Source organism: Mesorhizobium sp. Root554 (assembly GCF_001427025.1).
Lineage (GTDB): Bacteria > Pseudomonadota > Alphaproteobacteria > Rhizobiales > Rhizobiaceae > Mesorhizobium.
On sequence record NZ_LMGA01000001.1, the window covers coordinates 2,293,009 to 2,349,128 of the forward strand.

At 63.1% G+C, this 56,120-nt stretch carries 56 protein-coding genes; 21 read left to right on the forward strand and 35 right to left on the reverse strand.

Translation table 11 applies throughout. From position 1 onward, the window contains the following. Positions 1–65: 65 nt before the first annotated feature. Positions 66–491 carry an Hsp20 family protein gene (locus ASD44_RS11205; RefSeq protein ID WP_056111755.1) on the forward strand — a complete coding sequence of 142 codons (426 nt, stop codon included), beginning with the start codon at positions 66–68 and terminating at the stop codon, positions 489–491. A gap of 61 nt (positions 492–552) precedes the next feature. Beyond that, positions 553–810, forward strand: coding sequence for a DUF1150 family protein (locus ASD44_RS11210; protein WP_056111758.1), 258 nt, complete (start codon positions 553–555; stop codon positions 808–810). A gap of 125 nt (positions 811–935) precedes the next feature. Here ASD44_RS11210 and ptsN read toward each other — a convergent pair whose 3' ends face one another. The 6 genes from ptsN to lptC form a co-directional block, all read right to left on the reverse strand. Beyond that, positions 936–1,400 carry a PTS IIA-like nitrogen regulatory protein PtsN gene (ptsN, locus tag ASD44_RS11215; RefSeq protein WP_056111761.1) on the reverse strand — a complete coding sequence of 155 codons (465 nt, stop codon included), beginning with the start codon at positions 1,398–1,400 and terminating at the stop codon, positions 936–938. Positions 1,401–1,461: 61 nt separating this feature from the next. Continuing rightward, positions 1,462–2,046 (reverse strand): ribosome-associated translation inhibitor RaiA, encoded by a 585-nt coding sequence (raiA, locus tag ASD44_RS11220; protein ID WP_056111764.1) that lies wholly within the window; start codon positions 2,044–2,046, stop codon positions 1,462–1,464. Between the two features lie 279 nt (positions 2,047–2,325). Further along, a complete protein-coding gene (gene rpoN, locus ASD44_RS11225; protein ID WP_056111765.1) occupies positions 2,326–3,852 on the reverse strand; it encodes an RNA polymerase factor sigma-54 in 1,527 nt (508 codons plus the stop codon). Between the two features lie 194 nt (positions 3,853–4,046). Continuing rightward, positions 4,047–4,859, reverse strand: coding sequence for an LPS export ABC transporter ATP-binding protein (lptB, locus tag ASD44_RS11230; protein ID WP_056111768.1), 813 nt, complete (start codon positions 4,857–4,859; stop codon positions 4,047–4,049). Further along, positions 4,859–5,437, reverse strand: a complete 579-nt coding sequence (locus ASD44_RS11235) for an LptA/OstA family protein (RefSeq protein ID WP_056111771.1) — start codon at positions 5,435–5,437, stop codon at positions 4,859–4,861. Before ASD44_RS11235 ends, lptB begins: the two co-directional genes overlap by 1 nt. Next, positions 5,424–6,098: an LPS export ABC transporter periplasmic protein LptC gene (gene lptC / locus ASD44_RS11240; RefSeq protein WP_244478762.1), complete on the reverse strand. Its 675-nt coding sequence runs from the start codon at positions 6,096–6,098 to the stop codon at positions 5,424–5,426. Before lptC ends, ASD44_RS11235 begins: the two co-directional genes overlap by 14 nt. A gap of 375 nt (positions 6,099–6,473) precedes the next feature. Here lptC and sppA point away from each other — a divergent pair, with 375 nt between their 5' ends. From sppA to ASD44_RS18580, 5 genes are all read left to right on the forward strand, one after another. Then, entirely contained in the window at positions 6,474–7,430 is a 957-nt protein-coding gene (sppA, locus tag ASD44_RS11245) for a signal peptide peptidase SppA (protein ID WP_056111773.1), read from the forward strand. A gap of 79 nt (positions 7,431–7,509) precedes the next feature. Then, a complete protein-coding gene (locus ASD44_RS11250; protein WP_056111776.1) occupies positions 7,510–7,794 on the forward strand; it encodes an integration host factor subunit beta in 285 nt (94 codons plus the stop codon). Between the two features lie 50 nt (positions 7,795–7,844). Beyond that, a complete protein-coding gene (locus tag ASD44_RS11255) occupies positions 7,845–8,180 on the forward strand; it encodes a hypothetical protein (RefSeq protein WP_056111782.1) in 336 nt (111 codons plus the stop codon). Between the two features lie 28 nt (positions 8,181–8,208). Beyond that, positions 8,209–9,171, forward strand: coding sequence for an ornithine cyclodeaminase family protein (locus tag ASD44_RS11260; RefSeq protein WP_056111785.1), 963 nt, complete (start codon positions 8,209–8,211; stop codon positions 9,169–9,171). A gap of 70 nt (positions 9,172–9,241) precedes the next feature. Further along, positions 9,242–9,388, forward strand: coding sequence for a hypothetical protein (locus ASD44_RS18580; RefSeq protein WP_156459832.1), 147 nt, complete (start codon positions 9,242–9,244; stop codon positions 9,386–9,388). A gap of 54 nt (positions 9,389–9,442) precedes the next feature. Here ASD44_RS18580 and ASD44_RS11265 read toward each other — a convergent pair whose 3' ends face one another. Next, the gene (locus ASD44_RS11265; RefSeq protein WP_056111787.1) at positions 9,443–9,760 is read right to left on the reverse strand and encodes a DUF982 domain-containing protein; all 318 of its coding nucleotides are present in this window, start codon (positions 9,758–9,760) and stop codon (positions 9,443–9,445) included. 325 nt (positions 9,761–10,085) lie between these two features. Here ASD44_RS11265 and ASD44_RS11270 point away from each other — a divergent pair, with 325 nt between their 5' ends. Both ASD44_RS11270 and ASD44_RS11275 read left to right on the forward strand, forming a co-directional pair. Continuing rightward, entirely contained in the window at positions 10,086–12,329 is a 2,244-nt protein-coding gene (locus tag ASD44_RS11270) for a transglycosylase domain-containing protein (protein ID WP_056111789.1), read from the forward strand. Between the two features lie 117 nt (positions 12,330–12,446). After that, positions 12,447–13,199 (forward strand): SDR family oxidoreductase, encoded by a 753-nt coding sequence (locus ASD44_RS11275; RefSeq protein WP_056115945.1) that lies wholly within the window; start codon positions 12,447–12,449, stop codon positions 13,197–13,199. Positions 13,200–13,222: 23 nt separating this feature from the next. On the opposite strand, the gene ASD44_RS11280 is transcribed toward ASD44_RS11275, so the two are convergent. Both ASD44_RS11280 and ASD44_RS11285 read right to left on the reverse strand, forming a co-directional pair. Continuing rightward, complete coding sequence (locus tag ASD44_RS11280; protein ID WP_056111792.1) at positions 13,223–15,049, reverse strand: cation:proton antiporter; 1,827 nt, start codon at positions 15,047–15,049, stop codon at positions 13,223–13,225. A 160-nt stretch (positions 15,050–15,209) separates the two neighbouring features. Continuing rightward, positions 15,210–15,659, reverse strand: a complete 450-nt coding sequence (locus ASD44_RS11285) for a host attachment family protein (RefSeq protein WP_056111795.1) — start codon at positions 15,657–15,659, stop codon at positions 15,210–15,212. A 361-nt stretch (positions 15,660–16,020) separates the two neighbouring features. Between ASD44_RS11285 and cysG the strand changes: the two genes are divergently transcribed. From cysG to ASD44_RS11310, 5 genes are all read left to right on the forward strand, one after another. Beyond that, on the forward strand, positions 16,021–17,496 hold the full coding sequence (gene cysG / locus ASD44_RS11290) for a siroheme synthase CysG (protein ID WP_056111798.1): 1,476 nt from the start codon (positions 16,021–16,023) through the stop codon (positions 17,494–17,496). Beyond that, positions 17,493–17,798 (forward strand): DUF2849 domain-containing protein, encoded by a 306-nt coding sequence (locus ASD44_RS11295; protein WP_056111801.1) that lies wholly within the window; start codon positions 17,493–17,495, stop codon positions 17,796–17,798. The genes cysG and ASD44_RS11295 overlap by 4 nt, the downstream gene beginning before the upstream one ends. Before the next feature lie 44 nt (positions 17,799–17,842). Beyond that, positions 17,843–19,513, forward strand: a complete 1,671-nt coding sequence (locus ASD44_RS11300; protein WP_056111805.1) for a nitrite/sulfite reductase — start codon at positions 17,843–17,845, stop codon at positions 19,511–19,513. After that, complete coding sequence (locus ASD44_RS11305) at positions 19,488–20,252, forward strand: phosphoadenylyl-sulfate reductase (protein WP_056111808.1); 765 nt, start codon at positions 19,488–19,490, stop codon at positions 20,250–20,252. Before ASD44_RS11300 ends, ASD44_RS11305 begins: the two co-directional genes overlap by 26 nt. A 75-nt stretch (positions 20,253–20,327) precedes the next feature. Continuing rightward, positions 20,328–20,888 (forward strand): DUF934 domain-containing protein, encoded by a 561-nt coding sequence (locus tag ASD44_RS11310; protein ID WP_244478763.1) that lies wholly within the window; start codon positions 20,328–20,330, stop codon positions 20,886–20,888. A gap of 58 nt (positions 20,889–20,946) precedes the next feature. On the opposite strand, the gene ASD44_RS11315 is transcribed toward ASD44_RS11310, so the two are convergent. Further along, positions 20,947–21,135, reverse strand: a complete 189-nt coding sequence (locus ASD44_RS11315; RefSeq protein WP_056111811.1) for a hypothetical protein — start codon at positions 21,133–21,135, stop codon at positions 20,947–20,949. A gap of 220 nt (positions 21,136–21,355) precedes the next feature. Between ASD44_RS11315 and grpE the strand changes: the two genes are divergently transcribed. Then, positions 21,356–22,006, forward strand: coding sequence for a nucleotide exchange factor GrpE (grpE, locus tag ASD44_RS11320; RefSeq protein ID WP_082542451.1), 651 nt, complete (start codon positions 21,356–21,358; stop codon positions 22,004–22,006). A gap of 139 nt (positions 22,007–22,145) precedes the next feature. Then, positions 22,146–22,778, forward strand: a complete 633-nt coding sequence (locus ASD44_RS11325; RefSeq protein ID WP_056111817.1) for a trimeric intracellular cation channel family protein — start codon at positions 22,146–22,148, stop codon at positions 22,776–22,778. Between the two features lie 11 nt (positions 22,779–22,789). Here the strand turns inward: ASD44_RS11325 and ASD44_RS11330 are convergent, their stop codons facing one another. The 10 genes from ASD44_RS11330 to ASD44_RS11375 all read right to left on the reverse strand — a co-directional run bounded on the left by ASD44_RS11330 (position 22,790) and on the right by ASD44_RS11375 (position 33,101). Next, positions 22,790–23,626, reverse strand: a complete 837-nt coding sequence (locus ASD44_RS11330) for a GNAT family N-acetyltransferase (RefSeq protein WP_056111820.1) — start codon at positions 23,624–23,626, stop codon at positions 22,790–22,792. Between the two features lie 194 nt (positions 23,627–23,820). Then, on the reverse strand, positions 23,821–26,073 hold the full coding sequence (locus tag ASD44_RS11335) for an ATP-binding protein (protein ID WP_056111823.1): 2,253 nt from the start codon (positions 26,071–26,073) through the stop codon (positions 23,821–23,823). 129 nt (positions 26,074–26,202) lie between these two features. Beyond that, positions 26,203–27,192: an MDR family oxidoreductase gene (locus ASD44_RS11340; RefSeq protein WP_056111826.1), complete on the reverse strand. Its 990-nt coding sequence runs from the start codon at positions 27,190–27,192 to the stop codon at positions 26,203–26,205. 48 nt (positions 27,193–27,240) lie between these two features. Continuing rightward, positions 27,241–27,723: a signal peptidase II gene (gene lspA, locus ASD44_RS11345; protein WP_056111829.1), complete on the reverse strand. Its 483-nt coding sequence runs from the start codon at positions 27,721–27,723 to the stop codon at positions 27,241–27,243. Beyond that, positions 27,720–28,574, reverse strand: coding sequence for an RNA methyltransferase (locus ASD44_RS11350; RefSeq protein ID WP_056111832.1), 855 nt, complete (start codon positions 28,572–28,574; stop codon positions 27,720–27,722). The genes lspA and ASD44_RS11350 overlap by 4 nt, the downstream gene beginning before the upstream one ends. Beyond that, complete coding sequence (locus ASD44_RS11355; protein WP_056111835.1) at positions 28,571–29,632, reverse strand: class I SAM-dependent rRNA methyltransferase; 1,062 nt, start codon at positions 29,630–29,632, stop codon at positions 28,571–28,573. The genes ASD44_RS11350 and ASD44_RS11355 overlap by 4 nt, the downstream gene beginning before the upstream one ends. Positions 29,633–29,772: 140 nt before the next feature. Further along, complete coding sequence (locus ASD44_RS11360) at positions 29,773–29,982, reverse strand: hypothetical protein (protein WP_056111839.1); 210 nt, start codon at positions 29,980–29,982, stop codon at positions 29,773–29,775. Between the two features lie 70 nt (positions 29,983–30,052). Then, a complete protein-coding gene (locus ASD44_RS11365; protein WP_056111842.1) occupies positions 30,053–30,673 on the reverse strand; it encodes a ribonuclease D in 621 nt (206 codons plus the stop codon). A 10-nt stretch (positions 30,674–30,683) separates the two neighbouring features. Next, entirely contained in the window at positions 30,684–32,069 is a 1,386-nt protein-coding gene (locus ASD44_RS11370; protein ID WP_056111844.1) for a M20/M25/M40 family metallo-hydrolase, read from the reverse strand. 75 nt (positions 32,070–32,144) lie between these two features. Further along, positions 32,145–33,101: a lipid kinase gene (locus ASD44_RS11375; RefSeq protein WP_244478764.1), complete on the reverse strand. Its 957-nt coding sequence runs from the start codon at positions 33,099–33,101 to the stop codon at positions 32,145–32,147. A gap of 325 nt (positions 33,102–33,426) precedes the next feature. On the opposite strand from ASD44_RS11375, the gene polA reads away from it, so the two are divergent. Beyond that, positions 33,427–36,378, forward strand: coding sequence for a DNA polymerase I (polA, locus tag ASD44_RS11380; RefSeq protein ID WP_056115953.1), 2,952 nt, complete (start codon positions 33,427–33,429; stop codon positions 36,376–36,378). Between the two features lie 12 nt (positions 36,379–36,390). Here the strand turns inward: polA and ASD44_RS11385 are convergent, their stop codons facing one another. The 9 genes from ASD44_RS11385 to ASD44_RS11425 form a co-directional block, all read right to left on the reverse strand. After that, a complete protein-coding gene (locus ASD44_RS11385; RefSeq protein ID WP_056111847.1) occupies positions 36,391–37,536 on the reverse strand; it encodes a DJ-1/PfpI family protein in 1,146 nt (381 codons plus the stop codon). 2 nt (positions 37,537–37,538) lie between these two features. Further along, on the reverse strand, positions 37,539–37,952 hold the full coding sequence (locus ASD44_RS11390) for a Fur family transcriptional regulator (RefSeq protein WP_056111850.1): 414 nt from the start codon (positions 37,950–37,952) through the stop codon (positions 37,539–37,541). 107 nt (positions 37,953–38,059) lie between these two features. Then, positions 38,060–39,109, reverse strand: a complete 1,050-nt coding sequence (gene mgrA / locus ASD44_RS11395; protein ID WP_056111852.1) for an L-glyceraldehyde 3-phosphate reductase — start codon at positions 39,107–39,109, stop codon at positions 38,060–38,062. Between the two features lie 228 nt (positions 39,110–39,337). Further along, positions 39,338–40,480, reverse strand: coding sequence for a Gfo/Idh/MocA family oxidoreductase (locus tag ASD44_RS11400; protein ID WP_056111855.1), 1,143 nt, complete (start codon positions 40,478–40,480; stop codon positions 39,338–39,340). Positions 40,481–40,491: 11 nt separating this feature from the next. Next, positions 40,492–41,238 carry a sugar phosphate isomerase/epimerase gene (locus tag ASD44_RS11405; RefSeq protein ID WP_056111857.1) on the reverse strand — a complete coding sequence of 249 codons (747 nt, stop codon included), beginning with the start codon at positions 41,236–41,238 and terminating at the stop codon, positions 40,492–40,494. A gap of 40 nt (positions 41,239–41,278) precedes the next feature. Next, positions 41,279–42,367: an ABC transporter ATP-binding protein gene (locus ASD44_RS11410; RefSeq protein WP_056111860.1), complete on the reverse strand. Its 1,089-nt coding sequence runs from the start codon at positions 42,365–42,367 to the stop codon at positions 41,279–41,281. Between the two features lie 5 nt (positions 42,368–42,372). After that, positions 42,373–43,314, reverse strand: a complete 942-nt coding sequence (locus ASD44_RS11415) for a carbohydrate ABC transporter permease (RefSeq protein ID WP_056111863.1) — start codon at positions 43,312–43,314, stop codon at positions 42,373–42,375. Next, a complete protein-coding gene (locus tag ASD44_RS11420; protein ID WP_056111866.1) occupies positions 43,311–44,213 on the reverse strand; it encodes a sugar ABC transporter permease in 903 nt (300 codons plus the stop codon). The genes ASD44_RS11415 and ASD44_RS11420 overlap by 4 nt, the downstream gene beginning before the upstream one ends. Positions 44,214–44,292: 79 nt before the next feature. Beyond that, positions 44,293–45,531 carry an ABC transporter substrate-binding protein gene (locus ASD44_RS11425; RefSeq protein WP_056111869.1) on the reverse strand — a complete coding sequence of 413 codons (1,239 nt, stop codon included), beginning with the start codon at positions 45,529–45,531 and terminating at the stop codon, positions 44,293–44,295. 360 nt (positions 45,532–45,891) lie between these two features. On the opposite strand from ASD44_RS11425, the gene ASD44_RS11430 reads away from it, so the two are divergent. Continuing rightward, a complete protein-coding gene (locus ASD44_RS11430) occupies positions 45,892–46,941 on the forward strand; it encodes a LacI family transcriptional regulator (RefSeq protein ID WP_056111872.1) in 1,050 nt (349 codons plus the stop codon). A gap of 45 nt (positions 46,942–46,986) precedes the next feature. On the opposite strand, the gene gndA is transcribed toward ASD44_RS11430, so the two are convergent. From gndA to ASD44_RS11460, 6 genes are all read right to left on the reverse strand, one after another. After that, on the reverse strand, positions 46,987–48,408 hold the full coding sequence (gene gndA, locus ASD44_RS11435) for an NADP-dependent phosphogluconate dehydrogenase (RefSeq protein ID WP_056111876.1): 1,422 nt from the start codon (positions 48,406–48,408) through the stop codon (positions 46,987–46,989). A gap of 139 nt (positions 48,409–48,547) precedes the next feature. After that, positions 48,548–50,122, reverse strand: a complete 1,575-nt coding sequence (locus ASD44_RS11440) for a copper resistance protein CopC (RefSeq protein ID WP_056111879.1) — start codon at positions 50,120–50,122, stop codon at positions 48,548–48,550. Then, entirely contained in the window at positions 50,119–50,640 is a 522-nt protein-coding gene (locus tag ASD44_RS11445) for a YcnI family protein (protein WP_056111881.1), read from the reverse strand. Before ASD44_RS11445 ends, ASD44_RS11440 begins: the two co-directional genes overlap by 4 nt. A gap of 26 nt (positions 50,641–50,666) precedes the next feature. After that, complete coding sequence (locus ASD44_RS11450) at positions 50,667–51,227, reverse strand: copper chaperone PCu(A)C (protein WP_082542454.1); 561 nt, start codon at positions 51,225–51,227, stop codon at positions 50,667–50,669. An 87-nt stretch (positions 51,228–51,314) separates the two neighbouring features. Continuing rightward, positions 51,315–51,737: a DUF2946 family protein gene (locus tag ASD44_RS18775; protein WP_320409833.1), complete on the reverse strand. Its 423-nt coding sequence runs from the start codon at positions 51,735–51,737 to the stop codon at positions 51,315–51,317. Between the two features lie 95 nt (positions 51,738–51,832). After that, a complete protein-coding gene (locus ASD44_RS11460) occupies positions 51,833–52,726 on the reverse strand; it encodes a GntR family transcriptional regulator (protein ID WP_056111884.1) in 894 nt (297 codons plus the stop codon). Between the two features lie 139 nt (positions 52,727–52,865). On the opposite strand from ASD44_RS11460, the gene ASD44_RS11465 reads away from it, so the two are divergent. From ASD44_RS11465 to ASD44_RS11475, 3 genes are all read left to right on the forward strand, one after another. Further along, a complete protein-coding gene (locus ASD44_RS11465) occupies positions 52,866–54,371 on the forward strand; it encodes an altronate dehydratase family protein (protein ID WP_056111885.1) in 1,506 nt (501 codons plus the stop codon). A 32-nt stretch (positions 54,372–54,403) separates the two neighbouring features. Continuing rightward, positions 54,404–55,420, forward strand: coding sequence for an aldo/keto reductase (locus ASD44_RS11470; protein WP_056111888.1), 1,017 nt, complete (start codon positions 54,404–54,406; stop codon positions 55,418–55,420). Positions 55,421–55,490: 70 nt separating this feature from the next. Then, complete coding sequence (locus ASD44_RS11475) at positions 55,491–55,925, forward strand: RbsD/FucU domain-containing protein (protein WP_056111889.1); 435 nt, start codon at positions 55,491–55,493, stop codon at positions 55,923–55,925. Positions 55,926–56,120: the final 195 nt, after the last annotated feature.

Genomic DNA, 56,120 nt, shown 5'->3' on the forward strand with positions numbered 1-56,120 from the left:
GCTACCGTGAAGAATGCCAGTGTGGGTTTTTCCGGTTGATGTCGCTCCTGGAGGACAGCTTAAACATGTCTCGAATGACGCCATTTTCCAGCCCTTTGCTGCTGGGTTTCGACGCGATGGAGAAGACCCTGGAGCGTCTGGCAAAATCCGGCGACAGCTATCCGCCTTACAACATCGAACGATTGCGCGGAACCGAAGGCGCTGCCGAACGGTTGAGAATAACGCTTGCTGTTGCAGGGTTCGCGGAAAGCGACCTGGATGTGACGACGGAAGAAAACCAGCTCGTCGTGCGCGGCCGTCAGGCCGACGAGACCGAGCGGGAATATCTCCACCGCGGTATCGCGGCCCGTCAGTTCCAGCGCTGTTTCGTTCTTGCCGACGGTATGCGGGTTGTAGGAGCGGAGTTGAAGAATGGTCTTTTGTCCATCGATCTGGACCGGCCGGAAGCCGAAAGACTGGTACGGAAAATAAATATATCGGTGAAAGACTGATCTTTGCCGATGGCTCTCATGCGGGACGGCCCAGTCGGCGCCTCGCTGAAAGGAGGCTGAAATGACCAGCATTGACGAAAGACTGACGATGACCAGCGGTGAATTCGCCCATCTTGGCGAGGGTTCCGTGGCCTATGTGCGCAAAGTGTCCAGCGACGATCTTCGCGGCCGTTTTCCGGGTCTCGACGAAATCGCGCCCGGTCTCGAACTATGGGCGCTGTTTTCCGCCAATGGCGAACCGATCCTGCTTTCCGACGCACGTGAGCGGGCGCTTGCCGGCGCCATGGAAAACGATCTGGTGACGGTCGCCATCCATTGACGGCTGACCGCGAGGCTGAATGCCTCGCGCAGCTTGAAGGCTGCTGAGACCGCCCGAACGAAAAAGGGCCGCCAATGGCGGCCCCGATGCGGTCAAGAGTTCATTCCCGATTGAAATTACAGGATTCAGGCGGCGTGTGAGGCTGGCGTCTGCGACAGCAGCGCGAGGATCGCAGCCGAATCGCGCGTACCGCGGACCTTGGCCACGGTATCGCCATCGCGCAGCACGCGCGCGATCCGCGATAGCGCCTTCAGATGATCCGCCCCGGCGCTCTCCGGCGCCAGGAGCAGGAACACCAGATCCACCGGCTGGTCGTCGAGCGCCTCGAAATCGACCGGGGTTTCCAGCCGCGCAAAGACGCCCGTAATCCGTTTCACACCGGCCAGTTTGCCATGCGGTATGGCGATCCCGTTGCCGACACCGGTGGAACCCAGGCGCTCGCGCTGCAGGATGGTGTCGAACACCTCCCGCTCGGGAAGACCCGAAATGACGGCGGCGCGCTCGGCAAGAAGCTGCAGAAGCTGCTTCTTGGAGTTGGCCTTCAACGTCGGCAAGATAGCCGAAACGTCGATCAGGTCGCTCAAGTCCATTTTCACGATATCCTTTGTTCGCCCGCCATTGCTGGCTCATGCCGGAATGGCGGATCGGCCTTTATCCCTCGGCGACTTTCGCCGTCGAGGGGTCGATCCAGCCGATGTTTCCATCCGGCCGACGGTAGACGATGTTGAGATGCTCGTTTCCGGCGTTGCGGAAAACAAGAACGGGGCTGTCCTTGTTGTCGAGCTCGATGACGGCCGAAGCCACGGACATGGTCTTCAGAGTCATGGTCGATTCGGCCACGATGGCCGGAGCATAATTTTCGGGAATGTCTTCGTCGTCGTCGGCAAGTGGCGCCATCACCGTGTAGGCGACATCGGTGGCGTTGCTGTCAACCGCACCGGTCGCGTGGGACTTCAGCCGTCGCTTGTAACGTCGAAGCCGGGTCTCAAGACGGTCCGCGGCGGCTTCGAACGCCAGCGTGGCGTCTTGCGCATCGCCCGTCGCCTGCAGCGCGGTGCCTGAATCCAGCCGTACCATACAATCCGCCGTATAGCGCGAACCGGCCTTGACCACCGTGACGTGGCCTGAAAATCCACGGTCGAAATATTTCCCGATGGCCTCTCCGACACGGTCGTTGATGCGCGTACGGAACGCATCCCCGACATCCATGTGTTTCCCCGATATGCGCAGCGTCATATGAAATTTGACCTTCCCTGCTCAGGCATCACACTCTCCGGAGTTTATACCCGTGGTCCGTGCGCACAAGCTTCGCGGCGCCATTCGCCCCGATTTTTAAGTCCGAATTTGCGGCTGGCTCCAAGCCGTCCGCGTTGCCGTTCCCCAGCCAACGACGTGACGGACCGTCCGCATGCAGGCCCCGCGGGCCCATCTCATGCGGGCGGGCTTCTAGACACTTCGGCGGAGCTTGTCAACGAAACGGCGAGCCTGTGGATACCCGGCAAGGCCACTGGACGATCAGCGGCCGGCACTGGCCATGGCGCGTTTTTCGCGCCGACGCTGCACGGAAGACGGGATATTCATGCCTTCCCGGTATTTTGCGACCGTCCGGCGGGCGATATCGACGCCGCTCGCCTTCAACTGATCGACAATCGCATCGTCGGAAAGCACGTCCTCGGACTTCTCCTCGTCGATCATCTGGCGGATACGATCGCGCACCGCCTCGGAGGAATGCGCCTCGCCGCCCTCCGCCGAAGCGATGGAAGCGGTGAAAAAATAGCGCAGCTCGAAGACCCCGCGCGGCGTCAGCATGTATTTGTTGCTGGTCACCCGGCTGACGGTGGATTCATGCATGCCGATGGCGTCCGCCACCATGCGCAGGTTGAGCGGTTTGAGATGCCGCACGCCATGGGCGAGAAACGCGTCCTGCTGGCGCACGATCTCCGTCGCCACCTTGAGGATCGTCTTCGCCCGCTGGTCAAGGCTGCGCGTCAGCCAGTTGGCGTTCTGCAGGCAGTCGGAAAGGAAGTCTTTCTCGAGCTGGTTCTTGGTGTGGCTGGAAACATGGGCGAAATAGATCTGGTCGACCAGAACCCGCGGCAGCGTGTCCTGATTCAATTCGATGGTCCAGCTGCCGTCATTTGCCGTCCTCACCTCCACGTCAGCCACGATCGCATCGCTGGCGCCGCCGGAGAACACCGTGCCCGGACGGGGATCGAGCGCCTGGATTTCCGCCAGCATATCAAGAAGATCATCCTCATCGACGCCGCAGAGGCGCTTGAGCGTATGAAAATCGCGGCGCGCCAGAAGCTCGAGATTGGCAACGAGCGTTTTCATGGCCGGATCCAGCCGGTCCCGCACAGCCAGTTGCAGCGACAGGCACTCCGCCAGGTCGCGCGCAAAGAGTCCGGCCGGCTCGAAGGTCTGGCAAACGGCCAAAACCCTGTCGACGGAAGCCATGTCCGCGCCCAGCCGGTCGACGACCTCCTGTGTCTCGCTGCGCAGATAACCTGCCTCGTCCAGCCCATCCGCCAGTTCAGCGGCGATCAGACGGTCGGCCGGCTGGACGAAGCCCAGCGCGATCTGCTCGGCCACGTGGTCCCGCAGGGTCGTCCTGACCGCGGCCATGTTTTCCATGGCGAAGCCGTCGGAGGCGGGGCCATTGCCGGTGGGAGCCGACTTCCATTGCGCCGAAAGATCGGGGCCCAGCCTTTCGCTAACGCCCGGATCGTCCGGGAAAAGGTTTTCCAGGGATGAATCGAGTTTTTCTGAGATTGCCTCGGAAGACCAGGCCATCTCCCCTTCGAACCAGTCTCCTTCAGCAGCCGCGCTCGCATCGGTATCGGCCGCTTTCAGGGCTTGGTCGCTGGCGGCGTCGTCCTGAGGGTCGGCGCGCTCGATGAGCGGATTGCGCTCGATCTCTTCGTCGATGAAGCGTTCCAGCTCCGCATGCGTGAACTGCAGCAGCCGAATCGACTGCATCAGCTGCGGCGTCATCACCAGCGACTGCGATTGCCTCAACTGTAGTTTGGCGGTCAGCGCCATGGCCTTGGATCAACGCCCTTCACGCAAAAAACTTCTGCCCGGCATAGAAACTGGCCCGGCTTTTGCTTGTCAAGGCAAATAGCGCCGCCGAAGGCGGTTCCGACCGCGGGAGAACCGAAAAGCAGCAGCGATTTTGGACGGGGAGCGCCAGCATGGCGCATTCACGGGAAGCGACGGATAGCGGGTTCAGCTGCTCAGAGCGTGAAGCCTTCGCCGAGATAGAGGCGGCGCACATCGGGATTGGCCACCACTTCCTCGGCCTTGCCGTGGGTCAGCACCTCGCCGGCATGGATGATGTAGGCCCGGTCGATCAGGCCGAGCGTCTCGCGTACATTGTGGTCGGTGATCAGAACGCCGATTCCGCGTTGCGTGAGATGACGCACGAGTTGCTGGATATCGGCCACGGCAATTGGGTCGATGCCGGCAAACGGCTCGTCCAGAAGCATGTAGTTGGGCCGGCTTGCCAGAGCCCGGGCGATTTCCAGACGCCGCCTTTCGCCACCAGACAGCGACAGCGATGGCGCCTTGCGCAAATGGCTGATGTGGAATTCCTCGAGCAGAGCGTCGAGGCTTTTTTCGCGTTCCTTGCGGCTCTTTTCCACCACTTCCAGCACGGCGCGAATGTTCTGTTCGACATTCAGCCCGCGAAAGATCGAGGTTTCCTGCGGTAGATAGCCGATCCCGAGCCGGGCGCGGCGGTACATGGGCATGGAAGTCACATCGAAACCGTCGATCTCGATCGTGCCCTCATCCACCGGCACCAGTCCGGTGACCATGTAGAAGCATGTGGTTTTGCCGGCGCCATTCGGACCGAGCAAGCCCACCGCCTCGCCGGCGCGCACACCAAATGAGACGCCGCTGACGACCTTGCGGCCCTTGTAGCTCTTGGTGAGCCCCTTGGCGATCAGGGTGCCCTTGAACTTGGCGCTTATGGCGGAATCCGAGGCCGGCGCGGCCGCGCCTTTCGAACTCCTGGATAGGAATCGCGGCAATGCAGTCACGGCCATCAGGGCTTCTGTGAACCCGGCGTGATCGACATCATGACGCGGCCGCCCGAACCGGCCTTCGCGCAGCCATCGACCTGGGCGAGCCCGGTTTTCATCTGCACCGTCAGCTTGCAGCCGACCAGCACGTTGGGGCCTTCGGAGAGCACGACCTTCGTACCGGACAGGACAAGCACCTGGCTTTTCATGTCGAAGGTGCCGCGATCGCCGGTGGCGACCTGTGTATCCGACTTGATGTAGACCTTGTTATCGACCTCGAGGTGATCGATGTTGGCCGACCCGGTGGCAGCCGAGCCACCGTCCTTGGCGTAAAAGACTTTCATCGAGCCTGCCTTGAGCAGGGTCGGCCCCTGGACGACGCTGACATTGCCGGTGAATACGGCCACATTGTCCTCCTGCCGGACCTCCAGCTTGTCGCTTTCGATCTGGATCGGCTTGTCGCCGCTCAGCTTCAGGCCCGACATGGTGCTGTTGGCAGCGTTGGCATTCGCGCCGTCGGATTGTGCGAGCGCCGGTACGGCCCCTGCCAGCATCAAGGCCGTAGCCGCAGCGATAAGCCTGATCGAACTACTGGGCCGCATTCGTCTCTCCGCTTTGATTTTCGGCCGTCTTCAATTTGGCCGGATCGATGTTGACGCGCACCCGCTTCTCGAAAATCAGGATCTTGCCGTTGTTTTCCACCGACATCGTATCCGAACTGATGCGCGATCCGTCGCGGGTGATATCGACAGGATCATTTGTCTTCATATTGCCTTTGCCCATGTCAAGGAAGGCCGATTTCAGTTTGACCACCATGCCGTCATTGGTGCTGACCGTAACCGCGCTATCGAGATCGATAGTGTTGTTCTCGCGGTCGTAGATGCCGCGGGCAGCGTTGATCGTGGCCGTTGTCTTCTCGTCGATCGGCAGCTTGGCGTCGATGCCTTCGAGTTCGATGATGTTTTCCTTGGAAGCGTCCTGCACGGCCCTGATGGCATTCATGGAATAGGGCAGGTTCTGCTTGGTAAAGCCCTCAAGCTTTGGATTGGCCATCACAAGCTTGCCGTCGCTGAAAGCGCTGTTTTCCGTTTTGACCGGAACGGCGGCCGGCGCCACCATGTAGGAGTAGACCGGAAACGCGATGGCGATGATCGCGGCGGCCAACGGCAGCGCCAGCTTCAGGAACCGCACGCGCTGCGAATGCCGCTGGGCATTGCCGAAGGCAACCTCCAGCCCGGACGTGTCATTGGTCGTGGCAGTCACGTCCTGCTCCACATTCTTCGCTTTGGTCGGTCGCGCCAAAATCCAATCTTTCCGGCAATTCGCCGCGTCTATGTCGCCTACAGTTTGTGTTGCCGGGCCCTGCGAACAAGCACAACCCGAAGAAAGTCGCAAAAATATGTCTGCTTCGCTGCCTGAACGCCTGCGCGTTCGGCCAGCCTGCGCGAAACCTGACTGGCGAGACACGCTTTTCATGGTCGCGCGCGATCACAAACAGCCAGCCAAGGTTAATTTCCAGTGAACGCCCGCACGGCATTTCCGTCAAGACCACCTTCAAGACCGGCCTTTTCAGGAAAGCGGTGGCGAGCGGCTGGCGGTTGCTCTAAAAGCAGCAGCTTGCGCAGACACGAGGCTGTTATGACAATCAGAGCCGACGATTTGATCGACCGACGCCGCTTGCGGCGCAAACTCACCTTCTGGCGTGTGGCCGCGCTGGCTGTCGCTGCCGCCGGCGTCCTCGCCTTGGCGCTCTGGTTCTACCGAGAAGATATGGGCGGCTCGGCCGTCGATCATATCGCCAAGGTGAAGATCGAAGGCACGATCACCGAAGATGAGGAACTGATCGGGCGGTTGGAAAAAATCCGCGAATCGAAAAGCGTCAAGGGCGTCATCCTGACTATCGATTCGCCCGGCGGCACCACCGCGGGCGGTGAATCGATCTATGACGAGGTGCGCAAGCTCGCCGGCGAAAAGCCGGTCGTCGCCCAGGTTGGCACGCTTGCCGCTTCGGCAGGCTACATGATCGCCAGCGCCGCCGACCATATCGTCGCGCGCAAATCCTCGATTGTCGGCTCGATCGGCGTCCTCATCCAGTTTCCCGACGTGACGGGCCTGATGGAAAAGGTCGGCGTCAAGCTGGAAGAAGTGAAGTCGTCGCCGCTGAAGGCGGAACCCTCGCCTTTCAACCCGACGACGGATGAGGAACGCGACATGGTTCGCAAGCTCATTCTCGACAGCTACGACTGGTTCGTCGGCATCGTCGCCGAGCGGCGGTCGATGACGCGGCCGCAGGTGCTGGCGCTGGCCGACGGTTCCATCTTCACCGGCAGGCAGGCGCTCACCAACAAATTGATCGATGCCGTCGGCGGCGAGCAGGAAGCCATCGACTGGCTGGCGACCAAAGGCGTCGACGAAAAGCTGAAGGTGGTCGAATGGAAGAATACGGAGAGCCGCGGCGGCTTCCTTTTCTCGAAGGCGCTGACCCAGACAATCGCCAAGGCTCTCGGCTTGCCCGAATACAGCGGTGACCTGGCGCGCGAACTTGGCATGGATCGCTTGTTCCTTGACGGTCTCGTCTCGGTCTGGCACCCTTGAATTCCGTTCGATAGAATGAAAAACCGAATAAAATCATCCTCCTAATTTTGACTTCATCGTTTTCACGGGGAACGTCGGCATGATCAAATCCGAGCTTGTGCAAATCATTGCGACACGCAATCCACACCTGTTTCTGCGCGACGTGGAGAATATCGTCGGCGCCATTTTCGACGAGATTACCGATGCCCTTGCCGATGGAAATCGTGTCGAATTGCGGGGCTTCGGCGCCTTTTCGGTCAAGAACCGGCCAGCGCGCACCGGCCGCAATCCGCGCACCGGCGAATCGGTCGAGGTCGAGGAGAAGTGGGTGCCGTTCTTCAAGACCGGCAAGGAATTGCGCGAGCGGCTGAACGGCGGCAAATAACGCCGCCAATCGCCGCCCCCAACCGGAAACGCAGCCCGGACAACGCTACCATGTTCAACCGCTTCCTGCTGATCGTCGTCTTCGTGCCGCTGGCGGTCATCCTGATCGCGCTGGCGGTGGCGAACCGGGAGCTGGTTGCCTTCACCATCGATCCGTTCAATCCCGGTAATCCGGCCCTCACCGTAACCCTGCCGCTGTTCATCTTCCTGTTCGCCGCGATTGCGCTCGGCATGGTCATCGGCAGCATGGCGACCTGGATCCGGCAGGGGCGCTACCGCAAGCTGGCGCGCCAGCGCGGCGTTGAGGCCGAAAACCTGCGCCAGGCAGTCGCCGCCCGTCCACCGGTGGCGCAGGGACCGGCCTTGCCCAAGCCGAACGGACCATAGGCGCGCGCTTGCACGACGGATTATCCTGATGCTGACCATTTCGGCCGCCGAGGTCGACCGGGCGCTGACGTTTCCGGGCCTGGTCGAAACCCTGCGCTCCGCCTTCCGCGAGGGAGCGGTGCAGCCCGTCCGGCACCATCATGCGATCGAGCGCCCGCCCGGATCCGGCTCGACGCTTCTGCTGATGCCGGCATGGACTGATTTCGACAATGCCGAAGCATCAAAGGACGGCCATATAGGGGTCAAGATCGTCACCGTCTCGCCAGACAACAATGCAGTCGGAAAGCCGGCGGTGATGGGTCTCTATTTGCTGCTGAACGGCGCGACAGGCGAACCGCAGGCGCTGATCGACGGCCAGAGGCTGACGCAGTGGCGCACGGCCTGCGCTTCGGCGCTGGCCGCCGACTATCTGGCGCGCGAGGATGCCTCGCGGCTGCTTGTGATCGGCGCCGGCGCGCTGGCGCCCTTTCTCGCCAGAGCTCACGCCGCGATGCGGCCGATCACCTCCATTCATATCTGGAACCGCACGCCGGCCAATGCGGAAAAGATCGTCGATGACCTGCGGGCTGACGGGTTTTCAGCCGAGGTTGCGACGAATCTCGAGGCCGAACTGGCCGGGGCCGACATCGTCTCCTCCGCGACCATTTCGGCAACCCCCCTCGTCAGGGGCGCGCTGCTCAAGCCCGGCGCGCATGTCGATCTGGTCGGCGGTTTCACGCCGGCGATGCGCGAGGCGGATGACGATGCGATCCGCCGCGCCCGCGTATATGTCGATACCCGCGCCGGAGCCACCAGGGAAGCCGGCGACATCGTCCAGCCTCTCGCTTCCGGAGTGCTTGCACCGGAGGCGATCGTCGCCGATCTGGCCGAATTGGCGCGTGGCGAGAAAAAGGGACGGGAAAGCGGCGCCGAGATAACGCTGTTCAAATCTGTCGGCGCGGCCCTTGAAGACCTCGCCGCGGGCATTGCCGTCTATGAGGCTCTCAGATAGATGCAGCCTGACGGCGCGGCTTCACAAGCCGACCGCGCACCGACCGATGTCACGTCCCTGGAGCACTCTCATGAACCGCAATGGTCTTTATGCCGTGATCGGCGCGCTGATTGTCGCGGTCATCGCGCTCGGCATCTATGTCTACCGGGAAGAACAAAAACCTGAAGGCGTCGAGTTGAAAATCGACGACAGCGGCATCTCGATTCAGAAAAACTGACGGCCGGGCCGCTCAGGAGGCGGTCAAACACGTCCTTCAGCGTTTTGGATCAGCTTATTGGGATTCGCTTGCCGGCCGGTTTGGCAGGGCCCCGCCATAGGCATCCCGACTGATAGGGGATTGCGCCCGATCCCTCAAAAGACCTGTGATCCGCGCAAAGCTCGAGAAGGACTTACGAACCTCCTCGGCGCTCATCTGGCCATTCATGGCCGCGGCGCAGCAGTTCACGGCGCATAGATAAACAGGGCCCCGCCTGCCTACCGGCCAATTCCTCAGGAAAACAGTTGCTTCGGCGACACTGTCGATTTCCTGGACAGGGTGACCGGAGCCGAGTGAAACCCGCACCGGCGAGAAGAACTGCAGGCGATCCATAGGCAAGGCCTCCCGAAGTTTTTATTTTTAAGAGACAACCCTATTAAACTCTCAAAACGACAGCCAGTTCCACAAAATTTTCAGAAAGATTAAACGGCAACCGAGCGACGGCCCGCCTTTGCGGGCGAGCCGTCGGGACATGGAGGGACATGTCCGTGATCCTAATGGAAAAGGATCGCCCGGCAGAACGTCGAGCCGGCGCAGCAGTTCCATGGCAGTGGAAAGAATCTTCGACGGCTGAGGCCTCGGCGGGCTTAACCCGCCCTTAAACCGCCGCATCTACTCTTCACCCGGAACGCCATCGGGACAGGGATGTAGCGCGCGCATGGCGAACCGCAGGGACAGACGCATCGAGCCGAGCTTCGACGGTCCTTCAAGGACTGGTTCGTCGAGCGGCTTTTCGGTGCGGGAGGAGGACCGCGTCGTGCCGTCAAATCGGAAATCTCCCGCCAAGCGCAAGAAATCCAAGGCCCGGTCTTCCCGTCGTGGCAGCAGCAGGCGCGGATTGTTCGGTCTGTTCGGCCGATTGTTCTACTGGTGCTTCGTGCTCGCCATCTGGGGCGGCATCGCCGCCGCCGGTATCGTCGTCTACTATGGCGCGAAAATGCCGGCCGCCACGACATGGTCGATCCCCGACCGCTCCCCCAACATCAAGATCGTTTCAGTCGATGGCCAGCTGATCGCCAACCGCGGCATGAGTGGCGGCGAGGCTGTCGGTCTGCATGAAATGTCGCCCTACATCCCCCAAGCGGTCATCGCCATCGAGGACCGGCGGTTTTATTCGCATTTCGGCATCGACCCGATCGGCCTGACCCGGGCCATGGTCACGAACGTCATGGGAGCACGCTTCACCCAGGGCGGCTCGACGCTGACCCAGCAATTGGCCAAGAACCTGTTCCTGAAGCCCGACCGCACCGTGGAACGCAAGGTCCAGGAAGTGCTGCTCGCCCTTTGGCTGGAGCAGAAGCACACCAAGGACCAGATCCTCGAAATGTATCTCAACCGGGTCTATTTCGGTTCGGGCGCCTATGGTGTCGAAGCCGCTTCCCGCCGCTATTTCGGCAAGAGCGCGCGCGACGTGACGCTGGCCGAAGCCGCACTTCTGGCAGGTCTGCTGAAGGCCCCATCGCGCCTGTCGCCGGCCCGCGATCCCAAGGCTGCCGAGGAGCGCGCCCAGCTCGTCCTCGCAGCCATGAAGGACGAAGGCATGGTCAGCGACAAGGAACTGGCCCGCGCCATGAGTGCGCCGGCGACGCGCGCCGCTTCCTACTGGACGGGGTCCGAGAACTACGTCGCCGACACGGTTATGGAAGAACTGCCCGACCTTATCGGCGATGTGCGCAGCGACATCGTCGTCGATACGACGGTGGATCTCAACCTGCAGAAGCTCGCCGAGGATTCCATCCGTCGGCTGATCGACGAGAAGGGCAAGAAACTCGACGTCAGCCAGGGCGCGCTGGTGTCGATCGACAATTCCGGCGCCGTGCGCGCCATGGTCGGTGGCTATGATTATTCCACCAGCCAGTTCGACCGCGCCTCGGAAGCCCGCCGCCAGCCCGGTTCCGCCTTCAAGCCATTCGTCTACATGGCCGCGCTGGAGGCAGGCCGCACCCCAGACAGCGTCCGCAACGACGCGCCGATCAAGATCGGCAAATGGACGCCGGCGAATTTCGACGGCAAGTATTTCGGCAAGGTCACGCTGGCGACGGCGCTGGCCAAGTCGCTGAACTCGGTCGCGGCGCAACTGACGATGGAAGTCGGGCCGGATGCCGTGGTCGAGGCCGCGCATCGCATGGGCATCCAGTCCGACCTGCAGAACAACACGTCGATCGCGCTCGGCACCTCGGAGGTCACGCCGCTGGAGCTGACCTCCGCCTATGTGCCCTTCGCCAATGGCGGCTACCGGCCTGAAATCCATTTCATCCGCCGCGTGACGACGACCGAGGGCAAGCTGCTCTACGCCAATGACGGCGGCAGCGCGCCACGCGTCGTGCGGCCGGAAGTGGTCGGCATGATGAATTCGATGATGACCGGCACGGTCGAGATCGGCACCGCCCGGAAAGCCGCTTTCGGCTGGCCTTCGGCCGGCAAGACCGGCACCAGCCAGAATTCCCGCGATGCCTGGTTCGTCGGCTATACCGCCAACCTCACCACCGGCGTCTGGTTCGGCAACGATGACGGCAAGCCGATGAAGCGCGTTACCGGCGGCGCGTTGCCCGCGCAGGCCTGGCATGAATTCATGATGGCGGCGCACAAGGGCGTGCCTGTCGCGCCGCTGCCGGGAACCTGGAAATCGTCGCCGCCCGCCGACACCATCGTGCGCAGCGACCCCTCCGGCAAGCTGCCGCCGGCAATGGTCCCGCAGGCGGATGTCGGCGCGCAGCAGGATGCGGCAGCACAGCCGCGCCGCGCCCCAAGACCCGCGCGCTCGGTCGATGGCGGCGGTTTCGGTATGCCTGATGACGATGAGCCGACCGCCTCGATCAACCGGCCAGTGCCACCCGGCGACGTCGGCGGACCGCTGAAGAAGCGGCAGACCTCGATCCTCGACATCCTGTCGGGCGGCTGAGGCCTCGCATCTGAGGGCATAACGGCTCGGACGCCGTTCAGGAAGAACCTGCTCGTGTCAGTGGCAGGTCTGGTTACCGCCGCACGCTTCCGCTACATGTCATCGCTGGAGACAGCGATGACGCAGACCGACACCAGAAAGACGATCGTGCTGACCGGCGCCAGCCGTGGCATCGGCCATGCGACAGTCAAGCGCTTCTCCCGCGAGGGCTGGCGGGTCATCACCTGTTCGCGGCAGGCATTCGCCGACAATTGCCCGTGGCCGGCCGGTCCGGAGGATCACATCAAGGTCGACCTCGCCGACCCCGAAGATGTTGGCGTCGCGGTTTCAGAGATACGTCATCGGCTTGAGGTCAATGGCGGCCAGCTTCACGCCCTCGTCAACAATGCCGGCATTTCGCCGAAGCTGAAGGACGGCAACAGCCGCATGGACTCCATCGACACGCCCATGCATGTCTGGCGCGATGTGTTTCAGGTGAATTTCTTTGCCCCGATCATGCTCGCACGCGGGCTGTTCAAGGAACTTGCGACGGCAAAGGGTTCTATCGTCAATGTCACCTCGATCGCCGGTACCCGCGTGCATCCTTTCGCCGGCACCGCCTATGCGACCTCCAAGGCGGCGCTGGGTTCGCTGACCCGCGAGATGGCGCATGATTTCGGCCCGCACGGTATTCGCGTCAACGCCATCGCTCCCGGTGAGATCGACACGGCCATCCTGTCGCCTGGCACCGACAAGATCGTCGAGACCATCCCGTTGCGGCGGCTCGGCGCGACGGCCGAAGTCGCCGACATCATCTATTTCCTGTGCTCCGAGCAGGCTTCTTATGTGACCGGCTCGGAAATCCATATCAATGGCGGCCAGCACGTATAGCCAACGCTGGCTGGCCTCAAAGACTAGGCTGTGAGCGACGTCTGCGGGACTCCAGGCCTGTCCCCCTCGCCCACGAGCGCCGGCTCGGCCCTGCCGCTCAGCACCGTCTCGACGATGCCGCGCGCGATTTCGCGCTCGCCCATGATCACCGTATCCGCCCCGAGCCCGGTCAGATGCTCGACCTCGGCATCGGAATGCGCCCGCGCAATGACTGAAATCGCCGGGTTGGCGGCACGCGCGCGCAGAATGATCTGGCCGGCCTCGAATGCGTTCGGTATGGCCAGAATCAGCCGCTCGGCGCGCGCGGCGTTGGCGGCGGCGAAAACATCGCCCCGCGCGGCGTTTCCGGAAACGGTTTCTATTCCCGCGAGCTTCAACTGCGCCAGCACCTTGTCCGCGTCCTCGATGACGAGGAATGGCCGTCCGGCCAGCTTCAGCGCCGTCCCCACCAGACCGCCCACACGGCCATAGCCGATCAGGATCGTATGGCCGGAAAGGTTCGTCGCCGGCGGCGGACCGTCCTCGGACAGCTTGGCCGAAGCGGCTGTTGCGGCGACCATGCCGGGTGCGGTCGCCGGCCCCGTGGGCCTTGCCGCGGCCTCTGGTTCTTTCGCGGGGGCGCGGCTTTCCAGCCATGGTTTCAGGCGGTCGATGGCGGCGAACATCACCGGATTGAGGACGATGGAGAGGATTGCGCCGGCCAGGATCAGGTCGCGGCCTTCTTCCGGCAGCAGATTGAGGCCAACCCCGAGCTCGGCAAGGATGAAAGAGAATTCGCCGATCTGCGCCAGGCTGGCGGAGATCACCAGCGCGGTCGCCGGCGGGTGGCCGAAAGCCAGCACGATCAGGAATGCCGCCGCCGATTTGCCGATCACGATGATGAACAGCGTCGCCAGGATGGGCGCCGGGTGCGCCAGCAAGCTGGTCGGATCGAACAACATGCCGACGGAGACGAAAAACAGCACGGAAAAGGCATCGCGCAGTGGCAGAGACTCTTCCGCGGCGCGATGGCTGAGCTCGGACTCGCTCATGATCATGCCGGCGAAGAAAGCGCCCAGCGCCAGTGAAACGCCGAACAGATGGGCTGCGCCGAAGGCGACTCCGAGCGCGATCGCCAGCACCGCAAGCCGGAAAAGCTCGCGCGAGCCTGTATGCGCGACATAGTGCAGGATCCATGGAATGACCCGGCGTCCGACGACCAGCATCACCACGACGAACGCGGCAACTTTCAGCAACGTCAGGCCGACTACGCCCCAGATGCCGTAATCCGCGGGCAGCGAAAACAGCCCACCCGTGGCATGCGCGGCGTCCGCTTCCTGCCCGCCCAGCACTCCCGCCAGCGCCGGCAGCAGCACCAGCGCCAGAACCATGGCGAGATCTTCGACGATCAGCCAGCCGACCGCGATGCGGCCGCGCTCGGTCTCGATCAGCCGCCGCTCCTGCAGCGCGCGTAAAAGCACCACGGTGGATGCGACGGAAAGCGCCAGTCCGAAAACCAGCCCTGCGCCCATCGTCCACCCAAGCAGCCAGGCTAGGCCAGCGCCAAGCGCCGTCGCGAAGGCGATCTGCACGACAGCGCCCGGCACCGCGATAGCCCGAACGGAAAGCAAATCCTTTAACGAAAAATGCAGGCCGACGCCGAACATCAGCAGGATCACGCCGATCTCGGCCAGCTCCAGCGCCAGCCCCTGGTCGGCGACGAAGCCGGGCGTGTTGGGGCCCACCAGCATGCCAGCGATGAGATAGCCCACCAGCGGCGGCATGCGGAACCGGTTTGCGATCGCGCCGAAGACGAATGCCAGCCCCAGACCGGCGACTATTGTGGCGATAAGGGGCGTGTCATGCGGCATTGTCTATGGAGCGCCTTTCAAAATACTGATGTGGGATGCGCAACGGAACCCCGCCGCTCCCGCCAATATGGTAGACGGTGCGGGGGGCGCGCAACCCTTGAAAGACGTTAAACTTGAGGGTTTTGCTAGAATTTAAGCCGATACGGTGGCTGTTTCGGCTTCACGCCGCCTTGAGGACCTGCTCGATATCCCAGACCGGCTGGTTGGTCAGCGTTTTGGCAATCTCCGCCTTGACCTTGTCGGAAACCTCCTTGTGCAGCTTCTTGCGCATTGCGCCCAGAACCTGCGGCGGCGCCACCAGTACGATCTCCTCGAACTCGCCGCGATGCGCCAGCTTGTAAAGGCGCTCCGCGATCTCTTCGCCGAAGCGCTCCTTGCTGAGGCGGTGCCAATCCGTCTCCTCATAGGCGCTGTTGTGTGATGAAGGTCCATCGCTGTGGCGGCCCGGCCGTTCGACACCCTGCTCGCGCGTGGCCGGATTTTCCTGCGTCATCTCGGTCGCCACCTTGAAATCGGGAAACCTGGCGTCGCCTTCGTTCTTCAGGAAGAGCGCCTTTTCGCCATCCGCCACGACCACCCAAAGTCCATGCTTCAGCACGATATTTTCCATGACAATTCCTTTCGAACGCTGCGCAACCCGCCTGGATCCCAACGTCGGCGCGAGCAGGAATGTTCCGCCCGAGTGCGCGGCGTTGGCGCAACGTGATGGGAAGGGACCAATTTAATCTACTAATCTAATAGAAATTAGCACCGCATGTTTTGGACTTCTCGTGGCTTAGCGCTAGAAACGCGTGGCTTGGCCTCACACGAGAGGGGATGAAAATCCACGACAGGCCGTGTTCTGGAATGTTTTTCTCCGTCTTTTTATGCAATCAGAAAATCGATTGCCTACACCGGAAGGGTGCGCGAGTGCGTTCCTTCTGCATGAAGACGCTTGCCGGTAGAACTGCTCGCCAGAACGAGATTTTGCAATGCAACATGAGTCCCAGGAAAAGCCCAGGCTGAACGCCTTCCCCATCTTCATGCGGGTTGAGGGAGAAATGGTGGCGATCGTCGGCAGCGGGGACGAAGCTCTGGCGAAAGCCCGGCTTCTCGGCCAGTCGAGCGCCAGCTTGCGGATCGTCGCCAAGAACGCTGAGCCGGCGCTTCTCGATTTCATTGCCGGGCACGACGCGACTCACGTGGCGGCTGACTATGCGCCCGAACATCTCGCAGGCGCGGTGATGGTGTTCGCCGCCACCGCCGACGAGACGCTGGACACAAGGATCGTCGCCGACGCGCGCCGCATGGGCATCCCGGTCAACGCGGTCGACCGGCCGGAACTCTGCGATTTCTTCACGCCCGCTCTGGTCAACCGCGCGCCGTTGGCAGTCGCCATCGGCACGGAAGGCGCTGGCCCGGTCCTGGCCCAGATGATCCGCGCGCGAATAGACCAGATGCTGTCGCCGTCGCTCGGCGCGCTGGCCGGACTCGCCGCCTCGTTCCGTGATGCCGCCGAAACGCTTTTGCCGAAGGGCAATCCTCGCCGCCGTTTCTGGTCGGATTTCTTCAGCGGGCCGACGGCGCGCGCCGTCGCTGCGGGAAACCTTTCGCTTGCGCATGACGTCGCGACCGAACTGCTCCTTTCCAGGACGCCTTCTGTGGGTCATATCGCGCTGGTCGGCGCAGGCCCCGGCGCGGAAGACCTGCTGACGTTGAGGGCGCAGCGCCTGCTCATGGATGCCGATGTCATCGTTTTCGACGCGCTGGTGCCGGAAGCGGTCGTCGCGATGGGCCGCCGCGATGCCGAGCGCATGCCGGTCGGCAAGCGCAAGGGCTGCCATTCCAAGAGCCAGTCCGAGATCAATACGCTGCTGGTCGCCCTTGGCCGCGAAGGCCGGCGTGTCGTCCGCCTGAAAAGCGGCGATCCGCTCGTCTTCGGCCGCGCCGGCGAGGAGATGGCCGCATTGCGCGACGCCGGCATTTCCTACGAGGTCGTGCCGGGCGTCACCGCGGCCTTCGCCGCCGCCGCGGATTTCGAACTGCCGCTGACGCTGCGCGGCGTCACCTCGTCGATGGTTTTCACCACCGGCCATGACTTGAAGGGCGGCACGCTGCCCGACTGGGCAAAGCTTGCCATTTCCGGCGCCACCGTTGCTGTCTATATGGGTCGTTCGGTTGCCGCCGAAGTCGCGGGGCGTCTGATCGAATCAGGCCTTTCGCCCGACACGGCGGTGGCGGTGGTCGAAAACGCCAGCCTGTCCAATCGCCGCCGCTTCCATGGCACGCTGGCCGATTTGCCCTCGCTGGAAGCGCGCCGCGATCTGAGCGGACCCGTCATGACCATCATCGGCGATGCTGTCGCCGGCGCAAATTTCGAGCGCTCCGAGGCGCTGGTCGCACAGAAGCCAACTGTATCCGGGCAGGACGAAGCCTTGGTCAGCGCCGCGGAAGGAAAAGCCCGATGAAGATCCTCACCGGAAACCGCCTGACAGACGGCGAAGCTGTCTGGTATGGCAACGGCGCCTGGCTGGAAACCATCGACAAGGCCGATCTAGCCGACGACAAGGCGGCCGAGGAAAGGCTGGAGGCCATCGGCGCCGCCGCGCTCGCCAACAATGTCGCCATCGACATCAATCTGGTCGATGTAAACGTGGTGGACGGTGTCATCGAGCCGCTGCGCCTGCGTGAAAGAATCCGTGCCGCCGGCCCAACCAATCGCCTCGATCTCGGCAAGCAAGCGGATCATGGATCCGTGCCTGCAGCCTAGAAAGACAAGCCAGCGGGCGGACGCGCCCGGAAAGACGAAACGCAATGTACCGATACGATGAATTCGACCATGAATTTGTGAAGGCCCGGGTCGCCCAGTTCAGCGACCAGGTCCAGCGCCGCCTTGTCGGCGAGATCACCGAAGACCAGTTCCGGCCGCTGCGGCTGATGAACGGTGTCTATCTGCAGTTGCACGCCTATATGCTGCGCATCGCAGTGCCCTACGGCACACTGAATTCGAAGCAGCTGCGTATGCTCGGCCATATCGCCCGCAAATATGACAAGGGCTACGGCCATTTCACCACGCGCCAGAACATCCAGTTCAACTGGCCGGCGCTCTCGGATATGCCGGCCATCCTCACCGACCTGGCCAGCGTCGAGATGCACGCCATCCAGACGAGCGGCAACTGCATCCGCAACGTCACCGCCGATCATTTCGCCGGCGCCGCCGCCGACGAAGTCGCCGATCCTCGCCCCTATGCGGAAATCCTGCGCCAGTGGTCATCGGTGCATCCGGAATTTTCCTACCTGCCGCGCAAGTTCAAGATTGCCGTTACCGGGGCGGAACGCGACCGCGCCGCAATCCAGACTCACGACATTGGCCTGCATCTTAAGAAGAATGCCGATGGCCAGCTTGGCTTCGCGGTCTATGTCGGGGGCGGCCAGGGCCGGACGCCGATGGTGGCGAAGAAAATTCGCGACTTCCTTCCGGAAGAGCACCTGCTGTCCTACTGCACCGCGATCCTGCGTGTTTACAACCTCTACGGGCGTCGCGACAACAAATACAAGGCGCGCATCAAGATCCTCGTCCACGAGACGGGGACTGAGGAAATCACCCGTCAGGTCGAGGCCGAGTGGGAAGCGCTCAAGGACGGCGAATTGAAGCTGCCCGAAGCCGACATCAAGGCCATCGACGCTTATTTCGCGCCGCCGGCGCTGCTCGACCGCCCCGAAGGCGACGATGCAGTGAAACTGGCGCGGCTCGATTCGCGCTCTTTCAGCGAATGGCTGGACCAGAACGCCGTCACCCACCGCCATCCCGACTATGCGGCGATAACGATATCTCTGAAGGGCATCGGCGAAGTCCCGGGCGACGCAACTGCCGAGCAGATGGAGGCAGTCGCAGACATTGCGGAGAAATATGCGTTCGATGAACTGCGCGTCAGCCATGAGCAGAACCTTATCCTGCCGCATGTGGCGCGCGCCGATCTCAAGGCTGTTTACGATGCTCTGGTCGAGATCGGGTTGGCGACGGCCAACTCGAATCTCATCACCGACATCATCGCCTGCCCCGGCCTCGATTATTGCGCGCTTGCCAACGCCCGCTCCATTTCGGTGGCGCAGGACATTTCACGGCGCTTCGCTTCGCTGGAGCGGCAGCGTGACATTGGCGAGTTGAAGCTCAAGATTTCCGGCTGCATCAATGCCTGCGGTCACCATCATGTCGGCCACATCGGCATCCTCGGCGTCGAGAAGAAGGGTTCCGAACTCTACCAGGTGACGCTGGGTGGTTCCGCCGACGAGAACACCAGCGTCGGCGATATCGTTGGACGCGGCTTCGAGCCGGAAGAGATTACCGACGCCATCGAGAAAATTGTCGATACCTACCTGGCGATCCGGCTCGATCCTTCCGAGAAGTTCATCGACACCTATCGCCGGATCGGCCTCGCACCGTTCAAGGAGGCGCTCTATGCTGGCGAAACCAAGGCCGCTTGACCGGATCGAATCCGCCGAGGCGGGAGCTGTCGCCCAGGCCGCCCAATTCGAGGCACTTTATGGGCATCTCGATGCGCGCGAGGTCATTGAACGCTCCGTGCGCGAGCTTTTCGCTGGCGAGATTGCCGCGGTATCCTCCTTCGGCGCCGATTCCGCCGTTTTGCTGCACCTGATTGCCGAGGTCGATCACAGCCTGCCGGTCCTCTTCCTCGATACGGGCAAGCATTTTGGCGAAACGCTCGAATATCGCGATGCGCTGGCGGCCGATCTCGGACTGGAGCATATCGAGGTGCTGACCCCCGACGACGCAGCACTGGCGCGCATCGATCCGACCGGCAAGCTGCACGAGACCGACACAGATGCCTGTTGCGACGTTCGCAAGGTGGAGCCTATGGCACGCGGCGTTGCGCCATATCGCGCCTGGTTTACGGGCCGCAAGCGCTTCCAGGCTTCGACCCGGGCCGCGCTTCCTGTCTTCGAGGCGGTTGGCCCGCGCATCCGCATCAATCCGCTGGCGAAATGGACCACCGCCGATCAGGCCGACTATATGCGCGCGCATGCGCTGCGCGAAAACCCGCTCGTCGCCTATGGCTATCTGTCCATCGGCTGCTTTCCCTGCACCGAGCCGGTCAAGCCCGGCGAAGATGCGCGCAGCGGACGCTGGGCCGGCCAGGCAAAGACGGAATGCGGCATCCATCTCTCAGGGCTGGAGCAGTCGCTGACCGGCCCGTCGCGTTGACAATTTGAACCTTGCGCCTGTCGTGGCCCTTCGAACGGCTGCGGCAGGCTGGAAACTTGCCAAAGAATAGGCCATATGCTCGCCCTCATGACCGACGCCAACGCTGAAACCAACGTGCCGCCCGCGCCGCGCCTATGGACGCAGGAGGGCTTTCGCGAGGATGAGTGGACACATGCCGAGGGCAGCGGAGCGCTTGCCGGGAACGGTCGTTTCATATTGCCTCTGGCGGCCTTTCTGGACCTGGATCCGCAGGTCCGCATCTCGGCGCGCGAGCGGCTCGGGGTGCAGTTGCAGCCTGGCGACGAACTTGGAAAGATCGTCGGCCTGCTCGATCAATTGTCCCTGGTTGCGCTGGCCTTCCCGGCTTTTACCGATGGCAGGTCCTTCTCAAAGGCGGAACTGTTGCGCAGCCGTCACGGCTTCACGGGCGCCGTGCGCGCCACCGGCCAGGTGCTGGTCGATCAGTTTCCGCACATGCTCCGCGTCGGTTTCGACGAGTTCGAAATCGTCAATCCGGTGTTGCTGAAGCGCTTGGAGGAAGGCCGCACTGACGGCTTGCCGCTTTATTATCAGCCGGCGGCGAAGCCTGCCGCTGCGGCGGGCAAATATTCCTGGCGCCGTAAACCCATCGGCTGACAGGTGTCGTCGAGTATGCGGCGACTTTGGTAACGGTCTGGTTGGGTTTGAAGAGCTGCTAGTCGCGGCGTGAATTGCTTTCCATGCCGTCGAGACGCTCAAGCAATTCCTGCAGATGGTCTGGAATGTCCGAAACCACCCTGAAGGACGGCATGACGCGAGCAAGATGCCTGCTCGTCTTGTCGCGTACCTGACGCCGAATTTCGGCGGCCACCTTGCTCCCCCTCTCATGTGTGTTGCCGTTCATTGTCTCTACCTCGTGGTTGGTTGGAGAACTCACCCAGCGGTAGAATCGTTCCCCTAATAGGCGACAAGCACAAGTCGGAAGCCGATTCACGGTAAAATTTGACTTAATTTGTAATCTGTTGCGAGTTCCATTCGTGGCGTTGGATTGACCCTCCATCCAGGCTTTACCCCTTGATTTTTGGCCTTCAAACATCGATATCGGGCGCAATCATTCAGTTTGTATGACAGACGGGAAACCGATGAGCGATCACGCGAAGGACGAAAGAACACTGGCTGAAGAGCAGGCGGTTGAAGATGCCGCTGAGCGCAGCGAAGGCGGTATCGACGGCGACTACGAGGCGCTTCTGCGGCTGATGAAGGAAAACGACGAGTTGAAGGACCGCGCTTTACGTGCGGCAGCCGAGATGGAAAACCTGCGCCGCCGCACCGCGCGCGACGTTCAGGACGCGCGGGCCTATGCCGTGGCCAATTTCGCCCGCGACATGCTGTCGGTATCCGACAATCTGCGGCGCGCCATCGATGCCATTCCGGAGGAGGCCAAGGCTTCCGGCGATGTGGGCTTCAAATCCCTGATTGAAGGCGTCGAGATCACCGAACGTTCCATGCTTTCGACACTGGAACGCCATGGCGTGAAAAAGCTGGATCCGCAGGGCGAGAAATTCGATCCGAACTTTCATCAGGCGATGTTCGAGGTGCCCAATCCAGAGGTTCCGGCGAACACCGTCGTTCAGGTCGTGCAGTCGGGCTATTCGATCGGCGACCGTGTTTTGCGGCCAGCCATGGTAGGCGTCGCCAAGGGCGGCCCCAAGCAGCCATCCACCGCATCGGTGGAGCCCGGCCCCGTCAACGAGCAAGCTGAAAAAGACGCGTAGAACGTCGGGGCATCCGCGCCGGCGCAATCATCCCACAACCCGGCTCGTACAACCCTTCAGCAATGCGCGCGGAAGCCCTTGACCACGAGGGGGACGGCGCGTTCCTATGGCGCGGTCGCACTCCGGCTGTCGGGCCCGCATGAACCTGATCACGCATCTGGACTATGCCGGCGTCGCCGTCTTCGCGGCGACCGGAGCGCTGGCCGCCTCGCGCAAGCAACTCGACATCATCGGCTTTCTGTTCCTCGCAAGCATCACCGGCATCGGCGGCGGCACGCTTCGCGACGTGATCCTGGACGTACCGGTTTTCTGGGTCGGCAACCGCGACTATGTGCTGATTTGCGCGGCTGTCGCAGTGATCGTGTTTTTCACCGCCCACCGGGTCGAATCCCGTTACAGGCTGCTGCTGTGGCTGGATGCCATCGGCATTTCCGCATTCGCGGTGATGGGCGCGTCCAAGGGCCTCGCCGTAACCGGCTCGCCCGCGGTTTCCATCATCATGGGCATGCTCACGGCCACCTTCGGCGGCATTCTGCGTGATCTTCTGGCCGGCGAACCGTCAGTGCTGCTCAAACCCGAGATTTATGTGAGCGCCACACTGGCAGGAGCCACGCTTTATACGCTGGGCGATGCGCTGGCCCTGCCCTCGCCGGTTTCGGGCGTCATCGGGTTTGCCGCCGCATTCCTGGTGCGGGGCGGAGCGCTGAAATTCGGCTGGTCGTTCCCGGCATACCGGAGCCGACCTGGCCGGCGTCCCGAGGATATTCCCTGACGCACGGCCCCCTATACGGCCAGCCGTGGGGTTTCCCCGCCATAGTAATTGACGTAGCGCGCGCCGATCTGCGCCACCGGCATCACGACATAGACATCCACCGTGGAAAACTCATCGTCGATGACGCAACCATCGCCGAAGCGCGCCCCGACCCGCAGATAGGCTTTTACCAGCGGCGGCATCGCCAGGATGGCCCGTTTGGCATCCACGGACTCGATCGGCATGAGGCTCATGGGATGATAACGGTCCGCTCTCGCCCGTACATGCCAGTCCGGCGCGGTACGGCAATGATGGTTCAGATAGGTGAGCGCTTCGGCATGTGCATCGGGAACCACACCCGAAAAAGCGGCGCAGCCGATCATCACATCGACATCATAGTGATTGATGTAGGCCCATATTCCCTGCCATAGCGCCTCGATGGTGCGTTTGGATCGGTATTCCGGCAGAACGCACGACCGTCCGAGCTCGAGGAAGCGCTTGCCCGGATGGCGCGCGATGAGATGGCAGATGTCGAATTCGTCTTCGGAATAGAATGCGCCGGCGGCAAATGCCGTTTCCTGCCTCAGCAGCCTGTATGTGCCGACGATGCGGCGGTGTTCCGGCCCGACCAGGCTCGTGTCGAACACCAGCAAGTGGTCGCACACGGGGTCGAATCGGTCGGCGTCGCGGCGGTCCATCGCGTGCAGGTCGTCCTTGCGCGCGCCCATCTCGTCGTAGAAGACACGATAGCGCACTTCCTGCGCCGCCGCGATTTCAGCCTCGTTGCGGGCCAGCCGCACCTCAAGATTGCCGATGCGCCCCAGACGCGAGCCGGCGGATATCTCGTCTATCTTCACCTGAGTAAGCACGGCGCCTTCCCGCTTGGACGACTGCTTGTTGGCATGGCTAGATCGTGAACTCGACGCATGAACGGTTCTCCATCGCGCCATCCTCCACGGCGCGGGATACGGTGCTGGTGCGATAGGAATATGACAGTAGCGTGATAATCTGTGAGTAACAACGCTTCTTGCCGGCTAAGAGCACGGCGCGACGCTGAAAAATATCAGGCTGCGACCTGCTCGCGCAGCGCGTGGATCAGCGCATCGGGGTCGAGCGGCTTGGTGATGAAACCGCTGGCGCCGTGAGCCAGAACCGCATGGCGGGTTTTCTCCTGGCTGTCGGCGGAAAGCACCATGATCGGCATTGGCGCCATGCCGCTTTCTTCCTCATGACGCCGTATCGCGGTGATGGCGTCCATGCCGTCCATAACTGGCATATGAAGGTCCATCAGCACTATATCGTAGCGGCGGGCGGCGCTGACCACCGCATCGATAGCGGCCCGGCCATTGTTCACGACGTCCACATCGTAGCCGGCTTTCTGCAGCGTCGATCTCACCAGCAATGCGTTGATCTCGTTGTCCTCGGCAATCAGGACCGACAGGTTCGGATGGCGATGGCTGGCGCCTGACACCGGGATGCGCGGCGGTTCGGCAATTGCCTTCGCCGTCATGCTGCCGCCCAGAAGCACGCGAAGCAATGTCTCGCTGCGAACCGGGCGCGCCAGAAACGTCGTGTAGCCATTGGCGCGGAATTCGCCCAGCAAGCCGCGCTCCGAAGGCGCGATCAGCGTGACGGCCTCGCAGTTCGAAAAGCCGGACTGCCGCAGGCGGGTCAGCACCTGGCCGTCGTCCTCTTCCACGGCTGCATCGACAAGGAGCATGTCGCATTCGCCGCTCATGGAAGTTGCTTGCGCGGTCGTGGCGGCAATCCTGGCCGCTCCGCCGTGCGCCCGGATCGTGCCGGCAATGGCCTCGGCCTCGGTCATGTTGCGCGACAGCACAACGATCCGCCGCCCCTCGAGAAGCGTCCGGCGTTCCTGCATCTGTTCGACGGGATCGGCAGCCGGTATCTCGAAAACGAACTCGGACCCTTCCCCCAGTGCGCTGGCGACGGAAATCGATCCTTGCATGGCCGTCACCAGCCGCTTCGAAATAGCCAGGCCAAGACCGGCTCCACCATGGGCTCTTGTCGAAGTGGTGTCGGCCTGCTCGAAATCCTCGAAGATGCGGTCGATATCGGCGTTCCGCAGTCCCGGCCCGGTATCGGAAACCGTGAACCGCAGACGGTCGCCCGTTTGCTCGAACACCCGCGATATCCTGACCGTGACACCCCCGGTCTCGGTGAACTTGATCGCGTTGCCGATCAGGTTGAGGAGCACTTGGCGCACTCGGCCGGGATCGGCCGAAATCATCAGCGGAACGTCGGGCTCCACCAGGCAGCCAAGGCCGATGCCCTTGGAATAGGCGCGGGAGGCGAGAAGCTCCACCACATTATCGACGATCTCGCGCGGCGACATCGGTTGCGGCTCGGGATCGAAACGCCCGGCCTCGATCTTGGAATAATCGAGCAAGTCCTCGATCAACGCCAGTAAGGCGCTGGCCGATGTCGACACGGCGGACACATAGGTGCGCTGTTCCGGTGAAAGCCTGGTGTCGGCCAACAACTTCGCCATGCCCATGATGCCGTTCATGGGCGTGCGGATTTCGTGGCTGACGGTTGCCAGAAACCGCGATTTTGCCTGGCTGGCGAATTCGGCGCGCTCGCGCGCGCTGATCAGCGACGCCTCGGCGCGCTTGCGCGCGGTGATATCGCGAGCAATGGCGCGGTGCGAAACCGCCCCGCTTTCCTTGTCGCGGACGGAAAGCTCGATCCACGAGAACCAGCGTGGGCCGCCATTGGTGCGAATGACGACATCTGTCGAACTCAGGCATTCGTGATCGGAAAAGGCGGCGTCCGGAACCAGCCCGACATCGATGCCGAGTTCGGCCAGCGTCCTGTCGCGGAGAGATTGCGCATCTTCGCCGATCAGTTCGGCGAACACCCGGTTGGCATGAACGATGCGGCCGTTGCGGTCGCGATGGACAACGAGATCGCCCAGCGCGTCGATCAGTCCGCGGAACCGCTCGTCGCTCTCCTGCATCTCCCACATGCGGTCGGCGAGCGTTTCTATCTCCGCCTGGCTGCGCGCCGTCGTATCGCCGAGCAGCAGGGCTGCACGCCGCTCCGCCACCTGCGATCGGATGTGGAGCGCCAGTCCGGCTGCGGCGATGGCGAGAAGGCCGACGGGAACGAAAAGCGGCGCACCATAGAGGAAGGAAAGTCCGGCCAGCACCAGCAACGCGACAAAGGTGAGGAAGGGCAGCCCTTCACCGCGTCCGGCCGGCAAGGCTGGGACAAGCGGCGGCGCATCTATGCGACGCCGGGCCGACGCTTCCTGCTGCGCATCCTCTGTAGACTCGACCAGGTCGGGCTCCATTCCGGCTTGGCGCCGGTGAGCGGGCATACTGATACGGAGAGATTAGAGAAGATTTCGGCAGATCATTCCAATTTTAGCGGTCGTTCCGTTTTCGACGAAAGAGGCTCCGCAAAAGCGCATATCCCGCTCTCACATATCGACGACGACACGCCCCCTGATCCTGCCGTCGACAATGTCCCTGGCCGCGTCGGCGATGCCGCTAAAGCCGATTGTGGTGGACAATGCCGACAGTTTTGCCGTGTCGAGATCCTGGCGGATGCGCCGCCATGCCTCGAGCCGCAGTGGCTTCGGCGCCATGACGGAATCGACGCCGAGCAAGCAGACGCCGCGCAGGATGAACGGCGCGACGGACGCCGGCAGATCCATGCCTCCCGCCAGCCCGCAGGCGGCGATCGCGCCACCATAGGCGGTCATCGACAGGGCATTCGCCAGCGTCGTCGAGCCGACCGCATCGATGCCACCGGCCCAACGTTCCCTGGCCAGCGGCTTGACCGGCCCGGTCAACTCGTCGCGCGTGATCACCTCCGACGCGCCGAGATCGATGAGATAGGCTTTTTCGGATTCGCGCCCGGTCGAGGCCACGACATGGTAGCCGAGCCCGGACAGGATCGAAATGGCGACAGAACCGACGCCGCCGGCGGCGCCGGTTACCACGACTGGCCCGCGATCCGGCGAAATGCCGTGCCGCTCCAGCGCCATCACACACAGCATCGCCGTATAACCGGCGGTGCCGACCGCCATCGCCTCGTGCGCGCTCATGCCTTCGGGCAACGGCACCAGCCAGTCGCCGTTCACCCGCGCACGCTGCGCATAGGCGCCGTGATGCGTTTCGCCGACGCCCCAGCCATTGAGGATGACTTTGTCGCCCTTGCGCCAATCCGGATGCGAGGAGGAGAGCACCGTGCCGGCGAAGTCGATGCCTGGGATGAGCGGCCAGCGGCGGATGACCGGCGCCTTGCCGGTGATGGCCAAACCGTCCTTGTAATTGACCGTCGTCGCCTCGACCTCAACCGTCACATCGCCGTCCATCAGGTCGGCTTCGGTAAGGTCCACGGTCGCAACCGACTGCTTTTTGTCCGCGTCGCGCGAAACGAGGATGGCTTTGAACGTGTCGGACATAGGTCTCTCCCGGATTGCGGCCGAGTGTGAAACACCAGTGGCGCTGAATCAATCGTTCGAAGGTTTAGGCTCACGGCGCCATGCAATGAACTCTTCGAGCACGACCAGCGCGGCGCCCACGCTGATGAACACGTCCGCCAGGTTGAAGACGGCAAACGACCAGACCGGCGTATGGAACAGGATGTAGTCGATCACATGGCCATAGACGGCCCGGTCGATCAGGTTGCCGAGCGCGCCGCCGACGATCAGCGCGAAGCCCACCCGGGCGATGACCTGGCCCGGCGTCGTGCGGGTGGCGAGATAGAGCACGAAGGCGGCGACAACCAGCGAAACGACGATGAGGCCGGTATCGCCGAACGACGACAGCATCGAAAAGGCGATGCCGGTGTTGTAAGTGCGGAACAGCGCCAGGAACGGCACCAGATCGACCTTCTCCTGGAACGCCAGAGTGGTCTCGACCAGATGCTTGATCCACTGGTCGAGCGCGATGGCGACCGCAACGAGCAGCAAATAAGGCGAAAGCGTTTTCAAGAAGCCGTCTCCGGACCGAGTTTCAGCGCCCCGCGCCGGATCTCGAACAGCATGACCCCGGTGGCCACGGCAAGATTGAGCGAGTCTGCCCGGCCGGCCTGCGGGATGCGCAGGAGCTTGTCGCAGGTTGATGCCAGCTCTTCCGGCAGGCCCTGCTGTTCGTTGCCCATCATAAGCAGCACCGGCCCCTTCGAGAAATCGACCGACCGGTAGTCCACCGCGCCCTTCAGGTGCGTTCCGGCGACCAGGCCGGGAAAGGTCCGGCGCCAGGCGAGGAAAGCCTCGACCGTTGCCTTCGTCACTGGCATGGCAAAGACCGAGCCCATCGTGGCGCGCACCGTCTCGACCGAAAAAGGATCGGTGGTGTCGCCGACAAGAATTATGCCCTTGGCCCCGACCGCGTCGGCGGTGCGGATGACGGTGCCCAGATTGCCCGGGTCCCGGACCCTGTCCAGCGCCACCCACACGTCGCCGTTCGACGGGCGAACATCCCTCAGCGGCTGGTAGCGCTGCGTAAAGACGCCGACCACCATCTGCGGGTTGTCGCGGCGGGTGATGGCGGAGAGAACTTTTTCCGAAACTTCGAGCACGGTGCCGCCGGCAGCCACGGTGCGCGCAGCAACCTTTTCGACCGCCGCGTTGCCGCGGCCGGCCTTGGCGAAGACCAGCGTCCTGATCTGCCAGCCGAGATCGAGCGCGTCGATCACCAGCTTCAACCCCTCGGCCATGAAGGCGTTCTGTTGATCGCGGAATTTCTTCAAGGCCAGCGCCTTGATGTCCTTCACCAGCGGATTGGCAAGGCTGGTGACCTCCTTGACCTGACCGGGCGCGCCTGCGTGCCGCTCGCTCATGCGGCGACCCAGCGCGAGAAAAGCGATGTCGAAAGCGCCCGGCCGGCGGATTGTTCGCGGATAATGAGTTCGCCCGATTCAACCCGCCCGCCCATTCCGGCGAACGTATCGCGCATCAGCGCGTGAATGGCGAAGAACGAAGAGCGGATGGAATAGGCCGTGAGAACCACCGCGAGCGGCCTTGGCGACAGGATGGCGCGGCAGATGTCCGTCAGCGCCGGCAGATCCTCGAAAAGCTGCCAGACCTCACCCTTCGGTCCACGGCCATAGGCGGGCGGATCGAACAGCACGATGTCGTAGCGGCTGCCGCGCCGCTCCTCGCGCTCGGCGAATTTCATAGCATCCTCGACGATCCAGCGGATCGGCCTTTCCGCCAGCCGCGCCATCTCCTGGTTTTCGCGCGCCCAGCCGATCGCCTTCTTCGAGGCGTCGACATGCGTGACCTCGGCCCCGGCCCGCGCCGCCACCAGCGAGGCAAGCCCGGTGTAGCCGAACAGATTCAACACTTTCACGGGCCGCTTGGCAGACGCGATCAGTCCCGCCATGTGGTCCCAGTGCGACGCCTGCTCGGGAAACACCCCGACATGGCGGAACGAGGTGAAGCGACCGAGATAATCGATGCCGTCATGCTTCATCGGCCAGGTCTCGCCGAGCGGCTGGCCGGGAAAGCGCCAGCGGCCCAAGCCTTCCTCATCCGTATCGCCGGTGAAGACGGCGTCGGCATTCTCCCATTCCTTCGCCGGCAACGCGCGCTGCCAGATCGCCTGCCCCTCGGGGCGGACAATGCGGTACGGGCCGTATTGTTCGAGCTTCTGACCGGCCCCGCTGTCGAGCAGCGCATAGTCGGCATTGGGCGCCACCTCGAGGATCAGCGGCAGTTTTTCAGCGGGTAGCGCGCCTTCCCGGCGGGAAAGCCGGCGCGGTTCAGACTTCGGCTGTGCAGGGCTTGCAATGACCGCAGAGGGCTTTTCCTCGCGTCGCATGTCGCGCGTCTGGCCCGGCCCTTGTGACGGGCGTGGCGGGCGGCTGTCGCGGCGTCGGTCGCGAGAGAATTTCAACAGGTGAGGTCTCCGAAGCGTTCAAACGCTTCTGCCACGACGCTTAGCGTGAGCCAAGCGGCAAAAGCGGGGAAGATCGGCGAACGCCGGCCTTCCGGCATCTGCATGGTGCGCGAGAAGGTGTGCGAACGTAGCCGGCGTCAACCGTCGTCGTCTTCCGACGATGCCGGCCGCCAAGTGGTCGGCTCGACCTTTTTCTTGGTATGGCCATCGGTGTAGACCCACCAGGCCGAATCCTCAGCGTCCCAGCGGCCGATGGATTCGTTCATGACGCCATCGCCGTCGGTCCAGTAAACCGTGACGCGCGAGCCGTCCCTGGGGGCGCTGGATATCGGTTGCCGTTCAGCCATGATTGTCTCCCTCGAAGCCTGCCAAAACGCGCCCGGCGTGCTGCCGGTTCCCGTTCTTCCGGCGCTGGCTTCAGCTGTGCGCGAAAATATCTTCCTCGTCCCAGCCCATCAGGTCGAGCTTGGCCCGGGTCGGCAGGAAGCGGAAGCAGGCGTCGGCTTCCTTGACGCGGCCGTCGCGCTGCAGCCGTCCCGCAAGCACCTCGCGCAGCCGGTGCAGGTAGAGAACGTCGGAGGCGGCATATTCCAGCTGTTCCGGCGACAGCGTCTCAGCCGCCCAGTCCGAGGACTGCTGCTGCTTCGACAGGCCGACGCCCAGCAGTTCCCAGCAGATATCCTTGAGGCCGTGCCGGTCCGTATAGGTGCGCGTCAGGCGCGAAGCGATCTTGGTGCAGAACACCGGCTCTGCCATCGCGCCGAAGGCCTGGTAAAGCACGGCGATGTCGAAGCGCCCATAGTGGAACAGCTTGGTGATGCGCCTGTTGCGAAGCAGGCTGACCAGGTTCGGCGCCCGCTTCTGCCCCGGCGCGATCTGGATGACGTCGGCGGTGCCGTCGCCCGGTGATATCTGCACCACGCACAGCCGGTCGCGGTGCGGGTTGAGGCCGAGAGTCTCAGTATCGATGGCGACCGCATCGACATCGTAATTCGACAGGTCCGGCAGGTCGCCCTTGTGGAAACGGATCGTATTCATCGGGAAGCTTTCAGCGTGTCAGGGCGTCGAGGATCCGCGCCCATGAGCGCTGCCCCTTGTGGAACGATTTCAGGTCGTATTTCTCGTTCGGCGAATGGATGCGGTCATCCGAGAGGGCGAATCCGACCAGCAGCGATTCCATGCCGAGATAGCTGCGGAAGTCGCCGACGATCGGGATCGAGCCGCCGCCGCCGATCATCACCGCCTGCTTGCCCCATTCCTCCGTCAGCGCGTCTTTGGCGCCGGTCAGGAAAGGCGAATCGTAGGAGAGCTGGATTGCCGGCGAGCCGCCATGCTCGTGGAAATCGATGCTGCAGTCGGCCGGTACGCGCTCGGCGGCGAACTGGCGGAAAGCGGCGCGGATCTTCTTCGGGTCCTGCGCATGCACGAGGCGGAATGAAATCTTCGCGGAAGCCTCGGCCGCGATGACGGTCTTGAACCCCTTGCCGGTGTAGCCGCCGGTGATGCCGTTGAATTCGGCGGTGGGCCGCGCCCACAGAAGCTCGAGCACCGAACGGCCTTTTTCGCCGGCCGGTATCGACAGGCCGATCGGTCCGAGGAAGCTTTCGGCGGTTTCGCCCAAGGCTTCCCAGCCTTGAAGTATCTGCGACGGCGTTTCTTCAACTCCATCATAGAAGCCGGGGATCGTCACCCGGCCCTGTTCGTCATGGATGTCAGCCAGCAGGTTTGCCAGGATGCGGATCGGGTTCGCGGCGGGGCCGCCATACATGCCCGAATGCAGGTCGCGGTTCGCCGCCTTGACGGTGATTTCCTCGCCCACCAGCCCGCGCAATGAAGTGCAGATGGAGGGCGTCTCCGCGTTCCACATGTCGGTATCGCAGACCAGCGAGAAATCCGCCTTCAGTTCCGCCGCATTGGCTTCGAGGAAAGGCTTGAGCGAGGGCGAACCGGATTCCTCCTCGCCCTCGAACAGGATGGTGATGCGGCAAGGCAATGAACCATGCACCGCCTTCCAGGCCCGGCATGCCTCGACGAACAGCATCAACTGGCCCTTGTCGTCGGAAGCGCCGCGTCCGGTGATGATCTTGCGGCCGGGCTCGATCTCCTTCAGCGCGGGATCGAACGGATCGTTCTCCCAAAGCTCCAGCGGATCGACCGGCTGCACATCGTAATGGCCGTAGAACAATATATGCGGACTGCCCGCCGGTCCGTCGTGGTGGGCGACCACCATCGGGTGGCCCGGCGTCGGCCGAACGCTGGCCTCGAAACCGATGGATTTCAGGTCTTCCACCAGCCAGTCGGCGGCCTTGCGGCATTCGGCGGCGAATTCGGGATCGGTCGATATCGACTTGATCCTGAGCAGGTCGAACAGCCGGTCGAGGCTCTGGTCCAGATTTTGGTCGAGACGGTCTAAAACGGGAGCAAGCGCGGTCATGAAAGTTCCTGGAAAGCGAATCCGCCGCGACCCTAGAGCATTTTGCGGCGAGGTGGAAACACCCCGCATCGTACATCACGGCGAGTCGTCGGTTCCCGGCGGCGCATAGACGGCAATCGCTTCGGGATGCACCCTGAACGTGGCCGGCGTCGCGGTCACGATCTCGCCATCGGTGTTGATCGGTTGCGGCAGCTTGGTGGTCACGTCGAACTGCACGCAGCGCGCCGTCCGCACCTCGTTCCAGGCGCCATGTGTACCGGACCGGAACGAACGCAGCATCAGGGCCAGCTTCCAGACATTGCCCATTTCCAGGCTGTAGAGATCGAGATGGCCGTCATCAATCGCGGCGCTCGCTTCCACGACATTGCCGCCGCCATAGTGACGGCCATTGCCGATGGCGATCTGGAAGGTCCTGACCTTGACCGTCTCGCCCTTCTCGCGAATCCAGGCGGTGAAGGGCCGCGCCTTGTAGAGCACGCGCGACGCCGCGACGGCATAGCCGAGCCGGCCCCAGCGGCGCTTGATCTCAGGCCTCAGCCCTTGGGCGAGCTTGGTGCTCAGCCCGATCGAGGCGACGTTGAAGAAGGCGTGGCCGTTCACAGAGCCGACATCGATGCGCCGTTCGTAGCCGCCGACGATCATGTCGACCGCCTGCATGATATCCATCGGCAGGCCGAGCGTGCGGGCCAGGTCATTGGCTGTGCCCATCGGCAGGATGCCCATTGGCAGGCCGCTTTCCATGACCGCCATGGCGGCCGAGGAAACGGTGCCGTCGCCGCCGCAGACGACGATGCAATCGGCGCTTTCACGCAGCCGCGTGATGTCACGCGCAAGTTCGGGTAGCGCAGAAAAAGGCTCGACCGTAACGGCAAGTCCGCCGGCCTCGAATCTCTGCAGGATGTCGTTGAGCGGCATCGAGCCGCGGCGGGCTTTTTCATTCAAAAGCAGCAAGGCGCGCCGCGCGGCGGGCTTCTTCGCAGCACCCTTGCCGGCGGCCCTGTATTTCCTGGTACCGGCGGTTTTGCTCTTCAATGTCTGTGCCATACCCATAAAAAATGCCGCCGTGGCGGAGGGGGAACCACGGCGGCCTTTACTCGAAACGATGCGGCAGCCCGGAGAGGGGGGTAGGCTGCCGCAGGGTGTCCGGTATAGGCGGGGGACGGGCCTTGCTCCGGACTCGGCGAAAATTGCCGATGGGTCCTATCTGGGTCCTGGAACGTGGCGATTCAAGGGCATGGAAATTACAAGTTTGTAACATAGCCGTGAGCAGTCAGGCCATGTCAGGAAGTCGTCGCAAGGAGAAGCCTCGAGCGCCTTTGGCATGGACCGCAACGCCGCGCCGCGCTATCCCTTCGCCATGAAAAAAGGCGATCACCTCTTCCTCGTCGATGGCTCCGGCTACATCTTTCGCGCCTACCATGCGCTGCCGCCGCTGACCCGAAAGTCCGACGGCCTGCCGGTCGGCGCCGTCTCCGGCTTTTGCAACATGCTGTGGAAGCTGATGGTGGATGCCCGCAACACCGAGGCGGGCGTGGTGCCGACGCATTTCGCCGTTATCTTCGATTATTCCTCGAAGACATTCCGCAACGACCTCTACCCCGAATACAAGGCCAACCGGTCCGCGCCGCCGGAAGACCTGATCCCGCAGTTCGGGTTGATTCGTGAAGCGACCCGCGCCTTCAACCTGCCCTGTGTCGAGATGGAAGGGTTCGAGGCCGACGATCTGATCGCCACCTATTGTCGGCTGGCCTGCGAGGCCGGCGGCGACACGACCATCGTGTCCTCCGACAAGGATCTGATGCAGTTGGTCGGACCGACGGTCGGCATGTACGACCCGATGAAGGATCGGCAGATCGGCGTCCCCGAGGTGATCGAGAAATGGGGCGTGCCGCCCGAGAAGATGATCGACCTGCAGGCGCTTACCGGTGATTCCGTCGACAACGTGCCGGGCGTGCCCGGCATCGGCCCGAAGACGGCGGCGCAGTTGCTCGAACAGTTCGGCAAGCTCGACGCGCTTTTGGAGCGCGCCGCCGAGATCAAGCAGGACAAGCGGCGGCAATCGATCATCGATAATGCCGACAAGGCGCGCATTTCGCGCGAACTGGTGACCTTGAAGGACGACGTCCCGGTAGCAGCCGGCGCGGGATTGGACGATTTTGTCCTGCACGAGCCGGACGGTCCGAAGCTGATCTCCTTCCTCAAGGCGATGGAATTCTCGACGCTGACCCGCCGCGTCGCCGAGGCGACCTCGACCGAGGCGAGCGACGTTCAGGCTGCCGGCCTCACCATCGAGCGCGCCGATGCCGCGCATGGACCCGACGTCGGCGCGGGCGCGGTGTCGAAACCTGCTGGATCGGAGGGCAATGGCGACGCTGCCGCGATGAGCGCGGCAGGCAAGGATGAAGGTCCCTCGCCTTCCCTGTTGTCGGCGATGCGGGCGGAAGCCGCGGTCAACGCCAGGATCGACACCAGCGCCTATGTCTGCATCCGCGACCTGCCGACGCTTCAGGCCTGGATTGCCGAGGCGCGCGAAGCCGGCATGGTCGCGTTCGACACGCAAGCGTCTTCCCTCGATCCGATGCAGGCCGAACTGGTCGGCGTTTCCCTGGCGACCGCCCCGGGCCGCGCCGCCTATGTTCCGCTCACGCACAAATCGGGCGACGGCGATCTTCTTGGCAGCGGCCCGATCGAGAACCAGATTCCGATCCGCGATGCGCTTGCTGCCCTGAAGCCCTTGCTCGAGGACGCCTCGGTTCTGAAAATCCTGCAGAACGTCAAGTTCGATCTCATCATGATGCAGCGTCACGGCCTCGACATCCGGCCCTTCGACGACACCATGCTGATTTCCTATGCGCTGGACGCCGGCGTCGGCGCCCACAACATCGACGCCCTTTCCGAGAAATGGCTGGGTCATGCCACCATCGCCTTCAAGGATGTGACGGGAACCGGCAAGGGCGCGCTCGGCTTCGACCAGGTGGCGCTCGAACGCGCCACCGCCTATGCGGGCGAGCAGGCGGATGTGACACTGCGCCTGTGGCGGGTTCTGAAGCCCCGACTGCCGGCCAAGAGCGTGGCCTCGGTCTATGAACGGCTTGAGCGGCCGCTGGTGCCGACGCTTGCCGCCATGGAACAGCGCGGCATTTCGGTCGACCGCCAGATCCTGTCCCGCCTTTCCGGCGAACTGGGGCAGAGAGCGGCGGCGCTCGAAGACGAAATCTACCTGCTGGCTGGCGAGCGTTTCACCATCGGCTCGCCCAAGCAGCTTGGCGACATATTGTTCGGACGCATGGGCCTGCCGGGCGGCGCCAAGACCAAGACCGGGCAATGGTCGACCACCGCCCAACTGCTGGAGGAACTCGCGGCGGAAGGCTACGAGCTGCCGCGCAAGATCGTCGACTGGCGCCAGCTCACCAAGCTGAAATCCACCTACACCGACGCCTTGCCGGGCTACGTCCATCCGCAGACCAAGCGTGTGCATACGTCCTATGCGCTGGCGGCGACCACCACCGGGCGGCTGTCGTCCGTGGAGCCCAATCTGCAGAACATCCCGATCCGCACGGCGGAAGGGCGCAAGATCCGCACCGCCTTCATCGCGGACAAGGGCAACAAGCTGATCTCGGCCGACTACAGCCAGATCGAACTGCGGCTGCTGGCCCATATCGCCGACATCCGCCAGCTCAAGCAGGCCTTCGCCGACGGCGACGACATCCACGCCATGACGGCGTCGGAGATGTTCAACGTTCCGGTCGAGGGCATGCCGCGCGAGGTGCGCAGTCGCGCCAAGGCGATCAATTTCGGCATCATCTACGGCATTTCGGCGTTCGGGCTGGCCAATCAGCTGTCGATCCCGCGCGAGGAAGCCGGCGACTACATCAAGCGCTATTTCGAGCGCTTCCCCGGCATCAAGGACTACATGGAAGCGAGCAAGGCCTTCTGCCGTGAGAATGGCTACGTCGAAACGATCTTCGGCCGCCGCATCCACTATCCGGAAATCCGCGCCTCCAACCCGTCGATCCGCGCCAACAGCGAGCGCGCCGCGATCAATGCGCCGATCCAGGGTTCGGCCGCCGACATCATCCGCCGCGCCATGGTGCGCATGGACGAGGCGCTGGCCAGGGCCGGCCAGTCGGCGCGAATGCTGCTGCAGGTGCATGACGAACTGATCTTCGAGACCGCCGAGGCAGAAGTCGAAACGACCCTCCCGGTCGTCAAGAGCGTGATGGAGAACGCGGCGATGCCGGCTATCGCGCTATCCGTGCCGCTCCAGGTGGACGCCCGCGCCGCAGACAATTGGGACGAGGCGCACTAGAGCTTGGCCCCGTCAGTCCTGCGCGACGGTTCTCGGATATTCCAGCTGCATGGCGACGATATCGGCCGTGCGCTGCCCATAGCGCGCCTCGATGCCCCGAAGCGTATCGTCGAGCGCTTTCGCCGGCGGCACGCCCTCCATGGCGCTCAGCTTTTGCTGCCCGGGCCAATCCGTCACGGTCTCTTCGGGGATGATGCGAAGCCCGCTGCGCGTCTCGACCGGACCGGCGGCAAAGGTGACGGCGCTGGAGCGGTAGGTACGCGACCACGCATCGGCAATCAGCGCAAGGGAAACCTCGTCGATCCCCGGCGACAGTTCGATGCCGAACCGGTCGCGGTTCCAGAAAGCGGCCATGTTGCCCATCACCGTCACGGCGAACGGGCGCGTGAACCGGAACGCCGCGCTGTCATGGCGCGCGTCCCATTGCGCGAGGCCGAGATCGCGGCCGACCGCCTCGGCCTTCTCCCGGCCGGCGATCGCCTCGATCAGGGTCAGCATCATCGGCATGGAGGCGCTGATGCCGGTCGTCGTGGCGACTGTTTGGTCGACCACCAGCCGGCGGTCGGCCACATAGTCCAGCTTCGGATGTTTTTCTCGTAGTTCCTTGAGATAGTACCAGTGCGTCGTCCCGCGCTTGCCGTCGAGCAATCCTGCCTCGGCGATCACCTTGGCGCCGGCGCAAACGCTGACGATCGTGGCGCCTTTCGCCGACTGGCTCTTGATCCATTCAAGGGCCGCCGGATCGTCGTCGGGGGTCATTGCCGGCACGACGACGTAATCCGCTCCATCGGGGTTTTGCGCATCGAACTCGGCAATCGTCGCGTCGGGCTCGACCTTCAACGCCGGATAAAGCGATACCGGTCCCGCCCCGGTCGCCAGTGCCAGGACGTCGGCGACGTCGGCGCGACGCAGGATGCCATAGGTCATCAGGTAATCGGTGACCTCGGTGGCATCGTTGATCCCAATAACCGCGATCAGCGGACGCTGCCGTTTCGGCGGCTTCAGCGCTGCAAGCGTGGCTTCGGTGTCCTGCTGGGCAATGGGCGGTGGCGCTCCAGGCGAAGCCGCTGGCGGCAGCGTGAATATCCAGCCGACGAAGCCGGCAAATCCCAGCAGCGCAATGGCCGGCACGCCCCAAAATAACAGCCGCTTGATCATTGCTACTGAAGGTCCCCCCGCTCCGCCAAGCATTTCGCGCAGGTGCCCCTGAACTCGATCACCGCCTTCTTGGCCGTGAACCCGTTGGCCCGCACCCAGTCGTCGAGTTGATGGCCGACATCATGGTCGGAGAACTCCGTCACCTGGCCGCAGGTGTCGCAGATGGCGAAGGCCGTCATCGAATGGCTGTGCTCATGCGGCTCCGCGCAGGCGACGAAAGCGTTGAGGCTTTCGAGCCGATGGACGAAGCCTTCCTTCATCAGCGTGTCGAGCGCCCGGTAAACCTGCAACGGCGCGCGGAAGCCGCGCTCGCGCAACTGGTCAAGCAGCATGTAAGCGCTGAGCGGCCCGCTCGCCGCTTCAAGCTTCTCCAGCACCCATGTCTGGTTTTTCGTCAGGGCGGTCCTTGCCGTCATGCTTTCCTATTCCATTCAAGCGCAGCCATATTGGCCGGCTTTTCCTGAAATAGCCATGAACACGGCAATTTTCCACCTGTCAGGCTCGAACCGGCAAGGCTGAGGGATCAGACCTTCCGGGGCGGCCCCTTGCGTTCAGCCGACGGCGCCCAGAGGTTGATGTCGGCCTCACGCGCATACTTGTCGATCTCGGCGAGATCGGCATCGGAGAAATCGAGGTTCTTCAGCGCGCCGACGCAATCCTCGACCTGCTGCGCCCGGCTGGCGCCGATCAGCGCCGAGGTGACGCGGCCCTTGCGCAGCACCCACGCCAGCGCCATCTGCGCCAGCGTCTGGCCCCGGCGCTTGGCGATCTCGTTCAGCGCCTTGATGTTTTTGATCGCGCTTTCGCTGAGGAAAGATTGCCGCAGCGACTTGCCCTGCGTGGCGCGGCTGCCCTCGGGAATGCCGTTCAGATACTTGTCGGTCAGCATGCCCTGCGCCAGCGGCGAAAACACGATGGAGCCGATGCCCTCGCCATCCAGCGTATCGAGCAGCCCGTCGTCCTCGACCCAGCGGTTGAGCATGGAATAGCTCGGCTGGTGGATGACGCAGGGCGTGCCGAGGCGCCGCAGGATTTCGGAGGCTTCGCGCGTACGCTGCGAATTGTAGGAGGAGATGCCCGCATAGAGCGCCTTGCCGGAGCGCACGGCATGGTCCAGCGCGCACATCGTTTCTTCCAGCGGCGTGTTCGGATCGAAGCGATGGGAGTAGAAGATATCGACATAGTCGAGACCCATGCGCTTCAGGCTCTGGTCGAGGCTGGCCAGCAGGTATTTGCGGCTGCCCCATTCGCCATACGGCCCCGGCCACATGTCGTAGCCGGCCTTGGTCGAGACGATCAGCTCGTCGCGGTAGCCGGCGAAGTCGTTGCGCAGGATTTCGCCGAACGCGACTTCGGCGGAACCCGGAGGCGGACCGTAATTGTTGGCGAGGTCGAAATGGGTGATGCCGAGGTCGAACGCCTTCTGGCAGATTTCCCGCTTCGTCCGATGCGGGGTATCGCCGCCGAAATTGTGCCACAGCCCGAGCGAGATGGCCGGCAGTTTGAGGCCGGACTTTCCGCAGCGGTTGTAGATCATGTTCTCGTAGCGATCGGCGGCGGGGGTGTAGGGCATGGATCAATCCTTGGAATGCGAGGCAGACCGCTGTTTACCCTCCCCCGTGTGGGGAGGGTCGTGAAGCATGTCGCGCAGCGACAATGCGGAACGGGGTGGGGGTGTCAAGATTTGTCGGATTATTTTGGGTGCAAAGATACATTGTAGTCACCCCCACCGCCGTCTCCCGAACCTCATTTCGCCTGGTCCGCTCGCCGCCCCTCCCCGCAAGGGGGAGGGCAAAGCGCGCTACATCTTCTTCGCCAGCAGCGCTCCCGCTTCCCGGATCCCCAGCGCCGCCGGCCGCTCGCATGTCGTCTGCATCGCCACGAACTTGCCGCTATCGCCCGATTTCAGGATGCCGGTCATCACCTCCACCGCATGCAGCGCCAGCTCCATCGAGCAGCGGTGCGGCCGGTCGCCGGCGATCGCCAGCGCCATGTCGGCGAGCCCCGCGGTGCGGTAGTTCGCCATCATGCCGTGCGAGTGCTTTTCGTTCAGCACCGCGAAGGGATGATCCCATTTCGGCAGCGCCTTCACCGGCTTGCCCTGCTTGGTGAAGCGGACATCGCCGCCGAAGAAGTTCGGGTCGGGTACGAAGACGGTCCCGTTCTCGCCATAAAGCTCCATCGGCGCATGGCCGTGGTTCCACACGTCCCAGGACGCGTTCAGCGTCACGACCGCTTCATTGGCGAATTCGAGGATGGCGTGGATGGTGGTCGGCGTCGTCACGGGAATCTTTTCGCCCCGGCGCGGCTTGGAGCCGATGGTGCGTTCCTTCGCCGGCGTGGTGGCGAAAGCTGCGACCCGCTTCACGGGACCGATCAGCTGGATCAGATTGGTGACGTAGTAAGGCCCGATATCGAGGATCGGCCCGGCGCCCGGCTGGAAGAAGAAGTCAGGATTCGGATGCCAGTTCTCCATGCCGTGGCTCATCACGAAGCAGGTGCCGCTGGTGATCTTGCCGACCTTGCCGCTGTCGATGACGTTGCGCACCAGCTGGTGCGCGCCGCCGAGGAACGTGTCCGGCGCCGAGCCGATGCGCAGGCCCTTCTTCTCGGCCCGCTTCTTCAGGTCCAGACCTTCGCTAATGGAAAGGACGAAGGGCTTTTCCGAATAGACATGCTTGCCGGCATCGAGAATCCGCCGCGAAATCTCGTAGTGCACGGCGGGAATCGTCAGGTTGACGACGATGTCGATGTCGGCGGCGGCAAGCAGCCCGTCGACCGTCTCGGCGCGAAGCTTGAATTCCTTCGCCCGGGCTTTGGCCGCATTCATGTTGATGTCGGCGCAGGCGCGCATTTCGAAGCCGCGGAACATCGGCGACAGCCGAAAATAAGCCGCCGAGATATTGCCGCACCCGATGACGCCGACCCCAAGTTTCCTGGGCATTTCGTCTTCTCCTAATATGATTTGACCGAGGTGAGCGAGCGGCTTGCGAAGCGCTCGATGTCGTTCGGATTATCCTGTTCCATGATGTAGTATCTGGCGTCGGTCTTCGCGCGCAACGTCTTCATCAGCGCCGCCCAGTCGATGCTGCCATGGCCGACATCGGACCATCCGTCCTCGTCCAGGCCCTGGCCCGGCTTGGCCATGTCCTTGACATGGACGGCAACCACGCGGCGTCCGTATTTGTCGAGCCATGGCGCGGGATCGGCGCCGCCGCGGATGACCCACGCCACGTCGATTTCCCAGCCAACGCCGGGGGCGGCGTCCAGAATAAGCTGCTGCGGCACCGAACCGTCGGCGAGTGGCTGAAATTCGAAATCGTGGTTGTGCCAGGCAAAGCCGTAGCCTGCCTTGCCGGCCTTCTCGCCAACGGCGGCGAGCCGCTCGCCAAAGCCTCGCCAGCCGGCGGCGTCGGATGGCCGAGCCTCCGGCTGCAGATAGGGACAGATCAATGTCGTGGTGCCGAGGGCGTCGGCGATCCGCCGCACACCGTCGAAATCGTTTTCCAGGGCGTCGATGGAGAAGTGCCCGGTCGGCATCGAAAGGCCGTTCCTGTCCATCTCGGCGCGAAACGCGGCGGGATCGTCATAGACACCGCCGAAACCCTCGACTTCCTTGTAGCCAAGATCCCCCAGCATTTTCAGAACCTTGTTCCAGGGCTGGAAGTTGCGCGCGCTGTAGAGTTGGAATGACCAGTTCATGATGTTCGTCCATCCTGCCTTTGATGTATCTCGACCGGCCTCACAGCCGGTTGCCTTGTTCGTCGAACAGCGAGGCTCGCATCGGATCGAAACCGATCTCGACGCTTTCGCCCGATTGCGGTGCGCGCTCGGAGGTCACGCGCACGGTGAAATTCTGGTCCGCAAGCTTGAGCCAGACCAGCGTATCGGACCCCATCGGCTCCACCACGTCGACGCTCGCCTGGGCGGTGAACGGCCAGCCGGAGCCGCTGTTCAGCCCGACATGTTCTGGCCGGATGCCGAAAACCGAAGCTCCCGGTGACGGCTCGCGCTCGAAATCGTAGCTCGCCAGCGGCACCTTCAATTCACCGGCGACGAAATGCCAGCCACCGTCGTTTTCCAGTCTGCCATCGAGGAAATTCATGCCGGGCGAACCCAGGAACCCGGCGACGAAGCGGTTGACCGGGCGGTTATAGATCACCTGTGGCGCGTCGAACTGCTGGATGACCCCGCCACGCATCACCGCGATGCGGTCGGCCAGCGTCATCGCCTCGATCTGATCGTGGGTTACGTAGATCATCGTGTTGGCGAGTTTCTGGTGCAGGCGCTTGATCTCGACGCGCAATTCGGAGCGCAGCTTGGCGTCGAGATTGGACAGCGGCTCGTCGAACAAAAAGACGTCGACATCGCGCACCAAAGCCCGGCCGATGGCGACACGCTGGCGTTGACCGCCCGAAAGCGCCGCCGGCTTGCGCTGCAGCAGCGGGCCGATCTGGAGGATTTCGGCCGCCCGCGCGATGCGTTTGTCGATCTCGTCCTTGGGCGTGCCGGCGACCCTCAATCCAAACGAAAGGTTCTTTTCGACAGTCATCTGCGGGTAAAGCGCATAGGATTGGAACACCATGCCGATGCCCCGGTCCGCCGGCTCTTCCCAGGTGACGTTCTTACCCTTGATGAAGATGCGGCCGTCCGAAATGTCGAGCAGGCCTGCGATGCAGTTGAGCAGCGTGGACTTGCCGCAGCCGGACGGCCCGAGCAGCACGACGAATTCGCCCTCGGCGACATCGAGATTGAGCGACTTGAGCACCGTGACCGAGCCGAAACTCAGTGACAAATCCTGCACGGACACGCTGGCGTTTGCTACATTCATGCGGGTCACCCTTTCACAGCGCCCGCGGCGATGCCGCGCACGAACAGCTTGCCCGAGACAAAGTAGATGATCAGCGGCACCAGTCCGGTAATCAGCGTCGCCGCCATGTTGACGTTGTATTCCTTCACGCCCTGCACCGAATTGACGATGTTGTTGAGCTGCACGGTCATCGGATAGGTGTCCGGCCGCGTGTAGACGACGCCGAACAGGAAGTCGTTCCAGATGCCGGTAATCTGGATGATCAGTGCGACGACGAAGATCGGCATCGACATCGGCACCATGATGCGCAGGTAGATGCCCCAGAAGCCGGCGCCGTCGACGCGCGCGGCCCTGAACAGCTCATCCGGCAGCGAAGCGAAGTAGTTGCGGAACAGCAGGGTGAGGATCGGCATGCCGAAGATCGAGTGCACCAGCACCAGCCCCCAGAGCGAGCCGTAAAGGCCGATCTCGCGCAGGATGATGACGATCGGGTAGAGCATCACCTGATAGGGGATGAAGGCGCCGACGATGAGGATGGTGAAGAAGATGTCGGCGCCCTTGAAGCGCCAGTTGGCCAGCGCGTAGCCGTTCACCGAGGCGAGTGCGATCGACAGGATGACGGAGGGAACGGTGATGCGCACCGAGTTCCAGAAGCCGCGCGAAAGGCCGTCGCAATTCAATCCCGTGCAGGCCGTCGACCAGGCCTTTACCCAGGGTTCGAAGGTGATTTCGACCGGCGGCGAGAAAATATTGCCAAGCCGGATTTCCGGCATCCCCTTCAGCGACGTCACCACCATTACGTAGAGGGGCAGCAAATAGTAGACCGCGACGAGGAAAAGCGTGCCGTAGAGAAAGATGTTGCGGCGTGACAAGACACTGCGCGGCTTTGGCCCGCGCGGTCCGCTTAGCTCGCCGCGCACCGCATCGGCGCCGGCTATGGTCGATGACAGGACAGCCGGATTGCTCATGTCCTGCCCCTCCGCCCGAATTCCAGATAGGCCCACGGCACGATCACGATCACCACCGTCAGCAGCATCATGGTCGAGGCGGCGAAACCCTGACCGAGATTCTGGGCGAAGAACATGTAGTCGTAGACATATTTCGCCGGAACTTCCGAAGCGATTCCGGGACCGCCCGAGGTCTGCGCCACGACGAGGTCGTAGACCTTGACGATACCCGAAGCGATGATCACCAGCGTGGTGATGAACACAGGCCGCATCATCGGGATGATGATCGAAACATAGGTGCGCCAGGTCGGAATGCCGTCGACGCGCGCCGCCTTCCATATGTCCTCGTCAATGCCGCGCAGGCCGGCCAGCATCAGGCACATCACCAGTCCGGTCCCCTGCCACAGCGCGGCGATCAGCACGCCGTAGATGACGATGCTGGAATTGTAGAGCGGGTCGAAATTGAAGCTTTCCCAGCCAAGGCCGCGGATCACGCCCTGGATGCCGAACTCCGGATTGAGCAGCCACTGCCAGACCAGGCCGGTGACGATGAAGGACAGCGCGAACGGGTAGAGGAAGATCGTGCGGAATGTATCCTCGAAGCGGATTTTCCGGTCGAGCATCGCCGCCAGCAGGAAGCCGATGACCAGCGAAAAGATCAGCGACAGCACACCGTAGATCAGAAGGTTCTCGATCGAGACCAGCCAGCGCGGCGCCGCCCACAGCCGGTAATACTGGTCGAGACCGACGAAATTCAGCCGCGGCAGCAACCGCGAATTGGTGAAGGAATAGAGAACCGTCCACGCCGTGCCGCCGACGAAGACGACGAGCGCGGTCAGGATCATCGGAACCGACGCGATCTTCGCATTGAGATTGCGGAACAGCCGGCTCGGACGTTCACTCTTCATGCTGACGGACATGGTTGCACCGATGAGGACAGGTCGCGGGATCCCGGTCCCGCCGCCGCGCGGGACCGGGATGATCGGATCGGCCGAGCGGTCAGTCGGCCGAGCCGATGATATCGGCGAAGCGCTTCTGCGCGTCCTCCGGTGTCATGCTCTGATTGGCGAAGAATTCGGAGAACAGATCCTCCTTCTGCTTCTGCGTATCCTGCGACAGAAGCTGGTCGGTCCACGGCATGACGTCGCCCTTGGCCAAGATGTCGAGACCCTTTTTCATGCAGTCGTTGGCAGCGTTCAGGTCAACGTCGCCGCGCACCGGCAGCGAGCCCTTCTTCAGATTGAAGGCGACCTGCGTCTTGGGGTCGAGCAGCGTTTCGGCCAGCACGCCCTGCGCCTTGGATTTCTCCTCATCCTTGAGCAGCGGAAAATAGAAGGCGTCGCCGCCCGTGGCGATCATCGGATTGAGGCCAAGGCCGGGCAGGCAGCTGTAATCCTTGCCGGCAGTCTTGCCCGCGACCTGGAATTCGCCCTGCGCCCAGTCGCCCATGATCTGCGCGGCCGCCTTGCCGGTGATGACCATGTTGGTGGCCTGGTTCCAGTCCTGCACATTGGTGTTCTTGGCCATCTTGCGGGCATCGTCCGCCGCCTTGAATACCTTGGCGATATCAGGCCCGGCCGCGAATTCGGCGTCCTTGGCCTCGTAGACCTTCAGGAACGTATCCTTGCCGCCGATCGCCGCCATCAGCACGTCGAAGGCGCCGGACGATTGCCAGGGCTGACCGCCGACCGCGAGCGGAACGATGCCGGCCTTTTCGAGCGCCGGCGCTGCCGCGACGAGCTCGTCCCAATTCTTCGGCACCGGAACGCCTGCCTTCTCGAAGGCTTCATTGGACAGCCACAGCCACTGCCAGGAGTGAATGTTCACCGGCACGCAATAAATCTTGCCGTCGATGGTGCAGCTGTCGAGCAGGCTCTTCGGCCTTACCACCTCGGTCCATTTGCCCTTGGTGGCGACATCGGTGAGGTCGCGCATCAACCCGGCCTGGACCAGCTCTTCCGCCTGGCGGCCATGGTTGAACTGGGTGGCGCCCATCGGGTCGCCGCCGGTAATGCGGCTGATCATGATCGGCCGCGCCGTACCCCCGGAACCGGCGATCGCGCCGTCGATCCAGTGATTGCCGGTCGCATCGAACGCCTTGGCGAGTTCGGCAACGGCGGCGGCCTCTCCACCCGAGGTCCACCAATGCGTGACCTCAAGGTCCGTAGCCGAAGCAACTCCTGCGAATGGCAAAGTCACGGAAGCAGCCAGCGCGGCAGCCATCATTTTAAATCGCATTTCGGTCTCCTCCCAGAAATCTGAAACGTTACAGATTTTCGATAAAGCAATTGGCGCAGACTCGCAAGCCAGAGCTGGACAATTTTTTCGTGAGCCGAAGAAAAAGGACATCTCTCCGGCGTTTGGCAATGTTGCGATGCGCAAAAATCTCTTTTGCGCTGCAAAATGCGCCTCGAATGTGGCCTTTGCCCCCTCGATTCGCCATCCAGAAGGCATGTCTTGTCGGGAACATCCCTGCTCTAAGCTATCCCTCTTTGCAATCTGTAACGTTTCAGTTTATTCCAAAAGCGCAGCCAGGGCCGAGGGAAGCACGATTGCGCGGCTTGCCCGCTCCTGCTATGCGCCGGCCGGGCGGGACCAATGGACAGAGAGCAGCGAAACGAAGACGCGGACGAAGCGGAGGCCCGGCGGCCGACGCTGAAGACGCTTGCGTTCATGACAGGGCTTGGCGTCACCACCGTTTCCCGTGCGCTCAAGGATGCGCCCGAGATCGGCGCCGAAACGCGCCGCCGCGTCCAGCTCGTCGCCCGGCAGATCGGCTATCGGCCCAACCGTGCGGGCGTGCGCCTGCGCACCGGCAAGACCAATGTCATCAGTCTCGTGCTGGACACCGAGGAGCAGATTGGCGGCTTCGTGTCGGACCTCATCTACGGTATTTCCGGCGCGCTGGCGCAGACGCCATACCACCTCATCGTCACTCCCTACTCCCGCAACAACGATCCGCTGGAACCGGTCCGCTACATCGTCGAGACCGGCTCAGCCGACGGCATCATCATTTCGCGGACGGAACCGGACGACAAGCGCGTCCGCTACATGACCGAGCGCGGCTTCCCGTTCGCCACCCACGGCCGCACCGACATGGGCATCGAGCATCCGTTCCACGATTTCGACAACTATGCCTATGCCGCCGAGGCGGTGGGCAAGCTGGCCGGGCTCGGCCGCAAGCGGCTCGCTCTGCTCGGTCCGCCAGCCAGCCTCAGCTACTTCCACCATATGCGCAACGGCTTCGCAGACGCCATGTCGGATCTTGGATTGGCCGAAGTTTCGTTTCCCAGCGTCACCGTCGATCATTCCATCGACGAGATACGCCGTCGCGCGGCAGAGCTGATGCGTCGTCCGGGCCGGCCGGACGGCATCGTCAGCGGCGCCGGTTCGGCAACCTTTGCGCTGGTGGCCGGAGCGGAGGATGCCGGTCTCGTGCTCGGCAGGGATATCGACATCGTTTCCAAGCAGGCGTCACGCCTGCTGCATCTGCTGCGCCCGCAGCTTCTTGTCGTCAACGAGGACGTGCGCCGGGCCGGCTCCGAGCTGGCGCACGCGGTGATGGCGCGCATCGCCGGCACTGCGATCCCTTCGCTGCAGAGCCTGGCAAAGCCGGGACCGGTAGAGGCGTACAAGCCCGTAGAGTGATGCGCCAGTATTTCACCTTTCCCCTGTGGGGAGGGTTGGCGCTCGTTAGGCCCCGCTCCCCCAGGGTCCGTGAAACGCGCCCTTGTCGTCGATGCGCTCGAAACCATGTGCGCCGAAGAAGTCGCGCTGCGCCTGGATCAGGTTGGACGTGCCGCGACCCTGACGATAAGCGTCGAAATAGCCGAGCGCGGAGGCCAGCGCCGGCGTCGGCAGGCCGGCCTCGGCCGCCTGCGCCACCACATGCCGCAGCGACGGATGCGCCTCCTTCATCATCGTCACGAAGGCCGGCGCCATCAGCAGATTGGTGTCGGCGCCGCCCGAACCGAACGCCTCCGCCATCGTATCGAGCATCTGCGAGCGGATGATGCAGCCGGCGCGCCAGATCCTGGCGATGGTCGGCATCGGCAAATTCCAGCCGAACTCCCTGGACGCTGCCGCCATCACCGCGAAGCCTTGCGCATAGGCCGCGATCTTGCCGGCGAACAGCGCCAGTTCCAGATGTTTCAGGAGCGCCTCCTTCGATCCCGAGAAGGACGTCACGCCGAGCTTGCCATAGGCCTTCTCCGCCGCCAGCCGCTCGTCCTTGAGCGACGACAGCACCCGCGCCGCGACAGCCGCCTCGATGGCGGTTGCCGGAATGCCGAGCTGCTGCGCCTCGATCACCGACCACTTGCCTGTGCCCTTCTGTCCGGCGCGGTCGAGGATGATGTCCGGCACCGGCTTGCCGGTCTTGGGATCGTCGGCGGCCAGCACATTGGCGGTGATCTCGATGAGATAGGATTCGAGCCGTCCCTTGTTCCAGCCGGCGAAGACCGGCGCGATCTCCTTCGCGCTCATGCCCAGCCCGTCGCGCAGGATGCCGTAGATCTCGGCGATCATCTGCATGTCGGCATATTCGATGCCGTTGTGGATGGTCTTGACGAAATGACCGGCGCCGTCGCTGCCGAGCCACGCGGCGCAAGGCTCGTCCTTGAACTTGGCCGAAATGGCGGTCAGCACGCTTTCCACCCGCTTCCAGCTTTCCTCGGTGCCACCGACCATGATCGACGGCCCGTGACGCGCGCCCTCCTCGCCACCGGAAACGCCCATGCCGATGAAGGTAAGGCCCGATCCTTCCAGCTCCTGGAACCGGCGCATCGTATCACGGAAATTGGCGTTGCCGGCATCGATGACGATGTCGTTCCCGGCCAGTTCACTCCGCAGCGCCGCGATCTGCTCGTCCACCGGCTTGCCGGCCAGAACCATGATGATGATCGGGCGCGGCGGCCTTATGGCGGCGGCAAGTTCAGACAGGCTGGCGCAGGGAACGACCTTGTCGCGCAACGGGCCGGCGTTCTTGACGAACGCGTCGGTGCGCGCCTGCGTACGGTTGTAGACAGCGATCCGGTGGCCTTTCTCGGCAATGTTGAGCGCCAGGTTGGAGCCCATCGTTCCGAGGCCGATCAGGCCGATTTCCGCTTTTTCCATTGTCTCATCCCTGCTTGCGCCGGCGGCGCCGTCCTGATTGCCGGCATGTTTTGGGCTTTGGCGGGAGCTTCGTCAACCAAGTCCGTGCCGCCGCTGGCAGCTTTGTTTCAATCGATTTACGGTTGAGGACAAGCGACAGCTAGGGGCGGACATCTATGGAGCCGTCGATCTGCGCCATGTCGAAATCCGATATGAGAATGTCGAGCCGCGCGTTCCACTTGCCGCCTAGGGGAACAATAAGGTCCTTCACCCGCCATGTGCCGTCGTCGGCCTTTGTTGCCGGCCGCTTCAAGGGCTCGATTCCGGAATCCGGCTTAGACAGCACCAGCGTTACCTCCCTGGCATCCAGCGGCCCGAAATCTCCTGTCATGATGACGATACGCGCTTCCGCCGGCCCCGCCTGCCCAGGCGTCAAGGAGAGGTCCGCCATCGCCTGCAGCGTATGGATGTGGGTGGATGCGGGTTGCGCCGCCGCGATCGCCAGCGCGCGCGGCGGCGGCGTGAAACGCCAGCCGGCGGCGACGCAGAACACGGCGGCGATGATAAGCGTCTCGGCGACGATCGAACGGTGCAGCCGTTTGCGCGCTGCCACATCACCCGCCGCGACAGCTGCCGTGAGCCGCCACCGGTTGAAGGCGGCGAGCCCGAACAGCACCGTCAGCAGCGCCAGCTTGATGACAAGCAGCCGGCCATATGCGGTTTCCAGCAGCGCGGCTGGCGTGCCGACCTGTACCACGGCGAGTACGGTTCCTGCGCCGACCAGCATCGCCAGGACAACCGGAATTATCCTGGAGAAACGCAGCAGGAAGGTCGTGGCATTCGTGTCACGCCGCAACAAGGCGGCGCCCAGCGGGACCAGCGCCCCGGCCCACGCCATGATGCCGGCGCCATGCAGGAACACCATCGGCCGCATCAGCCATCGCGGTTCGGCTGCACTGGCGTGACCGCTGGCGGCAAGCGCCACGCCCGCCACAGCCAAGGCCGTCGGCGAAATCACCCCGGCCGAAGCCGGCACGATCAGCGCCAACAGCGCCAGCCCTTGCGCGGCCAGCGCCAGCGATACCGTCAACCCGTAACTCGTGGCAAAGCCCGTCTGCCAGACCACCGGCTTGACGAGATGCGCCAGCGGGACGCCCAGAGCGTCCACGCCTTGCAGACCGAGCGCGAGCACGGTCGCCATGATGCCGACAATCAGGAACACGAGCACGGCCCGCGTGCCTGCGCGTCCGCCCTCCGCCAGCCAGGCCAGCGCGAAGGCGCCGCCCACACCGAGGAAAAGCCCGGCATAAAGCAACACCCGAGCGGCCCAGACCGCGCTCCGCACCAGCCAGTCAACGGGCTCCACGGCAATGGGCGTCGCGCTCGGTGCGCCGACCGAAAAGATCAGTGAACCGGCCACGGGATGACCGTCAGCTGACACGACCCGCCAGCTCAGCACATGCGTGCCATGGGGGAGCGTCTTCGGCGCTTCGATGACGAGCGTTCCTCCATCGACACGCGAGGAATCGAGTTTGGCCTGCACCGCGTCCGGACCGATCAAGGTCAGCGCCAGCGGCGACACCGGCTCATTGAAGCTGAGCGCAAATCGCGCCGGCCCGGCGGGCAGCACCGCGCCGTCCGCGGGCTCCGCACCAATGAGCGTCGCATGGGCGAAGGCCGTGGCCGGCAGCGCCAGCCACAGCAGAAGGATCGCCAGGAGACGGAAGAGCCTCACTTTTTCGGCAAGAGCTTGATGCCCGGCGCCGGCAGTTCGAGGTCGTCCGCCTTTTGCCCCGCCGCCGGAATCTGGATCCAGCGCTCGGCAGCATTGCCTTCGCATTCCTGCACGACCGGGAAGTAGAGCATCTCGCCGGCCGGAAGGTCGGCAGCCAGTGTGCCCCGCAGCACGAACTCGTCGTAATAGGCGTCGGGCAGATTGCCACCGCTCCAGCCGATTTCCTGCACCCCTTCGGTCACGGCTTCACCGTAAAGCGTGTAGGATTTGGCGTATTTGCCGGTCTCGGTCTTCAGCGTCCAGCCGGCCTTTGGCATCGGCTTGGCGGCGAGGAACCCTTCCGGAACCTTGACCCGCACGGCGATGGTCGCCTTGCCCTCGCAGCCATGCGGCACGCGCAGCACGGCTTTGTAGCTTGAGTCGACGGAAGCCTCGCCGGTCTCCAGCGTCACATGTGCGAAAGCCGGGGTGACGCCCAGAACGAGAACAGCGGCGATGGTGGAAATAGCCTTCAACATTGTTGTCTCCCGAAAAATCGCGGCCATCACTGCGCGTGGTCCATCTTCATGCTGCCCGAACCGCCCATCGCTTCGACATCGAATTCGACCGGAATGCTGCCAGCCTTTTCGAATGTCAAAGTGGCTGCGAATTTCTCGCCCGCCTTGGGCGCCTGCTTCAAACCGATGAACATGAGGTGATAGCCGCCCGGCGCCAGTTCGAGCTTGCCGCCGGCCGGGACTTCGAGCCCGCCCTGCACCGGACGCATGGTCATGACGCCGTCCTTGACGGTCATTTCATGCATCTCCGCCTTTTCAGAAATATCAGATGAGATCGACACCAGCCGGTCCGGCGTCGATCCTTCATTGGCGACGGTGAAATAGCCGCCGGCGACGCTGGCGCCCGGAGGGGTCGCCCGCGACCAGGGGTGATCGATGTCAAGTTGGCCAAGCTTGAACTCATGCGCCCACACGCCATGCGCGCCGACAAACAGCAAGGCGATGGCAAGCACGGCAATACCGAGTCGCTCCTCAAAGGAACGCAGGAAGTGAGGGGGTCGCAGGCACGCAGCGATGCGCCCGACGGATTTCGGATCTTGAATGAACATGGTTGCTCCATGGCAAAACAGGCCGCGCTATTCGCGGCAAAGCTGGCAATCACCGGCAACCCGTCGGGCCGCCGGACCAAATACTGTTCAGGCCTGAAGCGGGGGCGCGCGTGGGTTGGCGGGGGAGCGTTCACTGCGCAGAACAAGGCCGGCGAACGCCAGCCTCTGCGGCGCTGTCCGTTCCCAGACGATCGCTGGAAGCAGAGCCGCAGCGTCCGGCGCTACGCCGACGGGTGCGGTCGAAAAGCTGCAGCCGAACAGGCAGCAGCTTTGGTCGTGCCGCTGATGATTGTCACCAGCGGGAAGCTCGGTGGCGCCCTCATGCGTACAGATGACATTGCCAAAGGCGTCGAGCTGGCTGGCATTCGGACCGTTGCCGAAGGCAAAAGCGCCGAGCAGCGATTGCAGGACGAGCAGATAGGCAGCCGCGAATGTGGCAGCTATCCTCCATCGCCTGCGCCGTGCCAGCAAAACCGTCCCTCGAATTCCTGCGATATCGATACCTAGCACAGGGATATGATGCGGAACATTGACAAATCAGCGCTGCGGCATCGCGGCGCGGTGACGACGAACGCCAAGACGAGATCGGCAGTGACAGCCCCGGATTAGGCTTTTTCGATTTCGGGAATCGAAGCCAGCAGGGTTTGCCGGGCCGACTTGAGATGCGCGCGGCAGGCGGCGTCCACCTTGCCGGGATCGCGCGATTTCAGCGCCGCGATATAGGCCAGATGTTCCTGCACCGCCACTTCGTTGCGCTGCCGCTCGCCGGCCTTGTTCCACTGGTAGTGGTAGTGGAAGATCATGGCAATGACGTCGTAGAAATCGACGATGAAGCGATTGCGAGAGGCGCGGTGGATAAGGCGGTGGAACCGCTCGTCCAGCTCGGAAAACGCGTTGAAGCGGGAGGCGATGTTGCCGGCCAGCGCGCGATGCTCTTCCTCCAGAAGGTCGAGGTCGTTCCATACCGGGCTGTCGGGTGGTAGCCCGGCGAAAGCGGCTGCCGAGCGCAGCTCGAACATTTCGCGTATTTCAGTCAGCTCCAGTGCGAAGGCGCGCGTGAATCCCTTCAGCACCCAGTGGCTGTTGCGGCGTTTCTCGATCAGGCCGAAACGGCTGAACCGGATCAGGAATTCGCGCACGCTGGTGGTGCCGACGCCGATCTCGCGCGCCAGTTCCAGTTCGTTGATCTGCATGCCGGCTTCCGCGCCGCCGGCCAGCAGCCGGCGCATGAAGCTGCGTTCGATGATTTCCGAAAGGGAATCGGTTTCCTCGTCGGGAAAATAGTCGTCCGCTCGCGGCTGGCGCAGCACCGTCTTGCTGCGCTTGTTCCAGGCGATCAGCCCGGTCTCCTCCATGCGGGCAAGGATGGTGCGCACCGTGGTGCGGCTTACCCCCAGCATCGTCCCAAGCTCCGGCTCGGAAGGCAGGTTCTGGGTCTCGTCAAGGAGGCCGAGACATCTGTTATAGGCGTCCTTGTAGACGTTGTTGCTTTTCGACATTCTCGGCCCTTGTCGACACGCCGCCCAGCGAGGCCACGTCATTCAAAAAATGATTGACGTAAAAATGTTTTTTTACGATAAAAGACAATAGCAACACAGCGCAGTCTGTCAATGCGCCAGGAAACGCCGCAGGACCTCCGTGAACCCCGCCAACAGCATTCTTCTGTCACCGGCCGACAATGTCGCCGTCGCCAACGGCCGGGTTGAACCCGGCAACCCACTGCCCGGCGGCGCCACGGCGCGGGAAGTCATCGAGACCGGCCACAAGGTCGCCATCCGCCACATAGCAGCCGGCGCCTCGGTGGTGAAGTACGCGCAGGCGATTGGCCGCGCCACCCGCGATATCGAGCCGGGCGAACATGTCCATTCGCACAATCTCGTCTTCGAATCCGGCCGATTGCCGGTCGTTCCGCCCAGCGAAGCGGTGCATGCGACGGACGCCGACCGCGCCCGCACCTTCATGGGCTATCGCCGCGCCGATGGCCGCGCCGGCACCCGCAATTATATCGGCATCGTCGCCAGCGTGAACTGTTCGACCACTGTTTGCCGATCGATTGCCGAACGGGCCAACCATGAACTCTTGCCGAAATATCCCGGCATCGACGGCTTCGTCCCGATCGTTCATAGCCAGGGCTGCGGCATGAGCGGCACCGGCGACGGCATGATGGCCCTGCATCGCACGCTGGCCGGCTATGCCCGGCATCCGAATTTCGGCGGCGTGCTGATGGTTGGCCTCGGCTGCGAGGTCAATCAGCTGACGCTTTACGGCCAGAAGGGCGTCGCCGCCGGCAAGCGTCATTTCAACATCCAGGACGCCGGCGGCTCGCGCAAGTCGGTCGAGAAGGCCATGGGCGTGCTGGCCGAAATCGCCGAGGAGGTCGGCAGCCTGAAGCGCGAACCGATTCCAGTGAGCGAGATCGTCGTCGGCCTGCAATGCGGCGGTTCCGACGGCATGTCGGGGATCACCGCCAATCCGGCGCTTGGCGCGGCGGTCGATATACTCGCCGACGCCGGCGGCATCGGCATCCTGTCGGAAACGACCGAGATCTACGGCGCCGAGCACCTGCTCGCCTATCGCGCCGCGACGCCTGAAATCGCCCAGAAGCTCGACGGTTTCGTCAAATGGTGGGAGAACCATACCGCCATGCACGGTGCTTCCATCGACAACAATCCCTCGCCCGGCAACAAGCGCGGTGGCCTGACCACCATCCTGGAAAAATCGCTGGGTGCGGTCGCCAAGGGCGGCCAGACGCCGCTGAATGGCGTCTTCGGCTATGCTGAAAAGGTCACCGGCCACGGTCTCGTGTTCATGGACACGCCGGGCTACGATCCTGTCTCCGCCACCGGCCAGGTCGCCGGCGGCGCCAATGTGATCGTCTTCACGACGGGCCGCGGCTCCTGCTTCGGCTGCAGGCCAACGCCGTCCATCAAGGTCGCCAGCAATTCCGCCCTTTATCGGTCCATGGAAGAGGACATGGACGTCGATGCCGGCGTCATCGCGTCGGGCGAGAAGACCATCCCGCAGCTTGGGCGCGAGCTATTCGACCTGATTGTCGAAACGGCTTCCGGCCGCAAGACCAAGAGCGAGGACTTCGGCTATGGCGATAATGAATTCGTGCCGTGGCATCTTGGCGCGACGCTCTAGGTCGTGGCCGCGTACATAGTGGGAGACACGCATTGAATAAGCGCCGCATCGGCAAGACGACCCTGGAGGTCACGGAATACAGTTTCGGCGGCGCCTCGCTGGGAAATCTTTATCAGGCCGTGTCCGAACCCGACGCCGAGGCGGTACTTGATGCCGCCTGGAACGCGGACATGCGCTATTTCGACACCGCGCCGCATTACGGTTTCGGTCTTTCGGAACGCCGCTTCGGCGATTACCTCCGCAGCAAGCCGCGCGACGAATACGTCCTGTCCACCAAGGTCGGACGCTTGTTGAAGCCCGCGCCTGAAAGCGAAGTGCCGAAGCTCGGCTTCGTCGATCCGCTGCCGTTCAAGCTTGAATATGACTACAGCTATGACGGCATCATGCGCTCGGTCGAGTTCAGCTATGCCCGGCTCGGACTGAACCGCATCGACATCCTCTATGTCCACGACATCGGCGTCTACACGCACGGCATCGAACTGACCAAGCTGCATCTCGGCCAGCTTCTCGATGGCGGACTGAAGGCACTCGAGGAATTGAAATCCGGTGGCGTGATTTCCGCCTATGGGCTCGGCGTCAACGAGGTCGAGGTGTGCCTGCAGGTGATGCGGCGCGCGCCCATCGACTGCATCCTTCTTGCCGGCCGCTACTCGCTGCTCGATCGCTCCGCCGAGGCGGAACTGATCCCGCTCTGCGAAAAGACACAGACCTCGCTGGTGATAGGCGGTGTCTTCAATTCGGGCATTCTTGCCACCGGCCCGAAGTCAGGCTCGCATTTCGACTATGGTCCGGCATCGGCCGATATCCTGTCCAAGGTCGGGGCGATGGAAGAGTTGGCCACCGGCAAAGGCTATCCGCTGGCTGCCGCCGCGTTGAAGTTCCCGCTGCACGAGCCCCGCGTAGCGACGGTGCTGATCGGCACGGCGAAGGCATCAAGCCTGCGGCGCAACATGGCCCTGCTCGACGCCAAGGTTCCGGAGAGCGACTTCGAAAGCTTCCGGCCATATACCGCCGTGCAGCCGCCATTGACGGGAGCGGTGCGTGAATGACCCGCCTTGGCACCGTTCGGTGTGGACGCAGTAAAGCCTTCGCATTCAACCTCTCACGGGAAACAAGCTGATGCTGCGTGGCATACACCCTCTTCTCGGTCCTGATCTTCTCCACGCACTGCGCACCATGGGGCATGGCGACGAGATCGTCATCGCCGACGCCAATTTCCCGGCCGGCACCATGGGCCCCAAGGTCATCCGCGCCGATGGGATCGGCGGCGAAGCCCTACTGGAAGCGATCCTTACCCATATGCCGCTCGATACTTATGTCGAGGTCGCGGCGTTCCGCATGGAGGTCGTGGAAGATCCTGCGCGTGTCCCGGATATCTGCCTTTCCTATCAGAAGATCGTCGATCGCCTCGCCGGCCCGTTCGCCGTCGCGCCGGTCGAGCGTTTCGCGTTTTATGAGCGGTCCCGGAAGGCAGCCTACATCGTCGCGTCGGGCGAACGGGCAATCTATGCGAACATCATCCTGAAGAAGGGCGTATTGCGACCGGAAGCCTGAGGAGGAGATGAGCCGACCATCAGGAGAAATATTTCGTCGGCTACAGAATGAATATTCCATCTTGACTATAAGATGGAATTATTATTTCATATTCGGAAAGGCCACGTGTTCGGGACCCATCAACGAACGCTTGAAAACGCCGAGCCATTCGCATAACAAGATGATGTCTGTTTTTTATCTATAAAGTTCTGTGCG

What these genes read in the sequence shown, in the direction of transcription:
- ASD44_RS11205 (WP_056111755.1), top strand. Translation starts at nt 66, where the DNA reads ATGTCTCGAATGACGCCATTTTCCAGCCCTTTGCTGCTGGGTTTCGAC.
- ASD44_RS11210 (WP_056111758.1), top strand. Translation starts at nt 553, where the DNA reads ATGACCAGCATTGACGAAAGACTGACGATGACCAGCGGTGAATTCGCC.
- ptsN (WP_056111761.1), bottom strand. Translation starts at nt 1,400, where the DNA reads ATGGACTTGAGCGACCTGATCGACGTTTCGGCTATCTTGCCGACGTTG.
- raiA (WP_056111764.1), bottom strand. Translation starts at nt 2,046, where the DNA reads ATGACGCTGCGCATATCGGGGAAACACATGGATGTCGGGGATGCGTTC.
- rpoN (WP_056111765.1), bottom strand. Translation starts at nt 3,852, where the DNA reads ATGGCGCTGACCGCCAAACTACAGTTGAGGCAATCGCAGTCGCTGGTG.
- lptB (WP_056111768.1), bottom strand. Translation starts at nt 4,859, where the DNA reads ATGGCCGTGACTGCATTGCCGCGATTCCTATCCAGGAGTTCGAAAGGC.
- ASD44_RS11235 (WP_056111771.1), bottom strand. Translation starts at nt 5,437, where the DNA reads ATGCGGCCCAGTAGTTCGATCAGGCTTATCGCTGCGGCTACGGCCTTG.
- sppA (WP_056111773.1), top strand. Translation starts at nt 6,474, where the DNA reads ATGACAATCAGAGCCGACGATTTGATCGACCGACGCCGCTTGCGGCGC.
- ASD44_RS11250 (WP_056111776.1), top strand. Translation starts at nt 7,510, where the DNA reads ATGATCAAATCCGAGCTTGTGCAAATCATTGCGACACGCAATCCACAC.
- ASD44_RS11255 (WP_056111782.1), top strand. Translation starts at nt 7,845, where the DNA reads ATGTTCAACCGCTTCCTGCTGATCGTCGTCTTCGTGCCGCTGGCGGTC.
- ASD44_RS11260 (WP_056111785.1), top strand. Translation starts at nt 8,209, where the DNA reads ATGCTGACCATTTCGGCCGCCGAGGTCGACCGGGCGCTGACGTTTCCG.
- ASD44_RS18580 (WP_156459832.1), top strand. Translation starts at nt 9,242, where the DNA reads ATGAACCGCAATGGTCTTTATGCCGTGATCGGCGCGCTGATTGTCGCG.
- ASD44_RS11265 (WP_056111787.1), bottom strand. Translation starts at nt 9,760, where the DNA reads ATGGATCGCCTGCAGTTCTTCTCGCCGGTGCGGGTTTCACTCGGCTCC.
- ASD44_RS11270 (WP_056111789.1), top strand. Translation starts at nt 10,086, where the DNA reads ATGGCGAACCGCAGGGACAGACGCATCGAGCCGAGCTTCGACGGTCCT.
- ASD44_RS11275 (WP_056115945.1), top strand. Translation starts at nt 12,447, where the DNA reads ATGACGCAGACCGACACCAGAAAGACGATCGTGCTGACCGGCGCCAGC.
- ASD44_RS11280 (WP_056111792.1), bottom strand. Translation starts at nt 15,049, where the DNA reads ATGCCGCATGACACGCCCCTTATCGCCACAATAGTCGCCGGTCTGGGG.
- ASD44_RS11285 (WP_056111795.1), bottom strand. Translation starts at nt 15,659, where the DNA reads ATGGAAAATATCGTGCTGAAGCATGGACTTTGGGTGGTCGTGGCGGAT.
- cysG (WP_056111798.1), top strand. Translation starts at nt 16,021, where the DNA reads ATGCAACATGAGTCCCAGGAAAAGCCCAGGCTGAACGCCTTCCCCATC.
- ASD44_RS11295 (WP_056111801.1), top strand. Translation starts at nt 17,493, where the DNA reads ATGAAGATCCTCACCGGAAACCGCCTGACAGACGGCGAAGCTGTCTGG.
- ASD44_RS11300 (WP_056111805.1), top strand. Translation starts at nt 17,843, where the DNA reads ATGTACCGATACGATGAATTCGACCATGAATTTGTGAAGGCCCGGGTC.
- ASD44_RS11305 (WP_056111808.1), top strand. Translation starts at nt 19,488, where the DNA reads ATGCTGGCGAAACCAAGGCCGCTTGACCGGATCGAATCCGCCGAGGCG.
- ASD44_RS11310 (WP_244478763.1), top strand. Translation starts at nt 20,328, where the DNA reads ATGCTCGCCCTCATGACCGACGCCAACGCTGAAACCAACGTGCCGCCC.
- ASD44_RS11315 (WP_056111811.1), bottom strand. Translation starts at nt 21,135, where the DNA reads ATGAACGGCAACACACATGAGAGGGGGAGCAAGGTGGCCGCCGAAATT.
- grpE (WP_082542451.1), top strand. Translation starts at nt 21,356, where the DNA reads ATGACAGACGGGAAACCGATGAGCGATCACGCGAAGGACGAAAGAACA.
- ASD44_RS11325 (WP_056111817.1), top strand. Translation starts at nt 22,146, where the DNA reads ATGAACCTGATCACGCATCTGGACTATGCCGGCGTCGCCGTCTTCGCG.
- ASD44_RS11335 (WP_056111823.1), bottom strand. Translation starts at nt 26,073, where the DNA reads ATGGAGCCCGACCTGGTCGAGTCTACAGAGGATGCGCAGCAGGAAGCG.
- ASD44_RS11340 (WP_056111826.1), bottom strand. Translation starts at nt 27,192, where the DNA reads ATGTCCGACACGTTCAAAGCCATCCTCGTTTCGCGCGACGCGGACAAA.
- ASD44_RS11350 (WP_056111832.1), bottom strand. Translation starts at nt 28,574, where the DNA reads ATGAGCGAGCGGCACGCAGGCGCGCCCGGTCAGGTCAAGGAGGTCACC.
- ASD44_RS11360 (WP_056111839.1), bottom strand. Translation starts at nt 29,982, where the DNA reads ATGGCTGAACGGCAACCGATATCCAGCGCCCCCAGGGACGGCTCGCGC.
- ASD44_RS11365 (WP_056111842.1), bottom strand. Translation starts at nt 30,673, where the DNA reads ATGAATACGATCCGTTTCCACAAGGGCGACCTGCCGGACCTGTCGAAT.
- ASD44_RS11370 (WP_056111844.1), bottom strand. Translation starts at nt 32,069, where the DNA reads ATGACCGCGCTTGCTCCCGTTTTAGACCGTCTCGACCAAAATCTGGAC.
- polA (WP_056115953.1), top strand. Translation starts at nt 33,427, where the DNA reads ATGAAAAAAGGCGATCACCTCTTCCTCGTCGATGGCTCCGGCTACATC.
- ASD44_RS11385 (WP_056111847.1), bottom strand. Translation starts at nt 37,536, where the DNA reads ATGATCAAGCGGCTGTTATTTTGGGGCGTGCCGGCCATTGCGCTGCTG.
- ASD44_RS11390 (WP_056111850.1), bottom strand. Translation starts at nt 37,952, where the DNA reads ATGACGGCAAGGACCGCCCTGACGAAAAACCAGACATGGGTGCTGGAG.
- mgrA (WP_056111852.1), bottom strand. Translation starts at nt 39,109, where the DNA reads ATGCCCTACACCCCCGCCGCCGATCGCTACGAGAACATGATCTACAAC.
- ASD44_RS11400 (WP_056111855.1), bottom strand. Translation starts at nt 40,480, where the DNA reads ATGCCCAGGAAACTTGGGGTCGGCGTCATCGGGTGCGGCAATATCTCG.
- ASD44_RS11405 (WP_056111857.1), bottom strand. Translation starts at nt 41,238, where the DNA reads ATGAACTGGTCATTCCAACTCTACAGCGCGCGCAACTTCCAGCCCTGG.
- ASD44_RS11410 (WP_056111860.1), bottom strand. Translation starts at nt 42,367, where the DNA reads ATGAATGTAGCAAACGCCAGCGTGTCCGTGCAGGATTTGTCACTGAGT.
- ASD44_RS11415 (WP_056111863.1), bottom strand. Translation starts at nt 43,314, where the DNA reads ATGAGCAATCCGGCTGTCCTGTCATCGACCATAGCCGGCGCCGATGCG.
- ASD44_RS11420 (WP_056111866.1), bottom strand. Translation starts at nt 44,213, where the DNA reads ATGTCCGTCAGCATGAAGAGTGAACGTCCGAGCCGGCTGTTCCGCAAT.
- ASD44_RS11425 (WP_056111869.1), bottom strand. Translation starts at nt 45,531, where the DNA reads ATGCGATTTAAAATGATGGCTGCCGCGCTGGCTGCTTCCGTGACTTTG.
- ASD44_RS11430 (WP_056111872.1), top strand. Translation starts at nt 45,892, where the DNA reads ATGGACAGAGAGCAGCGAAACGAAGACGCGGACGAAGCGGAGGCCCGG.
- gndA (WP_056111876.1), bottom strand. Translation starts at nt 48,408, where the DNA reads ATGGAAAAAGCGGAAATCGGCCTGATCGGCCTCGGAACGATGGGCTCC.
- ASD44_RS11445 (WP_056111881.1), bottom strand. Translation starts at nt 50,640, where the DNA reads ATGTTGAAGGCTATTTCCACCATCGCCGCTGTTCTCGTTCTGGGCGTC.
- ASD44_RS11450 (WP_082542454.1), bottom strand. Translation starts at nt 51,227, where the DNA reads ATGTTCATTCAAGATCCGAAATCCGTCGGGCGCATCGCTGCGTGCCTG.
- ASD44_RS11460 (WP_056111884.1), bottom strand. Translation starts at nt 52,726, where the DNA reads ATGTCGAAAAGCAACAACGTCTACAAGGACGCCTATAACAGATGTCTC.
- ASD44_RS11475 (WP_056111889.1), top strand. Translation starts at nt 55,491, where the DNA reads ATGCTGCGTGGCATACACCCTCTTCTCGGTCCTGATCTTCTCCACGCA.